Origin of the sequence: Winogradskyella pacifica, from assembly GCF_013403915.1 — a bacterium.
GTDB lineage: Bacteria > Bacteroidota > Bacteroidia > Flavobacteriales > Flavobacteriaceae > Winogradskyella > Winogradskyella pacifica.
On sequence record NZ_JABFDI010000013.1, the window covers coordinates 57,672 to 115,342 of the forward strand.

32 protein-coding genes (2 of these 32 cut by a window edge) are annotated in these 57,671 nt (G+C 34.2%); 16 read left to right on the forward strand and 16 right to left on the reverse strand.

Features of this window, described 5'->3' with window-relative positions; all coding sequences use genetic code 11:
• Nucleotides 1–458, reverse strand: partial view of a M1 family metallopeptidase gene (locus tag HM984_RS12320; protein WP_179349365.1) — the 5' end (the start) only. It extends 1,516 nt beyond the left edge of the window; the window shows 458 of its 1,974 coding nt (coding positions 1–458); it begins with the start codon at nucleotides 456–458; its stop codon lies off the left edge, out of view.
• A gap of 337 nt (nucleotides 459–795) precedes the next feature.
• On the opposite strand from HM984_RS12320, the gene HM984_RS12325 reads away from it, so the two are divergent.
• From HM984_RS12325 to recG, 6 genes are all read left to right on the forward strand, one after another.
• Nucleotides 796–1,398: an acyltransferase gene (locus HM984_RS12325; RefSeq protein ID WP_179349366.1), complete on the forward strand. Its 603-nt coding sequence runs from the start codon at nucleotides 796–798 to the stop codon at nucleotides 1,396–1,398.
• Between the two features lie 189 nt (nucleotides 1,399–1,587).
• Entirely contained in the window at nucleotides 1,588–1,836 is a 249-nt protein-coding gene (locus HM984_RS12330) for an acyl carrier protein (protein WP_179349367.1), read from the forward strand.
• A 25-nt stretch (nucleotides 1,837–1,861) separates the two neighbouring features.
• A complete protein-coding gene (gene asnB / locus HM984_RS12335; RefSeq protein WP_179349368.1) occupies nucleotides 1,862–3,850 on the forward strand; it encodes an asparagine synthase (glutamine-hydrolyzing) in 1,989 nt (662 codons plus the stop codon).
• 11 nt (nucleotides 3,851–3,861) lie between these two features.
• On the forward strand, nucleotides 3,862–4,842 hold the full coding sequence (nadE, locus tag HM984_RS12340) for an NAD(+) synthase (protein WP_179349369.1): 981 nt from the start codon (nucleotides 3,862–3,864) through the stop codon (nucleotides 4,840–4,842).
• 11 nt (nucleotides 4,843–4,853) lie between these two features.
• Nucleotides 4,854–6,314 (forward strand): AMP-binding protein, encoded by a 1,461-nt coding sequence (locus tag HM984_RS12345; protein WP_179349370.1) that lies wholly within the window; start codon nucleotides 4,854–4,856, stop codon nucleotides 6,312–6,314.
• 181 nt (nucleotides 6,315–6,495) lie between these two features.
• Nucleotides 6,496–8,598, forward strand: coding sequence for an ATP-dependent DNA helicase RecG (recG, locus tag HM984_RS12350; protein ID WP_179349371.1), 2,103 nt, complete (start codon nucleotides 6,496–6,498; stop codon nucleotides 8,596–8,598).
• Nucleotides 8,599–8,697: 99 nt separating this feature from the next.
• Here recG and HM984_RS12355 read toward each other — a convergent pair whose 3' ends face one another.
• From HM984_RS12355 to HM984_RS12370, 4 genes are all read right to left on the reverse strand, one after another.
• The gene (locus HM984_RS12355; protein ID WP_115809607.1) at nucleotides 8,698–9,258 is read right to left on the reverse strand and encodes a type 1 glutamine amidotransferase domain-containing protein; all 561 of its coding nucleotides are present in this window, start codon (nucleotides 9,256–9,258) and stop codon (nucleotides 8,698–8,700) included.
• Nucleotides 9,259–9,329: 71 nt separating this feature from the next.
• Nucleotides 9,330–9,971, reverse strand: coding sequence for an SDR family oxidoreductase (locus tag HM984_RS12360; RefSeq protein ID WP_179349372.1), 642 nt, complete (start codon nucleotides 9,969–9,971; stop codon nucleotides 9,330–9,332).
• 14 nt (nucleotides 9,972–9,985) lie between these two features.
• Nucleotides 9,986–10,141, reverse strand: a complete 156-nt coding sequence (locus HM984_RS12365) for a YqaE/Pmp3 family membrane protein (protein ID WP_115809603.1) — start codon at nucleotides 10,139–10,141, stop codon at nucleotides 9,986–9,988.
• Between the two features lie 425 nt (nucleotides 10,142–10,566).
• On the reverse strand, nucleotides 10,567–11,781 hold the full coding sequence (locus HM984_RS12370; protein ID WP_179349373.1) for a peroxiredoxin family protein: 1,215 nt from the start codon (nucleotides 11,779–11,781) through the stop codon (nucleotides 10,567–10,569).
• 267 nt (nucleotides 11,782–12,048) lie between these two features.
• On the opposite strand from HM984_RS12370, the gene pheT reads away from it, so the two are divergent.
• The 8 genes from pheT to ribB all read left to right on the forward strand — a co-directional run bounded on the left by pheT (nucleotide 12,049) and on the right by ribB (nucleotide 22,857).
• Nucleotides 12,049–14,475 carry a phenylalanine--tRNA ligase subunit beta gene (gene pheT, locus HM984_RS12375; RefSeq protein ID WP_179349374.1) on the forward strand — a complete coding sequence of 809 codons (2,427 nt, stop codon included), beginning with the start codon at nucleotides 12,049–12,051 and terminating at the stop codon, nucleotides 14,473–14,475.
• Nucleotides 14,476–14,681: 206 nt separating this feature from the next.
• Nucleotides 14,682–15,182 (forward strand): thiol peroxidase, encoded by a 501-nt coding sequence (tpx, locus tag HM984_RS12380; protein WP_115809597.1) that lies wholly within the window; start codon nucleotides 14,682–14,684, stop codon nucleotides 15,180–15,182.
• A gap of 7 nt (nucleotides 15,183–15,189) precedes the next feature.
• Nucleotides 15,190–15,558, forward strand: coding sequence for a diacylglycerol kinase family protein (locus tag HM984_RS12385; protein WP_179349375.1), 369 nt, complete (start codon nucleotides 15,190–15,192; stop codon nucleotides 15,556–15,558).
• A gap of 119 nt (nucleotides 15,559–15,677) precedes the next feature.
• Nucleotides 15,678–16,451 carry a M15 family metallopeptidase gene (locus tag HM984_RS12390; RefSeq protein WP_179349376.1) on the forward strand — a complete coding sequence of 258 codons (774 nt, stop codon included), beginning with the start codon at nucleotides 15,678–15,680 and terminating at the stop codon, nucleotides 16,449–16,451.
• Between the two features lie 54 nt (nucleotides 16,452–16,505).
• Nucleotides 16,506–18,950 (forward strand): FtsK/SpoIIIE family DNA translocase, encoded by a 2,445-nt coding sequence (locus HM984_RS12395; protein ID WP_179349377.1) that lies wholly within the window; start codon nucleotides 16,506–16,508, stop codon nucleotides 18,948–18,950.
• Nucleotides 18,951–19,010: 60 nt separating this feature from the next.
• Nucleotides 19,011–19,652 carry an outer membrane lipoprotein periplasmic chaperone LolA1 gene (lolA1, locus tag HM984_RS12400; RefSeq protein ID WP_179349378.1) on the forward strand — a complete coding sequence of 214 codons (642 nt, stop codon included), beginning with the start codon at nucleotides 19,011–19,013 and terminating at the stop codon, nucleotides 19,650–19,652.
• Between the two features lie 17 nt (nucleotides 19,653–19,669).
• A complete protein-coding gene (locus HM984_RS12405) occupies nucleotides 19,670–21,673 on the forward strand; it encodes an LptF/LptG family permease (protein WP_179349379.1) in 2,004 nt (667 codons plus the stop codon).
• Nucleotides 21,674–21,708: 35 nt separating this feature from the next.
• The gene (gene ribB / locus HM984_RS12410) at nucleotides 21,709–22,857 is read left to right on the forward strand and encodes a 3,4-dihydroxy-2-butanone-4-phosphate synthase (RefSeq protein WP_179349398.1); all 1,149 of its coding nucleotides are present in this window, start codon (nucleotides 21,709–21,711) and stop codon (nucleotides 22,855–22,857) included.
• A gap of 83 nt (nucleotides 22,858–22,940) precedes the next feature.
• On the opposite strand, the gene HM984_RS17965 is transcribed toward ribB, so the two are convergent.
• The 3 genes from HM984_RS17965 to HM984_RS12420 form a co-directional block, all read right to left on the reverse strand.
• Nucleotides 22,941–23,066 (reverse strand): T9SS type A sorting domain-containing protein, encoded by a 126-nt coding sequence (locus HM984_RS17965; RefSeq protein WP_503328565.1) that lies wholly within the window; start codon nucleotides 23,064–23,066, stop codon nucleotides 22,941–22,943.
• Nucleotides 23,067–23,087: 21 nt separating this feature from the next.
• Nucleotides 23,088–24,281, reverse strand: coding sequence for a DegT/DnrJ/EryC1/StrS family aminotransferase (locus HM984_RS12415; protein WP_179349380.1), 1,194 nt, complete (start codon nucleotides 24,279–24,281; stop codon nucleotides 23,088–23,090).
• A 79-nt stretch (nucleotides 24,282–24,360) separates the two neighbouring features.
• Nucleotides 24,361–24,990, reverse strand: a complete 630-nt coding sequence (locus tag HM984_RS12420; protein ID WP_179349381.1) for an NAD(P)H-dependent oxidoreductase — start codon at nucleotides 24,988–24,990, stop codon at nucleotides 24,361–24,363.
• 226 nt (nucleotides 24,991–25,216) lie between these two features.
• On the opposite strand from HM984_RS12420, the gene HM984_RS12425 reads away from it, so the two are divergent.
• Together HM984_RS12425 and HM984_RS12430 are read left to right on the forward strand one after the other, a co-directional pair.
• The gene (locus tag HM984_RS12425) at nucleotides 25,217–32,548 is read left to right on the forward strand and encodes a BspA family leucine-rich repeat surface protein (RefSeq protein WP_179349382.1); all 7,332 of its coding nucleotides are present in this window, start codon (nucleotides 25,217–25,219) and stop codon (nucleotides 32,546–32,548) included.
• A 4-nt stretch (nucleotides 32,549–32,552) separates the two neighbouring features.
• Complete coding sequence (locus HM984_RS12430) at nucleotides 32,553–33,485, forward strand: PorP/SprF family type IX secretion system membrane protein (protein WP_179349383.1); 933 nt, start codon at nucleotides 32,553–32,555, stop codon at nucleotides 33,483–33,485.
• Between the two features lie 169 nt (nucleotides 33,486–33,654).
• Here the strand turns inward: HM984_RS12430 and HM984_RS12435 are convergent, their stop codons facing one another.
• From HM984_RS12435 to HM984_RS12470, 8 genes are all read right to left on the reverse strand, one after another.
• Entirely contained in the window at nucleotides 33,655–39,594 is a 5,940-nt protein-coding gene (locus tag HM984_RS12435) for a T9SS type B sorting domain-containing protein (protein WP_179349384.1), read from the reverse strand.
• A 264-nt stretch (nucleotides 39,595–39,858) separates the two neighbouring features.
• Complete coding sequence (locus tag HM984_RS12440; protein ID WP_179349385.1) at nucleotides 39,859–41,730, reverse strand: OmpA family protein; 1,872 nt, start codon at nucleotides 41,728–41,730, stop codon at nucleotides 39,859–39,861.
• 17 nt (nucleotides 41,731–41,747) lie between these two features.
• Nucleotides 41,748–42,683, reverse strand: a complete 936-nt coding sequence (locus HM984_RS12445) for a PorP/SprF family type IX secretion system membrane protein (RefSeq protein WP_179349386.1) — start codon at nucleotides 42,681–42,683, stop codon at nucleotides 41,748–41,750.
• Nucleotides 42,684–42,716: 33 nt separating this feature from the next.
• On the reverse strand, nucleotides 42,717–50,012 hold the full coding sequence (locus HM984_RS12450; RefSeq protein WP_179349387.1) for a choice-of-anchor J domain-containing protein: 7,296 nt from the start codon (nucleotides 50,010–50,012) through the stop codon (nucleotides 42,717–42,719).
• 153 nt (nucleotides 50,013–50,165) lie between these two features.
• The gene (locus HM984_RS12455; RefSeq protein ID WP_179349388.1) at nucleotides 50,166–51,323 is read right to left on the reverse strand and encodes a tetratricopeptide repeat protein; all 1,158 of its coding nucleotides are present in this window, start codon (nucleotides 51,321–51,323) and stop codon (nucleotides 50,166–50,168) included.
• Entirely contained in the window at nucleotides 51,323–52,846 is a 1,524-nt protein-coding gene (locus HM984_RS12460; RefSeq protein WP_179349389.1) for a helix-turn-helix domain-containing protein, read from the reverse strand. Before HM984_RS12460 ends, HM984_RS12455 begins: the two co-directional genes overlap by 1 nt.
• A gap of 411 nt (nucleotides 52,847–53,257) precedes the next feature.
• On the reverse strand, nucleotides 53,258–56,290 hold the full coding sequence (locus HM984_RS12465; RefSeq protein ID WP_179349390.1) for a T9SS type A sorting domain-containing protein: 3,033 nt from the start codon (nucleotides 56,288–56,290) through the stop codon (nucleotides 53,258–53,260).
• Nucleotides 56,291–56,736: 446 nt separating this feature from the next.
• Nucleotides 56,737–57,671 carry the 3' portion of a tetratricopeptide repeat protein gene (locus tag HM984_RS12470; protein ID WP_179349391.1) on the reverse strand. Its footprint extends 226 nt past the window's final position, so only the last 935 of its 1,161 coding nucleotides appear in the window; the start codon falls outside the window, past its right edge; it ends in the stop codon at nucleotides 56,737–56,739.

Here is a 57,671-nt window from a genome sequence, read left to right on the forward strand (position 1 = left end):
ATGATTTTATCGTTAACATCATCTAAACTAGGAAACCAATGGCTGGTATACTTTCCTTGACCTTGAGTCCATACTTGAGGGGCATTCTCTCGTTTTAAAAAATACAACGCTTGTTTAGGCTTTGCTGAATAATCAAAATAGATGGTATAAGCTTGATTTTTCTGAAACGGATATTTGAAATAAATCTTATTATCTACATTGGAATAGTCTAATTTTTGAGTACTAGAATCCCCTACGCTTATCTCTACATTTTTGAATGTCATATTTACAGCATCCAAAAATATAGAATCTGCTGATTTAGTCATATCGAGATTATACCAAACCTTTCCTTTGACCATTGAAGAATCTAAAACGATATTAAGCATTCCGTTCGCTCTTTTGAAATCTACATATTCAGTTTGCTGAGCAAATGACAAACCGGAAATAAAAACACAAATCGTAACAAAAAATTTCTTCATAAAATATAACTAGACAAGAATAATAGCAAAATACGGAATTCAGCGCTTATATCACAAAAACTCAATTCTAAAAGTTATATTGTAATGATTAAATTAGATTCCTGTGTTACTAAAACGATTTTAGCCCAACCCGTCGAAATGACAGAAATGAGACTCCAATGTTTTTGTGCTCAATTTATAATTCCGATTTCACAATGAAATTAATTTTAACCGGAACAAAAACGCACTACTTAGTGACTGACAAATATCATGTTATTGGTTAATTTTATATGTATCTTTACCCTATTCAATTTTATTTATACATTTATAGCTCAGCTTTTTAATTAAATTATTCCCAATGACCCCAAATCTCTTTGAAATTGGTTATTACGACAATAATGATCTAAAATCACTTGGTTTTAAATCCCTTGGAACCAATGTTAAAATCGCTAAAAATTGTTTAATTTTTGGCATTCAAAATATCGCTATCGGCAATAATGTTATTATAGATTCATTTTGCTCTCTGATAGTGCCTGGAAATGGCTATTTAAACATAGGCTCTTATGTTCACATTGCTTCATATTGCCACTTACTAGCATCAGACGGTATTGAACTTAATGATTTTTGCGGTCTATCTCAAGGAGTAAAAATATACAGCAAAACGGATGATTATTCAGGTAATTCTTTAACTAATCCCACAATACCAGATTCATATAAAACCATGAAGAAAGGAAGAGTCTCGCTGGGTGAACACGCCATAATTGGTGCAGGATGTACTATACTTCCAAATGTTTTAATTGGAGAAGGCGCCTCTGTTGGCGCTTTATCTCTGATTGGTTCAAATTTAAACTCATGGACGTTATATGCAGGAAATCCATTAAGAAAACTCACAGAACGATCTAAAAATCTATTACATAAAAAGGAAGAATTTCTTGAAGAATTAAAACGAAAGAGTGACTAATTTTTATTTGAAATATTTCAAAAGCCCAAGTCAACTAACTTATGAACAATAATTTAGAATAACTTTTAGAAATATTTCAACTTTATTTTGTAAGAAAATTAATAAGTTTACGCTTTAATATATTGAATGATTTAATTGAAAACTTTAAAACACTTTTAACACTCCATCTTAGTTAATAATAATCTTATAATGCAGACAGAAACTGATACAAAAACCAAAATAAAAAATTATATTATTGAATCTACTTTTGATGATGTAGAAAAGATAAAAGATGCCACTCTTATATTTGAAGAAGGCATCCTGGACTCCATGGGTTTATTGTTTTTAATTGAATTTCTACAGGAAGAATTCAACTTAACAACTAGCGATGAAGAACTCGTTGTAGAAAATTTCCAATCTATTAATAGTATTATCGCCTTCATTGAGAGTAAAATGTAATTTCAAACTTTTTAGTCTTTAAAATATGTGCGGCATAGCTGGCTTTTATAATTTTAATTTATCCACAGAAGATAAAGTTCATACGCTTCGGCAAATGCTGACTAGAATTAAGCATAGAGGCCCTGATGAAAGCGGTATTTATATTTCTAAAGCTACTAGCCTTGGCAGTGTGCGACTCAACATTGTCGATTTAACCACAGGCACAATGCCACTATCCAACGCTGATGGTTCATTATGGATTGTATTTAATGGTGAGATATTTAACCATATTGAATTAAAAGAAGAACTACTCGCCAAAAATCACAGCTTTAAAACCCATAGCGATACGGAAGTTATTGTTCATCTCTATGAAGAATACGGTCCAGAATTTCTAAACAAATTAAATGGTCAGTTTGCTATTGCTATTTGGGATAAAAATAAACAAGAATTATTTTTAGCCAGAGACCGCGTTGGTATTAGACCTTTATTTTACACAACAGTTGGCGACGCTTTTGTTTTTGCTTCGGAGATAAAATCATTTTTAGAGTTTCCAGAATTTAATCCAAAAATTTCAGCCAAAGCATTATCCGAATATTTCACGTTTTGGACAACCCTATCGGCTAACACAGCTTTTGAGGGTGTTTTTGAATTACCTCCAGGAAGCTACATGACGATTAACGCGAATTCTAAAACCATAAAAACCTATTGGGAATTACCAATATCCAAACCAAAAGACTATAAATACAATACACTAAAAGAAGCTTCTGAAGCTTTTGAATTTATTTTTACAGATGCTGTAAAATTAAGACTTAGAGCAGACGTAAAAGTAGCCGCATATTTAAGCGGAGGCTTAGACTCTAGCATTACCACGTCATTTATAAAAAAGATCACACCAGATAGCCTCAGGACGTTTTCCATTGGTTTTACAGAAAAGGATTTTGACGAATCATCTTTTCAAAATATAGCTCAAGACTATTTTAAAACAGAGCATTCGAGTATCATTTGTAGCTCAAAAGATATTTCAGAAAACTTTAAAGATGTAGTCTGGCACTCTGAAGCTCCTTTATTGCGCACAGCTCCTACGCCTATGAGTATGCTCGCAAAAAGTGTTCAAGATCATAATATTAAAGTGGTCATAACAGGCGAAGGTGCTGATGAACTTTTTGGCGGCTACAATATATTTAAAGAAACTAAGATTAAGCATTTTTGGGCTAAGGACCCACAATCTAAATACCGACCTTTATTACTCAAAAAACTATATCCTTATATTCCACAAATAAGCAAAGCAAACAACACCGTATTGAAGTTGTTTTTTGGCTTTAAATTAAACGAAACAGCATCGCCAATTTATTCACATTTACTACGGTGGCATAACACTTCTCGAATCAATAATTATCTTTCAAAAGATTATAAAGAAGCGGTTCATAATTATAATCCAATTGCTAAAATTGAAAAGCAGTTAGACGCTAAATTTAAAGACCTTGACTATTTGACCAAGGCACAATGGATTGAATTACATTTCTTTATGTCAAAATATCTATTATCTTCTCAAGGAGATAGAATGGCTATGGCAAATTCAGTTGAAGGTCGTTATCCATTTCTAGATCACAGAGTTATTGAATTTTGCATGCAATTGAATCCGGATTTAAAACTAAATGGCTTAAACGAAAAGTATTTACTAAAGAAACTAATGAAAGACAGATTACCAGAATCTATTTTAAACCGATCGAAGCAAGCCTATCGAGCACCTATTCAAAGCGCTTTTTTTTCAGAAGAAATGCCTCCTTATTTAGATGCGATGCTCTCGGAGGAAAAAATTACAGAGTTTGGTGTTTTCAACGCAGCATACATTAGTAAACTTAAAAAGAAGATGATACTAAATAAACAAGTATCAGAAATTGACAATATGGCAATTACAGCTGTTTTATCCACTCAAATATTATACGATTTATTCATCAACAAGAGCATACCAAAATTACAAGAAAGCGATCTTGTGATATTGAATAAAACAATACTAGACGAATCCGTCATCTAAACGAATTAACTATGACTACAACGCGCAAACCTTTTTCAAAAGATATTTTACATATTGAAAACATCGATATCGTTTGTAATGAGATCATTTCAAAATTAAAAACTGATATTGCTAAAACATTACAGCGAAGAGGTGCCGTTATTGGTATCAGCGGTGGAATTGACTCTTCAGTCTGCATGGCATTATCTGCTAAAGCTTTTGGCCCGAATAAAGTTACTGCAATTATGCTCCCAGAGCAAGATTCTAGTGATGACAGCCGAATGCTCGCCGAAAAACTAGCCGCTAAATTTGAAATTACAGATACCATAGTTGAAGATATTACCAAAGCCTTAGATGGTTTTGGATGCTACCAAAGACGAGATGACGCCATCGGAAGAGTCATCACTAATTTTGATCCTACTATTGACAAAGCTAAAATTGAAATTAAGCAAGATGCAGCATCAAACTTGCCTCCTGCTTTTTCTGTAACGGTTATAAAACCAAATGGCGAAGTGATTAGCAAGTTGTTGCCCGTAAAAGAATACCTTCAAATTGTGGCTTCTACCAATTTTAAACAACGTAGCAGAATGAGCATGCTTTATTATCATGCCGAAAGATTACATTATGCCGTAATAGGTACACCAAACAAACATGAAGTAGAACAAGGATTTTTCGTAAAACATGGAGATGGTGGTGCAGACGTGATGCCTATTGGTCATTTATACAAAACTCAAGTTTACCAATTAGCGCGTTATTTAGGAGTACCACAAGAGATTATTGATCGCACACCAACCACAGATACTTACACGGCTGAACAAACACAAGAAGATTTCTTTTACCAAATGCCTTTTGAGCAAATGGATCTCATTTGGTATGGTTGGGAAAATGAATATCCAGCAAATGAAGTTGCTAAAGTTATGGGAAGAACTCCTCAATATATTGAAAACATTTACAAAAACTTTGAACGCAAAAGAAAGACTACGGAATATTTAAGAATGCGTCCAATATTTTAAAACCCCTAAATATGAATGTTTTTGATCACTTATTTGATAGCTCTAAACATCTCGAAAAAGACTTTTTGCTCAACTCAAAGGAAACCGTTTCATTTCATAAACTTCATAGTGATAGTTTAAAGATAGCATCCTATTTAAAAGAAACTGTTGGCGAGAATCAACATATTACATTAATTAGTCCAAATTCCACTTTCTTCATAACAGCATACTTAGGGATTTTAAAATCGGGTAATATATGTGTGCCCTTAAATTTTAGCATAGAACAAGGCAATTTAGATTACATTTTAAACACAACAGAAAGTGCCATCGTTTTTATTTCAAAATCGTTAAAACGCAAATTAGAATTCAACTCAAATATCCATTTAATTGATGAAGATGAATCTTTAGAAATTAGAGAGCATCAGAATATTCTTGAAATGAATTCAAATTTCGACAGTAATCGTGTAGCAGAAATCATTTTTACGTCTGGCTCTACAGGAGAACCAAAAGGAGTAATGATTAGTCATCAAAATATTATCGCAAATACAGATGCTATCATTACGTATTTAAAATTGACTTCAAATGACATTATGTGTGTCGTATTACCGTTCTTTTACTGCTATGGCTTATCGTTATTACATACACACCTCAAAGTTGGAGGCTCCGTAGTCCTAAATAATAGTTTTATTTTTCTTGGTTCAGTTATCAACGATTTAAAAAATTATAACTGTACCGGATTTGCTGGTGTTCCAAGTCATTTTCAAATCTTATTAAAAAAATCGCAAACGTTTAAAACCGAAGCGTTCCCTAGCTTAAGGTACGTAACACAAGCAGGTGGTAAATTGCATACTGTTTTTATCGACGAGTTCACAGAAGCCTTTCCAACTAAAGAATTCTATGTGATGTATGGCCAAACCGAAGCCACAGCACGCTTATCTTATTTACCTCCTGAATTTATCCAGACCAAAACAAGCTCCATCGGAAAAGCCATTCCTAATGTCGAATTAAAAATAGTTAACGACAAAGGCGAAACCGCAACCACAGATGAAGAAGGAGAGCTGTTAGCACGTGGAGAAAACATCATGTTAGGCTACTTTAAAGACAAAGAAGGCACTGACCTGGCCATTATAGGTGGATGGCTGCACACAGGTGACTTAGCCAAAATAGACAAGGATGGATTCATCTACTTAGTGGCAAGAAAGAAAGAAATCATAAAAGTTGGTGGTAAACGCGTCAGTACAAAGGAAATTGAAGACGTTATACTAGTAATCCCAGAAGTCGAAGACTGTATGATTACTGGTTTTGATGACGACCTTTTAGGTGAGGCTATACAAGCCACCATCGTTCTTAGCCATGTAATTGACCAAGACAACATGAAAGAAAAAATTCTTAAAGAGTGCTCTAAACATCTGTCCACTTATAAAATCCCGCAACGGATTGTTTTTGAAAAAACGATACCATTGAGCGCCACAGGAAAGAAAAGCATTAAATAACAATACGTTAGTCAGAGTGATTTTCTAAAGCGAAAACACCATCCTATTGCGTATTACAAGGAGTAAAATAGATTCCGGCCTTCGCAGAAATGACAAACCTAAAATTTACCGATCAAAATAAAGTTGAATTCTTCATCAAATGAGATTCCTACGTTCGCAGGAATTTGGTAAATTCGCAACTATGAGTGTGAATTTACAAACTCCAATCGATTACCTTAAAGGCGTTGGCCCAAACCGTGCAGATTTGTTGCGCTCGGAATTGGGTATTCAAACTTATCAAGATCTATTAAATTTATTTCCTAATCGCTATATAGATCGTACCAGATATTACAAAATCAATGAATTACAGCGTAATAATGCAGAAGTTCAAATCGTTGGACAAATCACAGGTTTTAGAGAAGTCGCCCAAAAGCGGGGCAAACGTTTAGTCGCAGACTTTAGGGACGACACAGGCATGATGGAACTCGTTTGGTTCAGAGGTCAAAAATGGATTAGAGAGAGCTTAAAAGTAAAACAAAACTACGTCATCTTCGGAAAAACCAATTGGTTTAGTGGTAAATTCAATATGCCACATCCCGAAATAGAATTGCAATCGGAGCACGAAAGTAATTTGCGTTCAGCCATGCAAGCCATTTATCCTTCAACCGAAAAATTATCAAATAAGGGTGTTACAAATAAAGTTGTAACCAATATAATGCAGCAATTATTTTTGGAAACCAAAGGTCGGTTTGTAGAAACGTTGCCTGATTCAGTTATGGCTGAATTAAAATTAATTTCCAAATCTGAAGCGCTTTTTAATATTCATTTTCCGAAGACTCCAGAGCTGTTAGCAAGGGCCCAATTTCGATTAAAATTTGAAGAATTATTTTACATTCAGCTGCAATTAATTATTAAAAACCTCATTCATAAATCGAAAATAAAAGGCTTCTCTTTTGATAAAGTCGGAGACCATTTTAATACGTTTTATAAAGACCATTTACCCTTCGAATTAACCAATGCACAGAAGCGCGTTTTAAAAGAAATCAGACTCGATTTAGGTAGTAATGCACAGATGAATCGACTTTTACAAGGAGATGTAGGCTCAGGAAAAACCATAGTCGCGTTTATGTCAATGCTAATGGGGCTTGATAACGGTTTTCAATGTTGCCTAATGGCTCCGACTGCTATTTTGTCAGCTCAACACTACCAAGGAATAAGTGAATTGTGCAAACCACTCAACATCAGTGTTTCACTATTAACTGGTTCAACCAAAACTTCAGAACGAAAAATAATTCACGAAAATTTAGAAAATGGTAATTTACAGATCCTAATTGGCACACATGCACTACTTGAAGACAAGGTTAAATTCAAGAATTTAGGGCTTGCTATTATAGACGAACAGCACCGTTTTGGAGTGGCGCAACGGAGTAAATTATGGCATAAAAATGAACTCCCCCCAAACGTCTTGGTGATGACCGCTACTCCCATTCCGAGAACCTTAGCCATGTCTGTTTATGGCGACTTAGATATCTCCGTGATTGATGAATTACCAGCAGGACGAAAACCGATAAAAACGGTTCATAGATTTGATAATAACCGATTGAAAGTTTTCAAATTTATGAAAGATGAAATCGCTTTAGGCAGACAAATTTATATCGTCTATCCTTTAATTCAAGAAAGCGAAAAAATGGATTATAAGGATTTAATGGATGGGTACGAAAGTGTCTCTAGAGAATTCCCAATGCCAGATTATCAGATTTCAATTGTTCATGGAAAAATGAAACCTGCCGATAAAGATTTTGAAATGCAACGCTTTGTTAAAGGTGAAACTCAAATTATGGTAGCTACAACCGTTATCGAAGTTGGTGTAAACGTCCCTAATGCTTCGGTAATGATTATTGAAAGCGCAGAACGCTTTGGATTATCGCAATTACACCAATTGCGCGGACGTGTTGGTCGTGGTGCTGAGCAGAGTTATTGTATCCTAATGACAAGCCACAAACTAAGTCAAGATAGTAAAACTAGACTCGAAACTATGGTACGCAGTAGTGATGGCTTTGAAATTGCTGAAGTTGATCTAAAATTACGTGGACCAGGCGATCTTATGGGTACCCAACAAAGTGGTGTTTTAAACCTTAGAATTGCCGATATTGTAAAAGACAAGGACATTTTAGAACAGTCGCGTTATTATGCTAAAAACATTCTGAAATTAGATCCTAGCTTAGTGTCTCCAGAACACAGTGTCATACTCCATACTTATAAACAAATGAGTAAGTATCGCAACATTTGGAATTATATTTCATAAACCTCTGAATAGTCATTTTAACAGTTCAATTTGAAACAAAAAAAAGAGAAGCTTATAACGTCTCTTTTCCCTTTCTTAATCAAAGCAAAATGTTTTGTATTAAGCCACCTGCTCTTCGTGTTTACCTTCGTAAACCTCTTCTACTAATTTTTTATTGAACGCTGGTAAATCCTCAGGCGATCTACTAGTTACTAATCCAGAATCCACCACAACTTCTTCATCGACCCAATTAGCTCCGGCATTAATCATATCCGTTTTTATAGAATCGTATGATGTGATTTTTCGTCCTTTTAAAACACCTGCTTCTGCTAATAACCATGGTGCATGACATATGGCAGCAACTGGTTTATGGTTTTCAAAAAATGATTTTACAAAGGATACCGCAGCCTTATTCTTACGTAATACGTCTGGATTGATTTGTCCTCCAGGTAGTACTAAAGCATTGTAATCCTTCTGATTCACGTCATCCAACGTTTTATCTACTTTATATGAGTTGCTCCAATTTCCATCTGCCCATCCTTTAATTTCACCAGACTCTAAGGATACAATATGCACTTCTGCGCCTGCATCTTCTAAAGCCTTTTTGGGTTCTCTTAATTCACTTTCTTCAAATCCGTTTGTTGCTAAAATAGCTACTGTTTTTTTATTTAAATTTTCCATGTTAATCTTAATTTTAATTCGTGTTAAATTTTTCGTCTGTATTATTGAAATTCAATGTACATAGGTAAAACCTAACTAACAGTCGATTGTAATTCACTCATGGCTTCACCAATGAAAGTGTTACCTTCTATGATTTCGAATGTGGTATTATACGGAGCATCATCATTTAAAGATTTCACGAGGGTTTGCGCCACGTCTGCTCTACTAATTTCACCACGTTTATTTAATTTTTCTTTTAATTCTATCGTTCCTTTTCCTTCATTATTAGTTAAAGATCCAGGCCTTACAATTGTATATTTAAGTCCACTGTTTTTAAGATGTTCGTCAGCGTTTTGCTTGGCTTTTAGATACTCTTGCAATTCTTCTGAAGCTTCTGGTTGATCTGCCCCCATAGAACTCAACATCACAAATCGGTTAACATTCGCCATCTTAGAAACAGCCATTAAACGTTTAGCTCCCTCTTGGTCAACTTCTACGACATTTTTTCCGCCAGAACCCGCAGCAAAAATCACTTTATCAATGCCTTTTACAGCATGCGTCAAGTCTTCTGTTAAATCTGCAAGTACGGTTTCTACTCCGTCGTCTTTAAATTGTTTTTTCTGTTCTTCTTTTCTAACCATAGCAATCGGGTTAAAGTATTGCGATGCTTTTAAAAGATTAACCACTTGTTTTCCTGTGGTACCATTGGCACCAGCTACTAATATATTTTCCATAGTTTTTTATGTTTTTATTTACTATTTACATAGAATGCATAAATAACTCCCGGTAACCAACCTACAAGGGTTAGTAGAAGGCTAATTAAAAACTCGGTTCCTAAACCGTGTTTTAAAAATACAGCCAATGGTGGCAAGAGAATCGATAATATGATTGTTAGTAAAGACATTTGTTTGTTTTTTGGTTCCACACAAAATTAGAGCTAACACCTTAAAATCATTGACTTGTTTCATAGTTATGTTAGCGCATATTGACAAAACAAAATGTTAAATCATCAAAAGCTTAAAAGGAAAGAATTGGGTTAAGCGAATTGCTGTAGACTAAAGTGTTAATGAGGCATAGATATGTTTAAAAGCTGTACGACTGACTTTTACATTGGACAATGTTAATTTCGCTTGACGTTTGATACGAGTTATTGAAAGAATGCGATAACTTATATTAAAAGCCAATTAAAATCCCCGAGTAACACAAAATTATTTAAATGATTCTATGACTAGTGATTCATACAAAGCATAAAAAACCTTCTAAATGAACAAAAAAAAGAGTTAAAAAAAAGGGCCAAATATTCTACATTTTAGCACGAGAACTATCACTCTACTCCTCCAACAACCCATTAACAAATCCTTCAAACTCTTCTTTAAACTCAACATACTTTTCACCAGTTGCGGGTCCGTTAAAGCCTGTATGAATCTTACGCACTTTACCTGTTTTATCAATAAAAATAGAGGTTGGGTACGATAACACGTGGTTTAACATTGGTAGTTTCTCTTGTGCCTTGGCTTTATCAGAGGTTCCGTATTGCGCTAAAAGTATCGGATAATCGATACCAACATTGTCTTGCAAACGGTCTATGCGACTAAAAGCATCTTCTTTTGTTTTTGCATATTCGAATGCTAGTGCAACAAATTCAATCCCTCTAGATTTATTCTCTTTATAGTATTCTGCGTAATATTTGCTTTCGTCTAAACAATTTGGGCACCATGTTCCCATAATTTGCACAATTACAACTTTATCCTTAAAACGCTCATCTTTTATAGACATTAACTCATTAGCGGTATTAGGAAATTCAAAATCAATACCATCATAACCTTCTTTTATAAACGTCAAATTATTAGCACTTGGCAATTCGTAAGTATCGTTTCGTTTGGCTACAAAAGGCTCTTTCCAATGGTTGCCAGAATAGAAATAACCTTGCATAGTAGAATCTGTAACGGTTGCTGTAAATAAAAATGCATGAGCACCATCAAACGTCGACAGTTTCATTTGATCTCCATCCATAACTCCCTCTAAAAAACGATAATCACCTGTGGTTGTTCTAAAAGTTCCGGTTACCTTATCTCCTTGCTGTTTAAAAATACCTTTAGCAATATATTCGTCATCCGCAATGTCCTTACTAAAAACGGTTTCCCAAATACCTGTACTATTTTGTGATGGCTTCGATTTTACTTCAAAACGTTTCGTTTTATTAAAGTCTGCTGTAAACGGCACAGTGCGGTCTAAACTTTCTTTAATAAAACTCCCTTTTAGATTATTATCTTCAAATTTAGCCGCGATATAACCTTCAAATACGGGTAGTTTTATATAAACCGAATCATTTTCATAAGTCACCTCGTTGACGCCAATAACTTCTTCTGCATTAAATATTTTTATTTCGTTTGCTGATGTCACTTCAAAAATGAATGGTATTTCTTCATTATCTTGTGCTTCAATAACCGCTCTATACGAACCGACTTCTAAAGTTTTAGTTGGTGTTTCAGATTTACACGAAGACAATAAAATAATAGCTAAAAAGCCTATAAGGTTTTTCATAGTATAATGTTCAATTCTAATTTATTTGCTAAAAATCGGAAATCTAGAATGTTTTTCAACATAAAAAGTAAAATAAATACGTTAAAAGATGCTACACGTCATTCCCAAAAACAACAAAACCACCAATATTTCAGTAGCTTATAATACACCATATTTGTGTGTAATCCTTCAAAAATCACAATATTAAAATCAATTCTAAATTTTATCCTTTCACATTTCATTACAAATCAACTATTACTATCTTTGTAGCTTCACTAAATTGAAAAAATGAAGATTTCATACAACTGGCTTAAACAGTTTATAAAAACCGATTGGAACGCTGAAAAAACAGGCGAATTACTTACCGATCTGGGTTTAGAAATAGAAGGTATTGATACTTACGAATCTGTAAAAGGCGGCCTAAAAGGTATTGTTGTGGGCGAGGTTTTAACTTGCATACAACATCCAAATGCAGACCGCTTAAAAGTGACAACTGTAAACATTGGCACCGATGCACCTGTACAAATTGTTTGTGGTGCGCCTAATGTGGCTGCCGGACAAAAAGTACCTGTAGCAACTATTGGCACCACACTATACACCGCAGAAGGTGAAGCTTGGACCATTAAGAAAGGTAAGATCAGAGGCGAAGAAAGTCATGGCATGATCTGTGCCGAAGACGAATTAGGTCTTGGAGAATCGCACGATGGTATTATGGTTTTAGATGCCGATGTAAAAGTTGGTACACTAGCCGCAGATCTTTTTAAGGTAGAAAACGATGAAGTATTTGAAATAGGCCTAACTCCTAACCGAGCTGACGCCATGAGCCATTATGGTGTAGCGCGCGATTTAAAAGCGGGTTTACTACAAAAGGAAATCTCATTAGAGCTAATTACTCCTTCTGTAAGTTCTTACCACGTTGATGCTAGAGCTTATAAGGTTGATGTTGACGTACAAGATTACGAAAAAGCTCCACGTTATTGTGGTGTTACTATTTCAGGAATTAAAGTAGAGACCTCGCCAGCCTGGTTGCAAAACCGTTTAAAATCTATTGGCTTATCTCCTATTAATAATATTGTAGATATCACTAATTATGTCTTACACGAATTAGGACAACCTTTACACGCTTTTGATGGCGATAGAATTACAGGTAATAAAATTGAAGTTAAAACCTGTAAAGCAGGTACAAAATTTACCACATTAGATGGTGTTGAGCGCGAATTACACGAGGAAGACTTAATGATTTGCAACGCTAAAAAACCGATGTGTATTGCTGGTGTTTTTGGTGGCCTAGATTCTGGTGTTTCAGAACACACGTCTCGTATATTCTTAGAAAGTGCTTATTTCAATCCTGTGAGTGTTCGTAAAACGGCGAAACGTCATGGTTTAAATACGGATTCTTCTTTTAGATTTGAGCGTGGTATTGATCCTAATCTTACTGAGTATGCCTTAAAACGTGCTGCCTTATTAATTCTTGAAATTGCTGGTGGTGAAATTACAAGTGATATTGTAGATACGTATCCTAAGAAAATTAAAGATTTTGAAGTACGGTTGAGTTTCGACAATGCTAAAAAATTAATTGGCGAGACTATTCCAGAAGAAACTATAAAAAGTATCTTATCCTCTTTAGAGATTAAAGTGAATAATGTTACCGAAGCTGGTTTAGGATTAACCGTACCTGCATACAGAAATGATGTGCAGCGTGAAGCCGATATTATTGAAGAAATCCTAAGAGTTTACGGTTATAACAATATAGCGACGACAACGAAATTGAATGCTTCTATTTCAAATTCATCGCGTTTTGAAGACTATAAACTTCAAAATATCATAGGGAATCAATTAGCATCTCAAGGCTTTTATGAAATTATGGCGAACTCATTAACAACACCTAAGTATGTTGAATTGAGTGACGACTTAAACGCGGATCACAACGTAAAAATGTTAAATCCACTTAGTAGTGATTTAGAAGTGATGAGACAATCGTTATTGTTTTCTGGATTGGAAGCTGTAGCGCATAATATTAACAGAAAGCGTAACGATTTAAAGTTATTTGAATACGGTAAAACCTACCATCAATACACCGAAGCACGAGAAGAACATAAACACTTATCGCTATTTGTAACAGGAAATAAAACGGAAGAACGTTGGAATGCTGTAGCAAACCCAAGTGATTTCTTTTATTTAAAAGGAACCATAGAAGTGATTTTACAACGTTTAGGTTTATCACGTTTAAAATCGACTCCAAATACGTCTGATGTTTTTAGTGAAGGGATGAGTTTTTCTATTGGAAAGAAAAAACTAGTTGACTTCGGATTGGTTAAAAAATCAGTATTGAAACATTTTGGGATTTCTCAGAATGTATTATTCGCAGATTTTAACTGGGATAATGTGATTGAAATGGCAAAACATAATAAAATTAAGTTTAGTCCTATTTCAAAATACCCATCCATACGACGCGATTTTGCTTTGCTATTAGACAACAAAGTTACTTTTGAAGATATAGACACTATAGCCAAACAGACCGAAAAACAATTACTTAAAAACGTGAATTTATTTGACGTTTATGAAGGGAAAAATTTACCTCAGGGTAAAAAGAGTTATGCGGTGAGTTTTATATTTCAAGACGAAAACAAAACGCTAAACGATAAACAGATTGACAAAATCATGTCTAAACTACAATCTAATTTTGAAAGTAAACTTGGCGCTGAATTACGATAACAAGAAATAATTATCAAATACAAAAAGCCCTTAAACTTTATAGATTAAGGGCTTTTATATATCTAAGACGGTTTAATTCAATAGTATTCTTAGTCTACATAAAACAGGCATGTATTGCGTCATCAACAACACAGATAAATATTATTCTTTATTTAAGGGTATTGCGCATAAAAGTTGGTATTTTTAACACACAAAAAAAATAAATCATGGCAAATATAACATTAGGAGGAAATCCAATAGAAACTACAGGTCAATTACCAACAGTTGGTACAAAAGCACCCGATTTTACACTTACAGCAACCGACTTATCGGCTAAATCTAATGCAGATTACAGTGGCAATCGACTCATATTAAATATTTTTCCAAGTATTGATACAGGTACGTGTGCACAATCTGTAAGAACATTTAATGAAAAAGCTAGTGCATTAGACAATACAAAAGTCTTGTGTATCTCTAAAGATTTACCATTTGCTTTAGCACGTTTTTGTGGAGCTGAAGGTTTAGATAACGTAGAAAGTCTTTCGGATTTTAGAACAGGTGATTTCGGAAAAGATTACGGTATCACTTTTAAAACAGGACCTTTAGTACCATTATTATCGCGTTGTATTGTAGTTATCGATACTGACGGTACGGTTTTGCACGCTGAGCAAGTTGCTGAAATTAAAGATGAGCCTAATTATGATAGCGCTTTAGCAAGTTTAGCATAATTACCGAATGCCAAAGAAAGAATCTTTTCTAGTTAATAGAATAAAAAGTGTCGGTTTTGCTTTTAAAGGCATGCTTATACTTATTAGAACGGAAGCCAGTATTAAAGTACAGCTATGTATTGCCATAGTAATAACAAGTGCTGGCTTCTATTTTAATATTTCAAAAACTGAATGGATTGCGCAATTCACAATGATTGGTTTAGTAATGAGCCTTGAAGGCATGAATACGGCTATTGAAGCTCTTGCTGATTTTATCCACCCTAACTATCACAAAAAAATAGGTTTAATAAAAGATATGGCTGCAGGTGCCGTTTTTATTGCATCTATAGTCGCCGTTATCATTGCTGGTATTATTTATATTCCTAAGTTTATTTAATACTAGAAATTAAAATATACATCTTTAAATTTACGTTTCCATACTAGAATTAAGACTAGAAACGTTTCATATTTGTATTTTTGTTCTATTCAAATTCAACAACACCTTTAAGTTTTAAAATGAAATCATTAATTGCGACGTTTTCTATTGTATTAGCGCTATTTAGTTGCAATGAAAAGAATAAAAAAATCAGTTCTATTGAGCTTATAACAACTCAAACAGATACTTTAAGAACAATTGAAACACCTAAAATAATAATTACAAAAGCATTGGTTTTAGGACAATTTGATTATAAAACAGATTCTACATTTAGTAAAGTTAGTGCACAGCATTCTGCAAAAACCTTATACCTTAACAAAACGGTTTATACGGCTTTTTTAGACATGTATGAGGCTGCTAAAAAAGATGGAGTCGTATTACATATTTTATCAGGCACACGAAATTTCTATGAACAAAAAGCGATTTGGGAACGTAAATGGAATAGCTATTCTAATCTTGAGCCTTTAAAACGTGCTCAGAAAATTTTAGAATATAGTTCTATGCCAAGTTCATCTCGTCACCATTGGGGAACAGATTTAGACCTAAATAGTTTAAGTAATTCGTATTTTAGCACCGGAAATGGAAAGGCTATCTATGATTGGTTGAATGCAAATGCGAATCATTTTGGGTTTTACCAAGTTTACACCACCAAAGACAATAGCAGAACTGGTTATAATCTCGAAAAATGGCATTGGTCCTATTTACCATTAGCAGATCCTTATTTAAAGTTTTATAATTCTAATATCACAATTGAAGATATTGCAAATTTTAAAGGTTCTGAAACAGCTAAAGAATTACATATTATAGAAGACTATGTCAATGGGATTTCTAAAAGAGCAAAAGATTACAACTAAACTATAGATTTCCTAAATAAACGGAACTAGCTACCGAAATAAATTCGGCATAAAATGGCAAAAAAAGCAACAAAAAAGAAAACAACCACTAAAGCGGCACCGAAGACTAAGACGAAGAGAGCGTTTAAAAAACCTTCACTTAAGTTGACTAGTCAGCAAAAACTCATTTTTGGTAGTTTCCTTATTATTTTAGGAGCACTGCTCTTTATTTCCTTTTTATCCTTTGTGTTTACGGGGAAAGAAGATCAAAGTGTGCTTCATAATTTCCCAGAACGCTCAAACGAATATAAAAATTGGGCTAGTCAGCTTGGAGCTTGGGTAAGTGAATTTTTCATTACTAAAGGCTTTGGTTTACCTTCCTTTATTTTTGCGGGTTTATTATTTCTTTCAGGTGTTTATGTCGCTTTGAATTTAAACAAATCAAAATTAAGATCACATTGGGTTTGGGGAACATTGATCGTTGTATGGCTTTCAATTCTTTTCGGGTTTTTTACGCATAAATATGATTTTCTAGGAGGCACCATTGGTTTCGAGATGAATCAATTCTTTCAAGATTACATCGGTAAAATTGGGACGATACTCTTATTAACATTTGGTTTTATCACCTATTTAGCTATTCGATTTAAAATTACAGGAGAGACACTCGTAAACAGTTTTAAAAGTGCAAAAAGCTCTATCAAAGAAGATTTACAATCCGATAAAACAACAACAGAACCGACACCTATTTTTGACAATAGTTTAACTGAAGAAGCAGAAGCTATTAAGTCTGTTTTAGATATTCCTATAAAAAAGGCAGAACCGACCATTACTAAGCATTCAAAACCAGAACCTGAGGCTGAGACAGATTCTAAAGTTGAAATGCTAAAAATGGAAGTGACAGAAAAGCCGAAAGAGGAAACTATTGAAACTCCTGAATTAAAAATTGAAGTCGAAACCGTTGAAGAAGAAAAATCTGAATCCGATAATTTAGCCGCTAAATTAGTTGAAGATTTTGGACAATTTGATCCGACACTCGAATTAGGGAAGTATCAATTTCCTCCACTAGATTTATTAAAGAAATACGATAATGAAGGTATTTCTATAGATCAAGATGAACTTGAAGAAAATAAAAACAAAATTGTAGATACACTTAACAACTACAAAATTGGAATTTCGAGTATAAAAGCGACTATTGGACCAACAGTTACATTATATGAAATTGTACCAGATGCTGGAATCCGAATTTCAAAAATCAAGAATTTAGAAGATGATATTGCCCTATCGCTTGCGGCTTTAGGAATCAGAATCATTGCGCCAATTCCAGGAAAAGGAACTATTGGTATTGAGGTACCGAATAAAAATTCGACTATTGTATCGATGCGTTCGGTTATTGCATCTCAAAAATTTCAAAAATCCGAAATGCATTTACCTATTGCTTTTGGAAAAACGATTAGCAATGAAACTTTTGTTGTCGATTTAGCCAAAATGCCACACTTACTTATGGCTGGTGCAACAGGCCAAGGTAAATCGGTTGGTTTAAATGCTGTGTTAACCTCGTTACTGTATAAAAAGCATCCGGCAGAAGTAAAATTTGTTCTTGTAGATCCTAAAAAAGTAGAATTAACACTTTTCAATAAAATTGAGCGTCATTATTTGGCGAAACTTCCAGATAGCGAAGAAGCTATCATTACAGATAATACTAAGGTTATAAACACCTTAAATTCACTTTGTATTGAGATGGATAACCGCTACGAAATGCTTAAAAACGCATTTTGTAGAAATATTGCAGAATACAACGTAAAATTTAAAGCCCGAAAATTAAATCCAAATGACGGTCATGCCTTTTTACCCTACATTGTATTGGTTGTAGATGAGTTTGCCGATTTAATTATGACGGCAGGTAAAGAAGTAGAAACACCAATTGCAAGACTTGCACAGTTAGCGCGTGCTATTGGTATTCACTTAATCGTTGCAACACAGCGTCCATCGGTTAACGTTATTACAGGTATTATTAAAGCCAATTTCCCTGCTCGTATTGCCTTTAGAGTAACGAGCAAAATAGATTCGCGTACGATTTTAGATGGTTCTGGTGCCGATCAGTTAATTGGCCGTGGAGATATGCTTTATACACAAGGAAACGAACTTATCCGTATTCAATGTGCGTTTGTAGATACTCCAGAAGTTGAAAAAATCACAGAATTCATTGGTTCACAAAAAGCATATCCAGATGCTCATTTGCTTCCAGAATACGTTGGTGAAGAAGGTGGCACAAATCTTGATATTGATATATCAGACAGAGATAAATTGTTTAGAGAAGCAGCAGAACTTATTGTAACCGCGCAACAAGGCTCTGCATCTTTATTACAACGAAAATTAAAATTGGGTTACAACAGAGCAGGTCGTATTATTGATCAATTAGAAGCTGCTGGTATTGTTGGAAATTTTGAAGGAAGTAAAGCGCGTCAAGTTTTAGTTCCAGACTTAGTATCCTTAGATCAGTTGTTAGATAATGAACAGTAACACAACATTACACTAAGTAACAAAAACATTATTTTACAATAAAAACAGAAACAAAAAGGAATGAAAAAATTAATTATTATCGCATGTATTGCTATAGGATTCAATGCTTTCGCTCAGAATGATGCCAAAGCCGAATCGTTATTAAAAGAAGTAAGCTCAAAAATTAAAAGCTATAAAAATATTAGCTTAGATTTTAAATACGAATTAAATAATATTAGCGAGAATATTAAACAAGAAACACGAGGTGATGTCGTTATAGAAGGTGAAAAATACAAACTTAACATCTTAGGTATTACACGTATTTTTGATGGAAAAACGTTACACACTATTAGTCCTGAAGATGAAGAAGTTACGATTTCTTCGGATAATTCGGAAGATGAAAGCACCATTACACCGAGCAAAATGTTATCGTTTTATGAAGATGGTTATAGCTTTAAAATGGACATCTTACAAACTATCAAAGGACGAAAAATTCAGTATGTAAAACTCAGTCCAATGGATACTAATTCTGAAATAAAGCATATTTTATTAGGGATTGATGCAACTACTAAGCATATTTACAATCTAATTGAAGTTGGTAAAAATGGAACAAAAACAACATTAACTGTTAATTCTTTTAAAACCGACCAACCTATATCAAAAACCTTATTTACATTTGACAAAAGTAAATACAGTGATTACTTTATCAACAAAATAGACTAAGGCTAAATTATAATTCTGTGAAAATATTAGATAGGTACATACTTATCACATTTTTAAAGACGTTTTTTAGCGTCTTTATTATATTCATGTTCATCTTTATTTTACAAGGAGTTTGGCTATATATTGCTGAACTTGCTGGTAAAGATTTGGACGTTACTGTGACTGCTAAATTTATTTTGTATTACATGCCAAAGCTAATTCCTTTGGTAGTGCCGCTGACCGTTTTATTATCTTCAATAATGGTTTTTGGTAACTTTGCAGAAAACTATGAATTTGCGGCAATGAAATCTACAGGTATTTCATTGCAACGTGCCATGCGAAGTTTAAGTGTATTCATTGTAGCGCTTGGTATTGGCTGTTTCTTTTTTGCAAATAATGTGATTCCTTGGGGAGAGTATAATTTTTACAACCTTAGACGTAACATCGCTAAAATGAAACCAGCATTAGCTATTGCTGAAGGTCAGTTTAACGAAATTGGAAATATTAATATAAAAGTTGCAAAAAAGTCTGGTGACCGTGGGCAGTTTTTAGAAGATGTTGTTATTCATGAAAAAAGTACCACAAGACGTGGCAATTATAAAGTTATTGTTTCTGAAAGAGGGGAATTAAAAAGTAGCCCTGATTCTAATATTCTTCAACTTGAATTGTTGAATGGGAATTATTACGAAGAAGTTATCAGTAAGGACGTCAGAAAGAATCAGAACAAACCGCATGTTAAAAGTTATTTTGACAACTATATTACCAATGTAGATTTAGAAATACTAAACAGTGAGGACTTAGATGAAAAAAGTCAAACTGACAGATATAACATGCTAAGTGTGGCGCAGTTAAATAAAGTTATTGATACCTTACAACAAAACAGACAAGTCGATTACGAAACTTTATCAACCACCCTATATAACCGTAGTACATACGCGTCTCTAAATATAAATATTGATACGACTAAGACTAGAAAAACCATTCCAAAAGATTCTCTTTTAATTGCTAAAAACCTTTTAGATTTTTATAATACAGCTCAAAAAATTCAAATTCTGAATTTGGCATTAAACTCTTCTAATAGTACCAGACAAATTTTAGATTCTAATGAAAAGAACTTAGAAACGAAACAAATATTTTTAAACAAGCACATTATATCATTACAAGATAAAATTGTTTTAGCATTTGCGTGTATTATTCTCTTTTTTGTAGGAGCACCACTTGGAGCATTAATACGAAAAGGTGGACTTGGGTTACCAATGGTCATCGCTATTGTCCTTTTCCTAACCTATCATTTCTTTGGTATTTTCGCTAAAAACAGTGCTGAAAAAGGTAGTTTTAGTCCTGTTATTGGTTCTTGGCTTTCTACAGCTGTAATGCTACCGTTAAGTATTTATCTTACAACCCGTGCTACAAATGATAAAGGCGTTTTTGAGTTTGATGCTATTATCGTCCCCCTTAAACGATTATTTAATCCTAAGAATAAACTTCAACTTTCGGAAAGTGATACTAAAGTGTATAACTTTTATTCCAAATATTCTATTGAAGAGTTAATTGACATCATTAAGAAACAAGATGAATTTACGTTAGATAAAAAGCCAAAAGAGATTGCACTTCATAATATATTAGATCGAAATATTTCACTTGAAGGTTTAAAGTCTGAAGGTTTAGAAATTCCGGATACACTTATAAAAGCAAGAGTATTACTGAAAGATTACAATGATTACTCAAAAACCAGTTTAATCAGTTATTGTGTTGGTATTGTACTATTCGTGTTACATTTTGTGTTTAACAATAATAAACTTCCAGAATTAACAGAATCGGCTTTAACTTTAAGTATTATCGCCTTTATATTTTTTGCTATTTATGTTATTGTTAACGCTTTGGTGTATTCCAAATTCTATAAAATTATTAATCAAGAAGGAAAGCGAATCAATCCTTTAATTGTCGCATTAACACTTCCTATTTATCCACTAAAGTATATAATTGTAAGAAGTAGAATTTCTCAAGACTTCTACCTCAGCTGTCTTCAAAATATAAAATAAGCGTATCTTTGCAACGTCAAAAAAAAAGCACCATGATGATTACTAAAACCAAGAATGCACAAACCAGTCTAAACTCTATTGAAGAAGCTATAGAAGATATAAAACAGGGTAAGGTTATCATTGTTGTTGATGATGAAAATCGTGAAAACGAAGGTGATTTTATTGCAGCCGCAGAAGCTGTAACTCCTGAAATGATAAATTTTATGGCAAAACATGGTAGAGGCCTAATTTGTGCGCCTCTTACTGAAGACCGCTGTGACGAACTCGATTTATCAATGATGGTACAAAATAATACCGTTCTACACCATACACAGTTTACAGTTTCTGTTGATTTAATAGGACAAGGCTGTACAACTGGGATTTCTGTTCATGACAGAGCCAAAACAATAAAAGCTTTAGTTGAAAAGGATACCAAGCCACAAGATTTAGGTCGTCCTGGGCATATATTTCCTCTAAAGGCTAAGAATGGCGGAGTTCTAAGACGTACAGGTCATACTGAAGCCGCTGTTGATTTAGCGCGTTTAGCTGGTTTTCAACCTGCCGGAATTTTAGTCGAAATTTTAAATGAGGATGGCACCATGGCAAGGCTTCCTGAATTATTGAAAGTCGCAGAGAAATTTAATTTAAAAATTATCTCAATTGAAGACCTAGTAGCCTACCGTATGGAGCACGATTCTTTAATTGAAAAGAAAGAAGATTTTAATATTGAAACACGTTTTGGTAAATTTAGACTAAGAGCCTACCAACAAACAACGAACAATCAAATTCATATTGCTTTAACTAAAGGAAGTTGGTCTAAAGACGAACCTGTTTTAGCACGTGTTAATGTTTCCTTAGTTAATAATGATATACTTGGAACGTTAACTAATAATGCAGATCAAAAATTGGACAATATGTTCAACGCCATCAATACAGAAGGAAAAGGAGCTGTAATTTTCATTAATCAGCAAGCAGAATCGATGAATCTATTAAATCGTCTGTCTATTTTGAAAGACAATCAAATAGAAGGAGAATTAGTAAAAGCACCGAGTTTAGGTATGGATTCTAAAGATTTTGGTATTGGAGCTCAAATACTTCACGATCTTAAAGTGAGAAAACTAAGATTATTATCCAACAGTCTCCAAACCAAACGTGTTGGTATGATTGGTTATGGTTTAGAAATTGTAGATTACGTAGAGTATTAAATACATTAATATCTGAATAAAAAAGAGAGCCTTATCTATTATGAGGCTCTCTTTTTATATGAACTAATAGTGTGTGTTTTTTACTATTTTACAACTATCTTTTTTGTGATTTCTCCTTTTTCAGAATAATTTTTTAATACGTAAATACCAAATTCAAACTGATCTACTCTTATCTGTTTTGTTTCCCTTGTGTATAAATAAATTCTAATCTGAAAATATTATAGTCGAATTTAAATATGCGCTTTTATAATTTTCGCCATCTTTTCAGCACGATCCTTAACCTCATCTTCCGTCCAAGACAATTTAATTAAACATGAAATATTACGAGCGATGTATGAATCAGACTGCTCAAAGGTTTTAGTTTGAAGATATTCTAAACCTTTTTTAACTTCTGTCGAAATTGGAAACAACGATTTTAAATCCTTAAGATGGTTCCATTCTTTAATATAATGCCAATTGTTGTGGTAGTAATTCCAACATGCATCTACTCCACCTGTTTTAAAAGCTTCAATTACTTTTTGCGAAGATTCGGCGTCTGGTAAAAAGAAGTTTAAGAAGGCATAGCTTTCTTCACCTCCTTTAGGAACAGTTCTAAATGTTACTCCCGGAACTCTAGATAATGCATTTCTTAGAATCGTATAATTACGTTTCTGAATAGCAATAAACTCTGGCAGACGTCTTACTTGAGCCAAACCAACGGCTGCATGTAATTCTGAAATTCTGAAATTATAACCTAAAAACGGATGCGTTTCTGCTCCTCTATCACTACCAACATGGTCATGACCATGATCACTGTAATGATCGGCATTTATATAGTAATCTTTGTTATTCGTGACAACAGCTCCTCCTTCTCCACAGGTAATTGTTTTTACAAAGTCGAAAGAAAAACAACCTAAATCTGCTATGCTTCCTAATGGTTTTCCTTTATACGTTCCACCAATAGCTTGGCATGCATCTTCTACAAATAATAAATTATGCGTATTACAAATATCTTGCAACGCATCCATATTCCCCATACTTCCGCACATTTGTACGACCATAACCGCTTTTGTCTTCGGAGTTATTGCTGCTTCTACAGCTTTTGGATCTAGAGTTAAGGTATCGTCAATATCAACTAAAATAGGAATAGCTCCCAACATCATAATGGCTTCAAAACTCGCCACAAACGTAAAGGTTGGCATAATTACCTCATCACCTGCTCCTACTCCAGCTGATGCTAAGGCAACAGATACTGCGGCTGTTCCGCTAGACACCAATTGAACATGGTTAGATTGAAACGTTTTTCCTAATTCAGATTCTAATTCTTTAGCTTTCCAATGGCCTTTTCGCATGCCATCAAAACCATAACGCATTAAGACTCCATTGTCTAAAACATCATTAACTTCGTTACGTTCTAAATCACTAAATAACTCGAATCCTGGCATATTGAATTTTAATTTTATTGGTCTATGTTTCGTTGAAAAACAAAGATATCATTTTACATATTTCTCACAGTTAAAACTGCTATAATTCTACAACCGTTTTTGAAATTGGTTGTCTTACTTTTTTAAAATCAGCGAACATGTCATCATCCGCTCTATACCCTACCGGCAACAACAAAACAGAACTTAATCCATGCTTTTCTAGTTCTAATTTTTCATCTAACACTTTTGGTATAAAACCTTCCATAGGACAACTATCTATGCCTTCTACAGCACAAACAGTCATTAAATTTCCTAAAGCAATATAAGCCTGTTTTGTTGCCCAAATGAGTTTCTTATCTGCAGGCATATCTTCAACTGTAGATTTTAATTCCTTTTTAAAAGGATTAAGGATAGCATCTGGTGTGTTTCGTATCGCTTTTATCGTATCAAAATGTGCATTCACATCGTTACCGTCAATTTCATTTTGAATACATAACACCAATAAATGAGAAGAATCAATAACCTGACGTTGACCATAAGCGACCTCTACTAAACGCTCTCTTGCAATCTTATCTTCTACAACAACTAATTTTAAGGTTTGCAATCCATAAGACACAGCCGTTAAATTAAACGCTTCTTTTAATATATTAAGTTTTTCTCTAGAAAGTGATTTGGTAGTATCAAATTTTTTGGTCGCGTAACGCCAATTTAATTGCTCTATTATGGACATGCTCTTTTTTTGAGCAAAAATAAGGAATAAAGAACTTAAAAAAGCCTTAATAAGTTAAGCTAAAACTATTTGATACCTTTTTAATTCATATAAAAACCACCTTAAATTGATAAATAATCTAACAAAAAAATACCGTTTAACTTGTTTTATTGTAGCTTTGTCGATAATCATGATTTTTGACACGTCCCGAAAATCTGCTTTTTTTAGATAAAGCCTACTACTGTATATGGATAAAAAAATTATATTAATTCTAGCTCTAATATTTAGCACAACTGCTTTTACACAAGATTTTATCTCAATATGGAATACATCTAACACGGATAGTAATTCTACCTTAGATAATCAAATTGAAATTCCCACCAACGCACTATATACTTATAATTATACCATAGATTGGGGAGATGGTGATACAGATTCTAATGTTACAGGAAACATTACACATACCTATGCGTCTTCAGGAAGTTATACTATTAATATTTCAGGAACGTTTCCTCAAATTTATTTTAATGATACTGGAGATAAATTAAAAATTGAAGAGATCCTTAGTTGGGGAACTATTCAATGGCAAAGTATGGAAAATGCTTTTTTTGGTTGTGAAAATTTAAATTTCGATGCCATTGATTCTCCAGATTTATCACAGGTGACGAGCCTAAAAAACATGTTTAGAGATTGTAGTTCTTTCAACGGTATTTTAAATAATTGGGATACAATCACCATAACTGATCTTTCAGGAACATTTGCACGTGCAGGTTCTTTCAATAGACCCTTGGCAAATTGGAATACGAGCTCTGTGACAACTATGGCTTCTACATTTCAAAGTACAGCTTTTAATGAACCTTTAGATGGTTGGAATACAGCAGTTGTAACCGATATGAGTAATATGTTTAACTCAGCGACTAACTTTAACCAAAACATTAATAATTGGAATGTTGCCAATGTAACGACTATGGCGAGTATGTTCTCTGTAGCCTTAAATTATAACCAGCCATTAAATAATTGGAATGTGGCCAATGTTACAGACATGAGTTCTATGTTTTATAGAGCGAGAGAATTTAATCAACCTCTAGATAATTGGGATGTAGGAAATGTGACAGACATGTCTCAGATGTTTGAAGGGTTTCTAGATATGATTTTCAATCAATCTATTAATACTTGGGATGTTAGTAACGTAACGGATATGAGCTCCATGTTTAAACGCTGTGCTACATTTAATCAACCTTTAGATAGTTGGGTTGTTACCAATGTGACCAACATGAGCGAAATGTTTGAAAGAGCGAGATCGTTTGATCAGCCTATAAATAGTTGGAATGTGAGTAATGTTACTGACATGTCTAAAATGTTTTACGGTGATAATTATGCTATGGCGTTTAACCAACCTTTAGATAATTGGGGTGTTGGAAATGTTACCGATATGTCTGATATGTTCAATAATTGTACTGTTTTCAACCAAGCATTAAATACTTGGGATGTTGCAATGGTCACTACTATGGAAGGGATGTTTAATGAAGCTTCAGAATTTAACCAACCTCTTAATAATTGGATTACGACAAGTCTAACTAATACAAACAATCTATTTTTTGGCGCATCACAATTTAATCAGCCCTTGGATAATTGGACTGTAAGTAATGTTACCACGATGCAAAATATGTTTAGTTCAGCTAATGCTTTTGATCACCCCTTATCAACTTGGGATATTAGTAATGTTTCTAATATGGTAAATATGCTAAGCAATAGTGGTTTATCTCAAGAAAATTATGATAACACGCTTATTAATTGGGCGAGTCAAAGTGTTCAGACAGATATTTCTTTAGGTGCTCATACGCTAACCTATTGTGACGGACTTGCTGCAAGACAACACCTTATAGATACTTTTAACTGGACGATTACTGCCGATACGGCTAATTGCTCTTTTGTGCTATGTTCAGACATCATATCTCCTATTGATGGTGATCTTAACGTACCTGCAAATTCTGATATACGATGGAATCCGGTTGCAAATGCCGATGGTTATCGTATTAGTATTCGTAGAGAAGATGATATGGGTAACGTTTTACAAGTCATCTATAATAATGACGATATTGGTAATGTCGTTGGTGTTAGCTTTACTAATGAGTTCTCGCCTGGCGATAATGTTTTTGTGACTGTCATTCCTTATAATTCTGAAGGACCAGCAGTTGGTTGTGAAGAAATACAGTTTAAGACTATAGAAAGTTGGGTTAATAGTCCGGATGCCTTCAAATTTACTGTAGACACAAGTATTTTAGATACTAACTCAAGCGCAGCAAACCAACTATTTCTTGAAGTCAACTCTAGTTTAACGTATAACTTTTCTATTGATTGGGGAGATAATCAGTATAATAATAACGTTACAGATCAACTAACACATACCTACTTAACTCCTGGTATTTATACGATTTCAATTATAGGCGATTACCCTCAACATATATACCGCAGCACCAATAGAGATAATAAAAAACTAATTGCTGTAGACCAATGGGGCACGCAACCATGGCTGAGTATGGAATATTTCTTTTGGTTTTGTGATAATATGGTTTACAATGCTACGGATGTACCCGATTTAACAAACGTTACGAACATGGCACGCATGTTTAGACGAAACAAGTTATTTGACGGTGATATAAATAATTGGGATGTTAGTAATGTAACGAACATGACTAATTTATTTTATCAAGCCGAAATATTTAATCAACCGTTAGATGATTGGGATGTTAGCAACGTCACTAATATGTCTAATATGTTTAATACGGCTAAAGCTTTTAATCAACCTATTGATTCTTGGAATGTAAGCAGCGTTACTTCTATGAGTGATATGTTTAACGATAGTGAAGCTTTTAACCAACCTTTAAACTCTTGGAATGTTGGAAATGTCACTAACACCAAACAGATGTTTGCCAATACCATAGAATTTAATCAAGATTTAAACAATTGGGATGTCAGCAATGTCACCGATATGCAACAAATGTTTGAGAGTTCTACTCATTTTAATGGTGATATCAATAATTGGAATGTGGGTAATGTCGTTAACACGTCTAGCATGTTTAGATCTGCTGCAGATTTTAATCAACCTGTAGATTCATGGAATGTGAGCAGTGTCATCAATTTTCAACAGATGTTTGAGGGTGCCTCTGACTTCAACCAACCGCTAAACAGTTGGGATGTTAGTAATGCCACCACTATGAGTAGAATGTTTTCTGGTGCACAATCATTCAATCAACCTTTAGATCAGTGGAATGTAGTATCAGTTAGTAATATGTTCGGCATGTTTAGAGGAGCCGTAGCTTTTAACCAAAACATAAATACTTGGAATGTAACTAATGTCTTAAACATGTCTAGCATGTTTGAAAACACCTCAGCCTATAACCAACTATTAAACCAATGGGATGTCAACTCAGTGGTAAATATGGGGTCTATGTTTAAAAATGCTGCCCTTTTTAATCAACCGATAGACGTTTGGGATGTGAGTGCTGTTGCGACTATGACTTCGATGTTTGAAAGCGCCTCGGTATTTAATCAACCTTTAAATTCATGGAATGTAAGCTCAGTAACGGCAATGGATTCTATGTTTAAAGCATCCATGCTTTTTAATAATCCACTAAATAATTGGACCGTTGCTTCAGTAACCAATATGATGTCCATGTTTGAAGACGCCACAGCCTTTAATCAACCTTTAAATAATTGGGATACAGGCGAAGTACTTACCATGCAAGCCATGTTTAAAAGTGCTGCAACCTTCGATCAAAATATTGATACATGGAATGTATCGTTTGTTTCTACTATGGAGGACATGTTTAGAGAAGCATCAACCTATAACCAAACTATGAACAGTTGGAATGTCGCCTCTGTTACGACTATGAAAGGCATGTTTCAAGATGCGATTTCATTTAATGGTGAAATAAACAGTTGGAACGTACGTAATGTGCTAACGATGGAAGCTCTGTTTTATGGTGCATCAGCATTTAATCAGACCTTAATTAACTGGCGTGTTACAGGTATACAAACCATGGAGAATATGTTTAGGGATGCCCTATCTTATAATCAGTCTATGGATGCTTGGACTATCGGTACGGTAACTATGCAAAGTATGTTTAGAGATGCTAGCGCATTTAACCAAAACTTAGTGGATTGGGATATAAGCAATGTCACCAACGTTAACAATATGCTAGACCGTACAGCATTGTCTAGAGAAAACTATGACGCTACTTTAATGGCTTGGTCAGAACTTTCGTTACCAGCCGGATTGACACTTGGTGCAGACACCTTACTTTATTGCGATGCTTTACAACAGCGACAAGATATTATTGATAATTACGGTTGGTCTATAAACAATGATGTTTTAGATTGCCCGATTCCAGAATGTACCGAACTCGTTTTACCATTAAACGGTGCAACAGATGTCCCTGTAAATACAAATTTAACATGGGAAAATGTACTGTTTGCTAGTGGCTACAGATTAGAAATTACGATTCAACCAAGTGGAACAATTATTAATGAAAACGTAGGCGATGTTACTTCATACGAATTTGCTTCTGATTTTGCAGGTGGAGAAACTGTGTCTGTCACAATTATTCCTTTTAATGATGAAGGTGACGCTATTGGGCCATGTACAGAAGAAAGTTTTACGGTATCTACAGATGCTGCGACAGTTCCAGATTGTACAAATCTTACTCTGCCGTTAAATGGTGATACAGAAGTTATGGTTGGTACAAATTTAAGTTGGACGCCTATAACAAATGCCAATGGCTATAGAATACATGTTGTCACTAATCCTGGGGGCATTATTATTTTAAACAATGAAGACGTAGGAAATAGTACGACGTATAACTTTACTACAGATTTACCCGAAGAAACACTCATAGATGTAACGATTACTCCTTATAATGACGAAGGAGATGCCAATTCATGTACAACCGAAAGTTTTACAACACAGACCATTCCTAGGCCTCCATTATGTACCAACTTAAGCAATCCTCTTAATAATGCCATAGATGTTGCCATCGATACAAACATTACCTGGAATGCAGTAACAGACGCAACAGGATATTTAATTAGCATAGGCACTACAAGTGGAGGAATTGAAATTGCTAATAGTGTTGATGTCGGTAATTTTACCACCTATACCCTTCCCAATGATTTACAAAATAGCAGAACCTATTATGTTACTATAATTCCTTATAATGCTATTGGTGATGCAACAGGTTGTAGCGAAGAAGTTTTTACTACGTCAGACCAAATATCTACAAGTCCTGGTTGTACTAACCTTACGAGTCCTGTTAATGGAGAAACAAATATTACTACAACCCTAAACCAAATGACTTGGAATGCAGCAGCAAATGCAACGTCATATAAAATTACTATCACAGGGTCTGCAAATAATGATATTACGGACTTTGAAACGTCCAATACATTCTACAACTTTTCTAATCCTTTTTTAAATGGAGAAATGGTAACTGTATCTATTATTCCTTTTAATGCGACAGAAAATGCCATAGGTTGTTCTACTGCAAGTTTTACTATTATTCCTGAAACACCAAGTTGTACTAATCTTGTTAGTCCTATCGATGGCGCTACAAATGTTGCTATAGATTTAAACCAATTAACATGGAGTTCTGCAACTAATGCAACGAGCTACAAAGTGACTATTTCTGGTACGACCAATAACAATATTACAGATTTTGAAACTACAGACACCTTCTACAACTTCACTAATCCTTTTTTAAATGATGAGGTTGTTATAGTGACTATTATTCCAATAAACGGAACTGTTGAAGTTACCGGTTGTACTTCTGAAAGTTTTACTATTATTGCAGACACTCCTAATTGTACTAACCTTACAAGTCCTGTAAATGGTGAAACTGAAATTACAACTACATTAAATCAAATGACATGGAATGCGGTTGCAAATGCAACAAGCTACAAAGTGACTATTTCTGGTACTGCCAATAACAATATTACAAATTTTGAAACTACAGACACTTTTTACAACTTCACAAATCCTTTTCTAAATGATGAGGTTGTTATGGTGACTATTATTCCAATAAACGGAACTGTTGAAGTTACAGGTTGCACTTCTGAAAGCTTTACTATTATTTCTGACGCACCTAGTTGTACTAACCTTACAAGTCCTGTAAATGGTGAAACTGAAATTACAACTACGTTAAATCAAATGACATGGAATGCGGTTGCAAATGCAACGAGCTACAAAGTGACTATTTCTGGTACGACCAATAACAATATTATAGATTTTGGAACTACAGACACTTTTTACAACTTTACGAATCCTTTTCTAAATGATGAGGTTGTTATGGTGACTATTATTCCAATAAACGGAACTGTTGAAGTTACAGGTTGTACCGCTGAAAGTTTTACTATTATTTCTAACACACCTAGTTGTACTAATCTTACAAGTCCTGTAAATGGTGACACTGATGTTACAACTACATTAAATCAAATCACATGGAATGCGGTTGCAAATGCAACGAGCTACAAAGTGACTATTTCTGGTACGACCAATAACAATATTACAGATTTTGAAACTACAGATACCTTCTACAACTTCACTAATCCTTTTCTAAATGATGAGATGGTTACAGTGACTATTATTCCAATAAACGGAACTGTTGAAGTTACTGGTTGTACCGCTGAAAGTTTTACTATTATTTCTAACACACCTAGTTGTACTAATCTTACAAGTCCTGTAAATGGTGACACTGATGTTACAACTACATTAAATCAAATCACATGGAATGCGGTTGCAAATGCAACAAGCTACAAAGTGACTATTTCTGGTACTGCCAATAACAATATTATAGATTTTGAAACTATAGGCACTTTTTACAACTTCACGAATCCTTTTCTAAATGATGAGGTGGTTACAGTGACTATTATTCCAATAAACGGAACTGTTGAAGCCATTGGTTGTGCTACAGAAACCTTTGAAATTGTAAAAACGCTAGTTTGTACAGACTTATTAAGTCCATTGGATGGAGCTACTGATGTCTCTATTGAAACCGATTTAACCTGGGATTCTATTCCAAATGCAGATGGTTATATAGTATCAGTAGGCACAGCGTCTGGCGCATCTGATGTTGTTACTAATTTAGATGTCGGATTTACAACAACCTATAGTTTTGATACTGAATTAGAAAGTGAAACTACGTATTACGTATCCATAACGTCTTATAATGGAAACGGAGAATCCGAAAATTGTAATGAAAGCACATTTACGACACTAGTTATTCCGAAAAATGAAGTCAAATATGGCTTTTCACCAAATGGAGATGGTATAAATGATTTCTGGACTATTGATGGCATCGAAGATCATTCTGATAATACCGTGAGTATTTACAATAGATGGGGGGATTTAGTTTTTCAGATCAATAATTATAACAATACATCTAATGTCTTTAGAGGTATCGCTAATAAAAAGACAAAAATGGGCGCAGGTAAACTACCAGATGGCACCTACTTTTTTCAATTTTCAATTAGTGGTGATCATAGTTTTAAAACTTTAAAAGGTTACGTTATTATTAAAAGATAAGTAGATGAATTTTAGAAAAAAAATAACCGCTATAACTGTAATTATCGGATTCATAATGTCTTTGACAAACTCGGTTGCTGCCCAGCAAACACCTTTGTTTTCAGAATATAATTACAATCCATTTATTATCAATCCTGCTTATGCTGGACTTACAGCAAACACGGAGTTTTCAATAAGTAATTCTGGTTTTTTCAGTCCGTTTGAAGGCAGCCCAAAAAGTTTTTTCTTAAGTGGCCATGGCTCCATAAATAATAATAAAATGGGTCTTGGTGCCGGTATTGTTAGTGATGAAATTGGAGTAACGAAATCTACAAGTTTCTTTGCGGCCTACGCTTATAAAATATACTTTGATTTTGATAACGATCGCCCATATTGGCAAAATTACCATCCTAATGTCCTTTCTTTTGGTATTACTGCTGGCATACAACAATATCAAGACAATTTAACGGAATTAGGCATTACAAATGATTATGTTTTTGCTGAAGATATTAATGCGACTATTCCAACTATAGGTGTCGGCTTTTTATTTAATCTGAACACCTTATATGTTGGTTTTTCTTCACCAAATATTATAGGTGATGCTTTGGTCTCTGATAAGAGTTTCAATATTTCAAATACATATTATGGCTATTTCGGATACCGATTTTACAATAACCGCTTTCAGGATTTGATAATTAAGCCAAATGTATTATTAAAACATGAAAAAGGATCACCACTACAAGCCGACATTAACGTTGCCGTAAGTGTCAGAAACAAATTTGAACTTGGTGGTGGCTATAGAACAAGTAATTCTTTTAACCTGTTAGCCGGTCTTTATGTCTTTAATAATTTCCGACTTATTTATAATTATAATATAGCGACAAACGATTCTCCTCTTGGAAACACACATGGTTTCATTTTAAGTTATCAGTTAAAAAATGGCTATACGAATAACTAGTGCCAAGGTGATATTTGAAATTGGAAAACATAAATTTCAACTGCACCTTTATAAAAATGTATAAAGCCTTTTGCTATATTACATTTTGGGGCTTATGAATAATCAAGAACACCTTTCAAAAAAAATGCTGAATAACAATTTGTTATTCAGCATTTTTTAATCTTAAGAATTACCGTTTCAAAGCAAAATGTGCCTTAAACTCTTTTCGTATGCCGCTACTTGGTTCATCATACTCTACAGTAAACCAATAGTCACTTGTTGGCAAAGCATTACCATTAAAGGTTCCATCCCATCCTTCTCCATCGGGACTTAATTGCTTTAACAACTTTCCGTAACGGTCAAATATGTAAATTATAGCATTACTACCAATACCTTCAATATTCCAAGTGTCATTATTTCCATCTCCATTAGGTGTAAAATATAAAGGATAATCGATAACAAAAATCGACACTGTTATTATTCCACAACCAAATTTATCTCTTGCTGTTATTTCATGTTCACCTGCAGAAACATTAGTAAAAACTCCCTCATCTTGCCAAGGGCCTCCATCTAAACTGTACTCGTAAACACTAATGCCTGTCGCTATCGCTTCTAAAACGTGGTTATTAGCAAAGGCTTGTGTTAACAGCTCCACGCTTAGACTTGGTGGCTCACTTTCTATGACCACTGTTGCATCTTCATGTTCACAACCTGTAGTTAAATTGGTTACAAACACCTCATAATTCCCACCTTCAGTTGGCATAATACTAGACCCTGTTTCGCTTATAAGATTACCTTCAAACGTCCATACAAAACTATAGTCTGCTGCAGATAAGCCTGTCTCAATGATTAACGGATCTAAAATTTCGGTTCCATTGGTATTTAAACATAATGTGTAGCTGTCTTCTAAATTAAACTCTGGTAATGGATTCACTTGTAAAGTCAATGTTGCAACCTCATAACAAATCGATGTATCACTACCTGTGCCGTCTGGTGTATCATTATCTACCCTCGCATAAATCACTTGTGGATTGGTGGTGTTTTCATACAGTGTTGGCAAAGGATTAACCTTTAAGTCGGCCTCTTCTTGAGTTGCATAATACGTCACCATATAATTTAGTGGATCTTGGCCATCTAAAACTTCTGGATCTCTCGTGGTTAAATCGAACTGAGCACTATCGTTAGTTGGATTGTCGTCCGTTTCCATATTGTCATCACAGGTTTCGTAAACAATAGGATCCATATTTGGATTGGCTTGAGCCGCTTCTTGCACTTCAATATTAAAACTTTGTGTACTGATTGAACAACCTGTAACATTGTTGGTGATGGTTACAAAAATCTGTTGCGGATTACTTGTATTTGTGTATAAACTCACTAAACCATTCATACCTGCTTCCGCATCCGCTAAATTAGCGTGATAAGTCACCATAAACTGTGTTGGATCTTGCCCATTTAAGACTTCTTCGTCTTTTGTCGTTAGGTCAAAATTGTCAAAGCCATCAGTAAATAATTCACATTGAATAAAATCTGTTACGGCAACCACTTCTGGTAACGGATGAACTACGATTGTAAAATCAACTAAGGTATAACAGCCTGTAACATCATTCGTCACTCTTACATAAATCTGTTGATTTGGTGTATCTATGTTTGTGTATTGTGTTGGATCTGGTATAGCATTGTTTCCTGAGTTGGCATCGTCTATATCTTCGTAATAGCTTGCCGTGACTCCGGCTTCTCCATTAAGGATTAGAATTTCATTTTCGGTTAGATCAAAAACTTCTACTCCATCTCCTGTATTTATAGCATCACACAATTCTAAATCAGGCAATTGATCGCTTGCTGTTGGCGTTGGATTTGGCATAACGCGAATCGTTAGTGTTACCACATCTACACAACCGGTGTCTGTATCTGTAACCACTGCAAATAAAGTCTGTGGATTAGCAACTGCACCTCCTACGGATACGTTAGTGTAAGCTTCGGCATTAACAGCATCTATTTGATTTACGGCATTTGTTAAAGTCTCATAGTAACTAACACTCCAGCCTGCTTCACCTCCAGTAATCTCATTATTTTTTACGGTTAAATCGAAAATAGTTACTTCATCTGCAACAGCATCATCACAAACTTCTAATGGACTTGGTTGTATCGCTTCTGGTGGAAGCGCCACACTAATGTCAAAAGAACCAGTATCAAAACAAACATTATTATCATTCTCTAAACGCACAAAAATGGTTTGTGGGTTGCTAGAATTGGTAAAGCTTCCTGGTGTTGATATTGGGTTATTTCCAGATATAGCATCTGCTTCATTAACATGATAGGTTAAACTGACGTCTGTTTGACTTCCTATTATTTCACTATCTTTTGTCGTTAAATCGAACTGCGCAAAACCATCGGAATTTGAATCACAAATTACATATTCAGGTATAGATACTGGTACTTGTGGTGTCTCTAATACACGAAGCGTTAATGTTCTTGAAATATCGTAACAACCCGTAATCGTATTTGTTGCTCTAATATAAATCGTTTGCTCATTCATCACAACATTAGTGTAAGGACTTGCAAAAGCATTAACACCTGTATTGGCATCTTCTAAGGTTTCGTGATAGGTAATAGCAACATCTAACTCTCCACCGATGATTTCGATTGTTCTTTCTTCTAAATTAAAATTTGTAAACCCATCGGTATCATCATCACAGACTTCTAAATCTGCAGGAGCCGTTGGTGATGGAATTGGACTTACTCGCAACGTTAATGTTATGGTATTTGTACAACCTGTTGCATTATTGGTTGCTTTTACAAATATGGTCTGTGGATTTGAAGTGTTTGAATAAGGACTAAAAATAGGATTGGTATTAGTATCAGCATCCAATTGTGTTTCAAAAAACGTTAATCCGACACCAGATTGTCCGTTTAGAATCTCATCAGCAGCATTTTCTAAAGTAAACGCTTCAATTTCATCACCTGGATTATTATCATCACATAACAACAATGGATTTGCTTGCACCAATACTGGTATGGCATTTACAATCAATTCTAATGTTGTTAATTTATAACAACCTGAAGCATTATCTTCAACACGAATCCAAATCACTTGATTAAAATCATCACTATTGGTATAGTTTGCTGAATTTGTGATTGGGTTTAATCCATCATCTGCATCAGTTTCATTCAAGTAAAATGAGACTGTATACAATGTAGGATCTGATAAATTTTGTAGAATCTCTGCTGTTTTACTAGTTAAATCGAACTGTCCAAAACCATCTGCAGATACATCATCACAAATCTCTAAGGGATCAGGTGATGTCGCTCCCAATTGTGGAGTTGGATTAACAAAAAGTTGTAAGGTTACAATTGAATCACAATCTGTTGCAATTGTTGAACTTTCTACACGCGCATAAACCGTTTGCGCATTTTGTACAATATTTGGGTAAAGACCTACTATTGGGTTAACATTAATATCAGCATCCGCCATCGTCTCATGGTAACTCACTGTTAGTGTTGTATCTCCTCCCGTAATCTCATTGTCTTTAGTTGTTAAATCAAAAAGTCCAAAACCATCACTATCAGGATCACAATAGTCCAAAGCTGTAGGAGGATTTGCTATAGGCGCTTGCTCTACAACTAATTCTAGTGTCGTAAAATCGTAACAACCTGTATTTATATTTTCAACTCTAGCAACAACAATTTGTCCATTACTTGTATTGGTATACAACGTAGGTAACACATTGGTTTCTGATTCTGCTTCAGCTAAAGTTTCAAAATAATTTACCGAATAATTAGGATTATTACCTGTGATTTCTGTGTTCTTTAAACTTAAATCGATCTGAGTTAAACCATCTGGTGTGCCATCGTCACAAACTTGTAAAGCGGTTGGCGTAATTGCTGTAGGCAAAGGATTAACAATTAAGCTAAGCGTCGTAATTTCAAAACAATCGGTATTAAAATTATTTTCGGCACGTATATAAATAGTTTGCGTACTACTTGTATTTGTATATAGTCCGGAAATCGCATTTAATCTATCTTCAGCATCGGACTGCGATATATGATAGGTTACTGTAACATCTGTAGTACCACCTAAAAGTAATGGAGTTTGAGAGTCTAAATCGAATTGTGTAAAACCATCATTTACGGCATCATCACAAACTTCCAAAGGTAGTAAGGTGTTCATTGCTGGAGTATCAAATACTTCTAAGTCTAAACTCGATACATTATAACACACGGTTCCGTCTGTATCGACACGAACATGAATCGTTTGGTTATATGCGGACGTATTTTGAAACGCTGTTGGGTCTCCAATTTCTGGAGTGCCAGCTTCTGCTTCGGCTTGCGATATATAATATGATACTTGCACGGGTTGCGTGTTTCCGGCAATAATATCGGCTTCGGCTTGGGTTAAATCGAAAGTTCCAAAACCTTGACTATTGGCATCACAGCTTTGCAATGGAGCTACTGTATTTGCAATAGGAGCACCAACCACTTCAAGATTAAGAGTCGTATAATCAACACAGCCTAAATTTGTTTCTACGCGCACATAAACAGTTTGATTTGCTGACGTACTATCATAAGGAGACACAAGTGCTGTAAGTGGATTTCCTGCTTCTGCTAAAGCTTGAGTTTCGTAATATGTTACGTTTACGTTTACTTCGTTATTCGAAATGGCAGCGCTTTCAAGATCTAAATCGAATTCCGCTGTATTAGGGTTTATGCCGTCATTACAAGCTAATAAAGGGCTTGGAGCTATAACTGTTGGTAATGGATTAACGGTTATGGTTTCCGTGGTATTCAATGTGAGAATACAATTTGGTGGAATCGGACTTGTAACCGTTAGTATTTCTACGTTGGTAGTCGCTGTTAAAGCAGGTAATGTAAGTGTGAAATTTCCGGTGGCATCTAAAGTTAATGTTTGAGATGCACCAGTATCTACAGTATAAGCAATTGTTGCATTAGGATCGCCTGAAAATTCTAACTCCCCATCTTCACCTTCACAAATTGGAGTATTATTGAGTATTATTGGAGTCGAATTTGATGATACCGTTACGGTTTCAGAATCCGTTAAGACCTGAGAGCAGACTACCGTACCTGAATCACTTAGAATTTGAGCATCCTCTAAATTTAACGTTATGTCACTTGTAGGTGATTGTGTTAGAATAGCAGAACCTGTGGCGTCTAACACTATTGATTCTGTTGTACCGTCATCTATATTGTAAAGAACAGTGGCATTAGGTGTCCCTGTTATTATAAATATCACGTTTTCTCCTTCACATATGGCTGTGTTAGATACGGCTAATGTAGAGGTAGGAATTGGTGTTACAATTAAATCGAAATCAATTATAGAATAACAATCTGTTCCTGAAGATTTAACTTTAGCATAGACCGTTTGTGGATTAGACGTATTGGCATAAATACCTGGTAATTCATTAATATCATCCGTAGCATCTGCTAAACTTAGATAAAAGTCAATGGTATTTAAAGGGTCTGAATTAATACTCGATTTTAAGCCATCTAGACCAAATACGGCAATATCTGGATTACTACTACATTGTTTTACATCATCAATATCATTGACAACTGGTGGTGCCGGAAATGCTCCTGTTCCCTCATTAGCTGTTCCTGTCCATTCTAATTGAAAACCACCATCACCTGCAGGTCTATCTATAACAATGAAATAAGATTCTCCAACATTAACATTTAACCAATACACATAACCATTACCACTTGCGCCTGGTCCGGATTGGGTTAAAGTTGTACTTCCGTTAATTCCTGTTTGATTATTTGTAAGTCCTGCTTCATTAGGGTTGGTTGTTGCACATCGAATAGGACTTCCTAGGTTAGAACAAATACGGTTTGGGCCATAAACCCAAAAATCGTAATCGACCATAATATCTGGATCATTAGGAATTAAATCAAACCCTAAAGTCCCTGATTGTACAATATTAACTTCTAACCAAAGTGAATTATGCTCACTACCACCGCAAGAACTAACCTCATAATCATTACCATATCCTGTAGCATTAGACGAAAATGTACCATTACCACAAACCGTTACAGCATTAACACAATCGTTTGGTTCTTGTGCTTTGACATGAAAAAAAATTAGACTAAAAACTATTAAAAATAAATATCTATTCATTTGAATTCTTTATCATAACCTCTATTAGTCTGAGAACATTGACGATCTGACTAATTTGAAAATATTTTATTAATTTAATAAGCCACTGTTATTATTTGCTATAATCAAGATTTAGCTGACAATAATAAAACAATTATATCTCAAATTTTCCTACCTAAAAAAAGTTAACAGTCAAGCTCATAATTGATATAACCCGACTGCTAATTTGATTTTTCTATTAAAATTCTATTTTTAGATTAAAAATCCTAAAATATGTAATTCCATTTATTTTTTAACAATCAAAAACTCCGAGCGTCTGTTTTGCGCATCTTCCTCTTCTGTACAGTTAGATTTACAATCTATTTTTGGTGCTATATCTCCCATACCTTTTGCTGATAATCTATCTTTATTGATGCCTTTTGAAATTACATATTGCATAGTGGATTGTGCACGTCTTTCAGATAGTTTTAAATTATAATCAGCCTTTCCTTTTGAATCTGTATGAGATCTTACCAAAATTTTCATCTCTGGATAATCGTTCATAATTAAAACCAATTTATCCAATTCTAAAGCTCCCTGATTAGTGATATTACTTTTATTAAACTCAAAGTAAATGTTTTTCAACTTTACTTCGGTTTCTGTAATCATCTCGTTTATGGGTTTTAAATCTGCATTTACAATGACATTCTCACCTTCGGAAGCTTTAACCTTAAATGAAGCCGATTCATAACCGTCCATTGAAACATTTATAGTATAAGTGTTCTCACAGCTAACATTAAATCCTGTTTTGCCACTCATATCAGTAGCTTGTGCTGTTATTTCATTTAATTGAGCATCTAAAATTGTAACGCTTGCTCCTGCTATTATTGAATTTGTATCCTTATCTTTTACCATGGCTATAGTCTCAAACTGACATATAGGTATGGCCATATAAATATTATCTACACCAGATTTATTTGATGAAAAATAGCCGACTTTTAAGGTGTTGTTAACACTAAAAGCAAAATCGTCTCTATTAGTGTTTACTGCGTTTCCCAGGTTAACAGATTCTTCATTTTCGTTTAAATCGAATTTAAATATATCTAATCCACCAAATCCTTGGCGTCCACTTGAAGCGAAGTATAAAATATTATCTTCACTTATATAAGGAAAGCCTTCCTTACCAGAAGTATTTACTTTAGATCCTAAGTTTACAGGTTTTCCGTAAGTATCACCTGATACACTTATTTTCCAAATATCTGAATCGCCTAATCCATTTGGCATATTAGAGGCAAAATAAAGTGTTTTTCCATCGCTACTAATACTCGGATGACTTACCGTATATTCTTTACTGTTTATAGGTAATGCTTGTATGTTTCCCCATTTCCCTTCATCCATAGTCGCTTTGTAAATACCCTGCTGTGCTACTTTTATGCGTTTGCTTTTAATCTTTTTAAAATCACCAGTACTGTGACCATCTCTTGAGAAGTACATTGTTTTGCCATCAGCACTTATTGTCAATGGTCCATCATGGTAGATGGTGTTTAATTCTTCAACTTCTTCTGGCTCTGACAAGTCTCCATTTTCACTTCTAACAGATTTATAAATATCTAAATAAGGTTGGTTGGTCCAAGCATCTTCTTTTCCAGACGTTTTTCTTGTACTTGTAAAGTATAGAATATTATCATTAGATAACACAGCCCCAAAATCACTTTGTTCTCCATCGTTAATTGCAACACCTTCAACATTAAATGTTTTTGTTATGTCTGCTAACTTTGGAATATAATTAGGATTCTCTAAATGGGCTTTTGCGCGTTGATCGTTAGGAAGTAGTTTAGAAAACATATCCATTTGGCTATTCGCTTCGTCATAGTTTCCTTCTGACTTTAAAACTTGCGCATAACGAAAATACGTTTCAGCATCTTGAGTTGTCTCTAATGCTTTTTTGTACCAAGTTGAAGCTTCTTTGATGTTAAACAAGTTGTAATAACTATCTGCTAATTGCTTATACACATATGCATCTGCGTTGTTTGCATCAACAACTTTTAGATACGCATCAATGGCATCTACATATTGATAGCCATCATAAAGTTTATCGGCTTTTTCTGTCTGTTTACTTTGTCCGTAGCCCGATGTAATAATTAAAAAAAGACTTAATAGACTATATATTTTTTTCATTTTGAAACGTTTATTTGTTAGAAAAATCTAGGTGAAATGGATACTTTTTTAGAGAAATTAAGATCGAATAATAACATGATTTCATGTGAGCCAGATGATTTTATATTAAGATCTGACGTGGTATAATCATAAGCATATCCTATTCTAATTTCTGGTGTTACAGCAAAATTGGTCATTGCTCCAACAGAATCGTCTAAACGATAAGTCGCTCCAACTTCAAATTTATCATAAAACAAAAAGTTAGCAGATACATCTATAGACGTCGGTGCATTAAAAGCAGACTTCACTAAAAATGAAGGTTTAAATTTAGTTGTTGTTGACAAATCAAAAACATAACCTGCGGATAAGAAATAATGTAAAACTTCTGAACCATATTCAAATTCTTGACCATTATTTGTCACATCTAAATACGTGCTTTTTAACATGTTTGGTACGGATAAAGACACATAGTATTTATCTGTATAATAAAAAGCACCAGCTCCAATGTTTAAATAGGTATTACTTGTGTTTTGGCTAAAGGCTTCATCACTTGCATCTGGCACATAACCATTACCAATATCACTAAACAACCCTATATTTTGAAAGGTAGCACCTGCTTTTAATCCAAAGGCTAAGCGATGTTCACCACCTAAATTTAAGGTATATGAGAAATCGGCATATACATTATTTTCTTCTACTGGTCCTATTTTATCTGAAATTACCGATAATCCTAAGCCTACATTTTTTCCGACAGGACTATGTACTGAAAGTGTTACTGTTTTTGGCGCATCTGTGATACCGACCCATTGCGATCTGTATAGCAATCCTACAGATAATGCTTCGTTCGATCCTGCATAAGCTGGGTTAACGACATTCATATTATACATATATTGTGTATACTGTGGATCTTGCTGAGCATTAGCACTCACTAAGATCATAAGTGTAAAGGCTATTGTAAAATATAGTTTCTTCATGTCTATTTTATATTGCTGTGATTTCATTTATGATTATTGTGCTCTGTTTATAAATACCCAACCTGTTAATGAACTACCGTCGTCTTTATGTAGACTGTAGAAATACGTACCATCTGGTAAATCGTCACCGTTATTAGATTGTCCGAACCATTGGTTAATATACGTGCCATTAAAATTATAAACCTCTCTACCATGACGATTGAAAATATTTAGCATTTTAACTCCATAACCTGATAAATCGAAAGTGTCATTTTTACCGTTTCCGTCTGGTGAAATACCACGTGGAATATCTTTACATGATAAACGTTCGGTTGTATGAGTCGTTGTAACTGAACAGCCACCAAAATCCACAATTACAGAAAACTGTAATGGTACCGTTTCATTAGGGTTATCAGCTGCATATTCTGAAACATTAAACACTTCTGAGTTTTGACCTACAACATTTCCGTTAGCGTCCATCCACGTATAGTCAGCTTCGCTTGTATCGAAAGAATTGTCTAAAGGAGATGCTATAAGTATATAATCAGAGTCGTTACATTCACCTTCTACTCCAACTTCAATTTCATCTAAAATGGTGATGTTGAAGGTTGTTGTTTCACCAGCCACACAGCTTGAAATATCTTCTGCTATTTCATAAATAACATTATAGTTACCAACACTACTCGTTCCTACGTTTATCTCACCAGTTAAAGCATTTATTGATAAACCATTTTCTGAACTAAATGTACCACCTGTTGTAAATCCGGCAGCCATATTAGGCAGAATAGAATTACTATCTGCGCAGTATACATCTTCAGTATACGTAAATTCTGTAACAGGAATTGTACTTGCAGTAACTTCAATTGTTGTTGTCGTTGAACCAGCATCAGAACAAGCGGTTCCATTTGCTTCAACTGTATATGTTACATCGTGATTACCTGTCGCAACAGAAGTTAAATCAATTGCACCTGTTGTAGAGTCTACTGTTAAAGTCGAAGAACTAAATGTTCCTCCTGTTGTAAAGTTAGGATCTAAGCTTGGTGTGATTGTCGTGATTAACAATTCGCAGTAGGCTACCGTACCGTAATTAAAACTCGTAACAGGTGTTGACGCCTCAGTAAATTCTATAGTTGCCACATAAGTCCCTGCAGATGTACATGTCTCATCATCTCCGTCGTAAGTGTAAGTTACATCATGTTGTCCTACTGATGCAGATGTCATATCTATAACTCCTGTTATAGCATCGACTGATAAGGATGTTGAAGAAAACACACCTCCTGTCTCAAAATCAGCACTTAATGACGGTGTTGGATTTTCAGTAGCTACAACACACGTTGTGTTATACGTAAACGTAAGTTCTGGCGTAAACGACTCACTAACCACCACTTGAATCTCTGCACGAGGGCCTTCACAACCCGCTGCATCTACAAATGCTGCATAGTATGATGTTGTATTCACTACTGAAGTATTTGGTGTTGGTGCAATTGCACTCCCTATACCTCCAACAGCTTCTGTAAACCACATTAAATCATAGCTACCCGAAGTTGACGCTGAAAGTTCTGTTGCTGCATCATTTAAACAGTATTCAACAAGAGCTTCTACTTGTGGAGTGTCTGCAATTCCGTTGTATGTAATTTCTAAATCGTATGCACAATACGACGTTTGCCATGTAAAAATGTAAACCCCTGGTTGTACAAAATTTGTGATTGTTGTAGAACTACTATTGGCATCGGTAATTGAAACCGCACCAGGATTAGAGTCACTTGGTACCCAAGTCCCTGTTCCATTAGCTTCAACATTAGCACTATTATTATCGCAGTCTACTGCAAACGGCGCTGTGATTAACGCGTTATTAGGCACAAAATTAACAGCATCTAAAACATTACCTAAATCGTCACCATCATGAGCTCTAAAGATAAATCTTGTCACACTCTGCTCTGTTGGCACACTGTATTCCCCAGAAACGATTGTCCATGCCTGTACTATTCCTAAATGCTCATCAATCTTTATATAAGGACCACCAATAGGACCTGCAAACAACTGAACAATATTATCATCAGATCGCGCCAAATGAGCGAAACTATAATCGTATAAAGTAATTTCGGAAGTATCAAAATCTCTGTAATACCCTTTAATATCCGGATCATTTGGATCTATTGTTGTGCCTTGGTCAGATAATAATTGAGCACATTGGCCACCTTCATAACATTCAAAACCAGGAGCATTTAAGGATTCCCAATAAAAAATCTCATTAGTTGAATCTAAGTTAGAGCGCCATCCAGGCAATGTATTAAGAGAAACAATAGTTGTAATACCACTTAAGCCAAGCAAATTAGGTTCTTCAAAACCACCATTAACAGTCTCAAAAGCACATAGGTCTTCAGGTGTTTTAATACAAACATCAAATAAATATTCTGTATCAACGTCACTGTTTAAGGTTATTCTCAATTTATAGTTTTGACCTACAATTAATTCCGAACTATACATGGTTACAATAAGATTGTCGTAACTACAAGTAACTTCTTCAAGGTTACCAGCACCATTATTTTTATATAATGTCATTACAATTTCAGGATAGTAAGGATCACCAACACCTTCTTGTAAGCTTCCATTAAAATTATTTATTTCTATAATATGAATTAAAGATTCTGCTGTAAAGTCGAACCAAATATCACCTCCATTTGTTCCGTCGCAAGACATCGCTTCTGATGATACTGAAGAATTTATAAAAGAAACCGTTGTACCAGACACATCACACACCTCATTATCATTGATAGGTAAGGTTATGGCGTTTGAAACATCATCATTTCTAATAAATTCAAATGGCCCAGACCAATAACTCTCATCATCCGATCCACAAACTGCTCTTACAAAAAACTCATAGGTTGCTGCATTTAAATCATTAAAATCGGCATCTGTTGGTATATAAGAATTGGCAGAAACTATAATCCCTGATTGTGGAATTGTTCCATTTTCAAAAGGTTGAATAGCCACTTCCCATTGTGTTTCGTTTCCGCCAGCAGTCCATGATAATTCAGACAAATTACTCACTGTTAGATCTGTTGGTTGCGGACAAGAAACAGCACCACAAATAGCCGTTCCTGTATAAATTGTGGTTCTTGGCAGTAATCCTTGTGGACTAGTATAAATGGTTACACCTTCGCTATTTTGAACCTCAAATTGGTAATTAGCATATTGTGGAATAGACCATCCAATCGTATCGAAAAACAGAGAAAATTCTACACCTGAACATAGAAAGGCAGTATACACATCATTTTCTTGACCTGTAAAAGGTAGCGATTGTACCACTTGGTTATTTTGGGTAATATCTAAAGTCGAAGACGTATTAAAATCACTGGTCAAAATAAAGGTGTATTGACATAAATTCTCAAAACTACATTTTGTAGTCACAGTTTGTACTTCTGTCCACTCTCCATCATTACCATCACAAACGGCCCTTATATAAATGTCATACATTGTAGAAGCGGTTAAGCCTGTTATAGTAAATGGATTCGTTGAAGCACTAAATAGGTAGTCAAGATCTGTATCACCAACAGGAGCAGAAGATCCTGATGGTTGTACTGATAGTTCCCATTCTGTTTCTGTACCATTGGCATCCCAAGACACTTGTACTTCAGTATCTGTTATATTATTTAATATGATATTTGTTGGCTCTGGACAATTTGGTATGTCTTCAATATTTACATTGTCAATCACCAAGGTTTGTCCTCTATATGGTTCTGTACTTGCAAAGTAAGGCACATAGAAAGCTATATTAACATCACCTGTTATACCTGATGGTAAATTGATGATTTTCACTTTAAATTCTTCATTATTTATAAGTACCGAATCATCATCAGAATCGTATAATACTGTAGTAAATTGATCTAAACCGGTTCCATTAGTAGATAATAACACTTCTAAATCTTCAGTAAAGAAGCCATCATAAACTCTGTAATAATAACGTAAACGTTGATTCTCAGTAATCGTAATTGTTGGAGAAATTAACCAGTCATCGTTAAGACCATTCGTCCCCGTAAACATAGCAGCTGCTTGGTCACCTTCATAAACTAAAGAAGCCACGTTTAATTCCCACGTTTCACCATCGTCATTATCATTAACAACTATCCAACACTCTTTAGTTTCGGAATTAGAATTAAACGTTTCAACAAAGGGAGATGCAAAAGCATTGCACGACGTACTAAAAGTCATTGGCCCAATCCATTCACTATTACCTTCATCACAATTAGCTTGTACATAAAATTCGTATGCTGTATTAGGTTCTAAATCTGTGGCAGCATAATCTGTACTCGTTACAGCGATACCAGAACCTGTTGGTTCACCAGAACCTGCAGGTTGTAACGCAATGTTCCAACTTGTTTCTTCATAACCGACTGTCCAAGATAAATCCGCAGTAGTTGTAAATACATTATTAACAGCTAAATCGGAAGGATTAGGACAAGCTGACACATCTGTAATACTAACATCATCAATACTTAGTACAGACCAACTACCATTAAACTCTGGTGGCACTCTAAATGCAATATATACGGTACCTGTAGCTTCAATAATTATTGATTTCTCCTCATAATTAGGGTTTGTAAAAATCTCTAATGGTGAGATTACAGAAAAACTTCCTGGATTTGTATTTGTTGTTGACATTAAAACTTCTAAACCAAAGCGTGGAAATGATGAAAAGAAAGAAAAATCAGATCTGTATTTGAATTTTAATTCTTTAACTCCATCAATATTAATAGCAGGCGAAATTAAATAATCATTAAAATCAGAAGGTGGTGCAAACGCTGATGTTTGTAATAAGGCGTGAGTGCCATCAATATCCCATGTGGCTCCATCATTATTAGCATCATTAATAGCCCAACAAAATTTTTGGGTATCATTATCATCATCATTAAAACTTTCATAGAACGGTGTGTCGTAAGCTTCACATAATGTTGTAAAAGCAAGAGGTCCCACCCACTGGCTTACATCATCTTCTTCACAATAAGCTCTGACATAAAACTCATATCTATTACCTGAATTTAAACCAGTTGCCATGTAAGGAAAATTACTGGTAGTTAACACCCCTGGCCCAGTTGGTTCACCAGCGTCTAAATCTTGTATTACGACCTCCCATTGGGTTTCATCACCACCAGCTGTCCAAAATAACCACGCAGAGTCTGATGTAATTTGAAGTACAAATGGATTTAAAGGATCTGGACAAGATGGTTTATCTTCAATATAAACATCGTCAATAGACACTCTTAATGCAGATTCAGTTGTATTTGGCTCAACAATCCAAGCGATATTTACTTCTCCGGTTATGCCTTCTGGTAAATCAACAATTATTTCTTGAAAACTTGTATTTGTAATTGTCGTTGCTGGTAATACTATGGTTGAGAAATCATCTATACCGACACCTGTTGTGGAAAGCTTTACAGTATATGTTGACCCTCCTTGAGTAGAACGATGTTTGTAACGAATACGCTTTGGTGTACCATCAAACGCAACACGTGGTGATACATAAAAATCGTTATTTTCAAATCTAGAATCTTCAGTACGCATTGTGGCGTACCCTCCAATAAAGTTCCAAGCAACTCCATCTCCATTAGCGTCAATGGTTGTCCAACATGGTTCTGGGTTTTGATTTGTAGCCGTATCAAAATCAGTGAAATATGGTAAACTAAGTGTAGTACACTGTGTAGTAAAAGTTAAAGGATTACTCCAAATACCTGCTGTACCACCACAAATAGATCTTACATATAAATCATAAGTTGTATCAGATACAAGGCCTGTATTAACAAGGTTACCCGTATTTGTAGTTGTTGGAGTACCAGAACCTGTTGGCTCACCTGATCCTGTTGGTACTACTGTATATTCCCATGTATCTGCAAAACCACCGATATTACCCCAAGAGAAACTTACACTATCTTCAGTTAAATTATTATACACTAAATCAGTTGGTGGTGCACAGTTTGGTGCTGAAATTTCTAAAGAGAAACAAACTCCTGCTGTCGGTGTTGAAAATTCGGTTGATACTACAATAATATAAGTTTCACCAGCTTCAACAAGTAAGTTAGATATTGATTTAGGATCATAAGCATTTATCGTAATAGTACCTCCAAGGCAATTAACACCTACACTCTCACAACTATCATACACAAATAATGAACTTCTAGAGTTCCAACAGTTATTATCTCCACCTCCTGGCTCAACAGCTGTAGTCTGTGTTAATGTAACTAAACCATCTACAGTTGGCGTATAGCTTAAAAAGATTTTATTTCCATTTAGATAATTTGTAGTTGATGCACCTAAAACACAATTGCTACCTTGAGTTGTATAAGAAATATCTGGATTTATCCACTGATCTAAGTTATCCACTAAAACATAAGGAGTTGAAGAAATATCTGGAACTATAATTGGTGACTCACAAGACAAACCAAATTTTAAAGTCCTAAAAGTATAAGGTCCTACAAAATCACTCTGTGTATCATTATCACATACTGCAGAAAGATACACATCAAATTCGGTGTCTTCGTCTAAATTGTTTAATGTATATGCTGTTCCTGTAACAGGAATACCACTATCAGCAGGCACACCTCCTGTAGGTAAAATTTGAATTTCAAAATCTGTTGCGGTAGCATGTGACCAATTTACTTCAGCAGAATTCACTGTAATACTATCGATAGAAACATCTACGTCATCGATTTCAGTACACCCCTCTAAAACAGAAACTCCGTCTACAAACCATTCATCTCCTGTAGGCGTAGTTCCACTTTGTGTATTAACAACAACAAACGCTATATAAATATTTAAACCCGCAGGAATTGAAGTCGGTATTTCAACTACCTTTTTTTCATAGTTGGTTTGTGCTCCTATATTTAAGTTTGATTCCGTGTAAGATTGAAGCGTTATATTAAACCCATTCACATCGGGCTGCGATGCCGTAGAAAGTCTTATTTCATACTGCGCACCATTATCTGCTTCATTAGACTGCTTTGTGTAAAACTGAATTTCTCCATTTTCAGGTACTGCAATCTGTGGAGTTACCAAAAAATATTGTGCCGTATTTTGATCACCAATATTATCTGCACTTGGATTTACCGACGTTCCGTTAGAGCCTAAATAACCATCTGTAGTAGTTGCCCAATTTGTGGTTCCTACACCATTGTCAATTAAGGTCCATGTGCTAGGAATACCACTATCAAAATTTTCATTTATCTGTGCGTTTCCTTTTACTGAAATCAATAAAAAGAACAACAATGTCATAAAACTTAAGCCACTGTTTTTTATAATTTTTTTTGAGAAAAAGCAGGATTCATTTTCTGCTGTGTTTTGTAACTTTCTTATCATGTTAAATCAATTTCAGGATTATTAACTTATTGTTAAATATATATATAAGTAAGTTAAGAAAACAGCCTAGGTCTTTACTATTTCCCGAAATTTAAAAGCTAAAAAACGAATTTAAAACACTAAAAAACAAGTATTTACATTTATAAAATTAGATTACTCAACTTTAACAGAAGGTTTTAGACTTTGAGTGCTTCTAATCTTCTTTTGTAGCATTTCTATGGTTTTTCTACTCTTAATGTGAAGGATAAAAACAATACTAATAAAGATGAATACGATTAAAATTATTAAATAAAATCTATTCTTAAACGTGGATTGAATCTCGTTTAATTCTTCATTTAAAATTTTAGAACTTTCCTTAATTGATACGCTTACCGAGTTGCGTTCGGATTTTTTAATCTCTAATTGTGTTTTTAAAAATAGATCGTAATATTTATGATAATCATCCCATTGGTCTAGGGCTAAATAATTTTCGAAAAGCCCTTTGTATATCCCTAGGTTTAAAACTAAATCTCCAACAGGTTTCGATTTTTCTAAAGCTGATTGCAACAAGGATACAGCCTCGCTATATTTACTTTCTAGAGTATACACTTCCGCCATACCTTTTTCTGCAAATGAGACTAAACTGCTCGCATTTTCGAGATTTGCTAATTCAATAGATTTGTTAAAACTCTCTTTTGCATTCGTAAATTCTGAAAGTAATAATTGACAATTTCCTTTATTATAGTAGCCTATACTTCTATTATGGTTTTGACCACCAAGTCTTTCATATTCGTTTAATCCTTTATTAAAAAACTCTATAGCTATATCACAATTCAAATTGTCTTTATATATAAAACCTTTTACTAAATAACTCGATGCTAAAACTCCACCAACTTCATCTGAACCACGATAATTTAAACACCTTTTTTCGACATCCTCCATATACGCTATGGCTTTATCGTAGATTTTTAGTTGCTGGTATAAAATTCCTGCTCTAAATAGAATTTCAATTTGCAACTTCTTATTATCTATATTATCAGAAAACTCATTTGCTTTAATAATATAATCTAAGGCTTTCTTATAGTCTCGCTTTGATGAATAAGCTGTAGAAACTACCATTAACGCTTTCGTTTTAATTTCTTTAGAATACGCATCATTTTCATAGATTAACAGAGCCGATGAAATTGCTTTATTAGGATCTTTAAAAACTGCTTTTACGGCCTCTGTTACCAGACTGTCTCCTAATTTATCTTGAGATTGGAATGCCGCAAGTGGAAGTGTATAAATGACACCTAATAAAAGAAGAAAATGATATGTAATTTTAAGACGCATTACGTTTTCTTATTTTTAATTATTTCTTCTCTTTCTTCTTTCAATAAATTAATAAAAGTAACCGGAGACATTCCTACAATACCTTTAAATACAGTAGTAAAATTACTGTGTGAAGAAAAGCCACTCTCATCTGCTAAAAAGCTAATTTTATAATTTATATAATTCGTGTCGTTTTTTAATTTTTCAATAATATAATTAATACGGAGTTTATTGATAAAGGTGTTAAAATTATCATTGTAGTTCTTATTTATAACTTCAGAAAGGTATTTTGTATTGGTTTCAAACTGTCCGGCTAAAAGCGCCAACGACATGTCTTTATTTAAATACTTTAGAGATTTCTCAAACCGCTTAAGTTTTAATATAATATTTTGTTCAGTCTCTTCAGGTATAAACAAGCGTTTAGTTCTTTGCTTAACTAGTGGTATTGAAGGTTTTACCTTAGAGTAGAAGTTTCGACTTAATTCTAAATAATTAAGAATCTCTCTCAACCGTTTTTTCCTGTTTTCACTTTTAAAAATAATTAAAAAGCCAATAATAAAAATAGATAGAGCGCCTATTAAAGCGCTATATAATTGCTTCTCATATTTTTGATCATAATCGTGCAATTGATTTTTTTCATGATCACTAATAATATTGAAATATGTATTAACGGCTCCTTCCTCTATTTCTTCGACCGAATTATTTAGAAACAAAAACTTTTCATAATACACCTTATGTTCACTTTTTTGGTTGGTGGCAATGTAGTTTATCGCTAAATCTCGATTTATCTGCTCTAATAAAAAAGAATTGTCTAAAATTTCAGCAAATTGCAATCCTATAAATAAGGCCTCCTTGCTTTTTCTAAATTCTTTATTTTTTAAAAATAATAATCCAGACTCCTTATAAATCAAGGCTTTTTCATACAGGTTATTTTTTTTAGAAGCATTAATTAAATCAAATGTTTTGTCCATATATACAAAAGCAGAATCGTATTGATTTATACTATTAAAAGCTCTAGCTTTTGCAAAATAGTACGCTCTTCGTTCATCTAAATTAGTCTTTAACAAATTCTTAAATTGAACTTTGACGTCCTTTAAATCTGCGATTGCTACAGCCGTATCAAGTCTATCTAGAAGTAGATTAATGTGCTCTAATAAAATACGAAACTCAAAGTGTTCTTTTTCTGAGGTCATACTAGAAGTTAACATAGTTGCCTTATTGAGATACTCTAGAGATTGTGTATCTAAATATAATTCACGAAGCAATGTAGCCTTTATAATAGTGTTTTCTACTTGGGTTTCAACAGGTACTTTGTCTAATTTGTAAGCAACCTCAAAGGCATAAATAATAGCCTTTTTCAAATCCCCTTTTGTTAAATACCCTTTAGTTAGCAGTAAATTAGCAATTGCGATCTCTTGTGGTTCTCTACTAATACTTAGTAGATGATCTGCTATTTTAACAGCTTCATTTGGATTGGAGTAAACCAATTCTTCGGCTTTTAAAACAAGATCATTTTGTTGCGAGTAAAGGCTTATCGATAACAAAAAACAGGTTATCGTTAAAAACAAAGTCTTTTTTAATATTAGACCTTTGGAAGAATGAAATGCTTTAGGTTTTATCAAGTATGCTGATTAATTACAACTAAAATATAAATATAGTTTTAGAACCAATAATATTAAACATAAAAGTACTAAACTATACGTATACTAGGTCGCAATATAGTTGTAGAATTTCTATTTTATAATTAATCAGTTGAATTAAATACATAAAAAAGACAGCCAATAGGCTGCCTTTTCTTTAAAAACTACACTTGTAGAGTGTTTTGATAAATACTAAATTTAATTGGATCTTAACCAAAAGGGGTATTTTGTCGTATTTATCATTTTAAACATAGACTATCTTAGGAGAGTCTATGTTTCTTAATTTGCTATTAATCAAATTAAAGTTATTACTATCTATTTCTTAATGACTTTGATAGTGTTTTGAGAACCATTAGTCGTTATCGTAACAAAGTACACACCACTAATTAAATCCTCCGTATTAATCGTCGTTTCTAAACTATTAGGCTTAGCCATTTGTACTTTTTGACCAACGATATTGAAAACACTGATACTTGAAATCGTGTTTTTAGCCTCAATCGTTAATGTATTTACAATAGGGTTTGGATAGTACTTAAATGTTTCGATAGTACTAGATTCTAAACTTAAAGTCGCATCTGGATAAGCTAATAAGTCAAAAGATTCAGTGTTATTGTTATCAAAACTAAAAACTGAAATTAAATAAGTGTTTCCTGATACTAAATCTACTGAATTCTCACCTGAATTATAACAATACATACCTGTAACGAAATTGCCTGCTGTTAATGAGCAATCATCAGTATTATATATAGTGTAATTAGGGTAACCAACAGTATTGGTAAGATTAAAATGATAGGTTCCCGTGTAATTTGGTGTTAAGCTATACCAAATAGATTTAGCACCTGGCTCACAAGATTCAGACGATGCATATGCGTTTGTAAAATCCCCAGAAATCATATTATTACCCGTTGCGTCTGTAGATTCAGATAAGACTGTTGGAGTAGCACAGCTATCATTTTCAACAGGAGGTGGTAATTTAAACACACATAAATCAAAACTAATTCCAGGGCCATCATCTCCAGATCTCACCATTATATAATAACTCTCTCCAATAGTTGCTGAAAGCACACTAGGACCCGTATTATTACAACTGACGCTTTCTTCAACTAAAGCACCACAAGTCCCTGAATAAATAGAATAAAATGCACCTGGCTCAAACTCGGTTCTGTCAAAAGAAAACTGGTAAAGACCTGTCTCAGAAGCAGTAAACACATACCATACATCTTTGTAAAAAGCGGTAAAACCTGAGTTACATGTGTTATCTTCCGAAATTGTTGCACCTACTGTAGTACCAGATATTTTGTTATCACAATTTTCGTCTGTAGACGCTGTTAATACAATAGCATTAAAACACTCATCGTTTACTGGCGGTGTTGGTGCTTCTTTTAAACAAATGTCAAAACTTTGAGCATACTCACCAGCATTAGCTGAACTATTTCTAATATAATAAGTGTTACCTACCGTTAAATTATTCAATGTAATATAGTTACTAAATGATGTAATACAAGCAAGGCTTGTAAAAGAACCACAAGTACCTTCTAATAATTCAGTAGCTTGTATTGTTCCTCCATCTCCGATTACAGAAACTATATTTGAGTATTCTAATATGATCGTTTCTTTAGTAGCTTCAAAGCTAAACCACACATCATTATTGTTTGTAAATTCACAATTTATAGGGTTGCTAGTTGATTCTGTAGCTCCTGCATTAGTTGCACTAGTAATAATAGAACAAGTATCATCTGTATTTATCGTTAAAACAGTGCTATCTACACAATTGTTATTTACAGGTGGACAGTAAAAGAAGGTTGAATTTGAATATGAGCAATCTCCATTATCATTATTTGTTAATGTAAATTCAACTGTGGTTCCAGATGTGTAAGGACCTACATTTACAATTCCTGTAGTCGTTATATTACTGTTTGAATAACCAAAGCTATCTGTTAATGTTAAACCAGAAGCATCACCCAAATAATTAACATCAACATTTACTGAAAACTCACCCGAATCACATTCTGGAACTGGACTTATCGTAAATTCTGGATTAATACAATCGTTCTCAGTAATAATCATAGCATAAGAAAATGTACCATCAAGACTAGCACGACTCAATACTATAAAATAAGAATGTCCTGCGTTTAAAACAACATCCTTTAATTCCATTGTATAAGGTGGTGCTGCATCATAATTATTACCTAACATGGCTACACATTCTGTTGCTACATCAGGACAACCTTCCATAACATGAATAGCTGCACCATACTCAGAAACATTTGCAAGACTAATATCTATGGACATATCTGTAGCTGGTGTTATTTCATAAAACACATCATTTCCTGTCATATAAGCTCCGGAATAACCACCACAAGGTCCTACATTAATATTATTTTCGTAGTTACCAGTGTCATCATTTGCTACAATATATGGAAATGAAGCAATCTCTATTGGACTAGAACATGTTGCTCCTGGCAGTGGTGTTAATCGCGTCGTAAAACTTTCCTCTGTACAGCCTGTAGCGGATCCGATACTGTTATACGGTACAATTGTAACAAAATATTCAGTTTCGTAGGCTAAACCTAAACCGTCTAACGAATAGCTTGTATTTGCAGTTGGCGCAGCATTTACAATATCAGTTCCTCCTGAAGTAGATCCAACAGAAACTGTATACCCTGTTGGAATACCTGAAGCTTCTTGCCAAGTTAAAGTTGTGTTTAAATCTGCAGTTGCAGACCCATTTATAGGGTTTAATAAAATAGCATCACAATTTGGTACTGAAGTCGCGACTTGTGTAATTGAAACATTATCAATAAAAACTATGAATCGAGCTGCAGAGATAGTACTAACTGTAGTCACAAAGCGCGCCTGAAAATCACTTCCAGCTGCAAGAGTTCCTAGATTAATAGCTGGCATTGAAATACAACTATCTACACTTAAAAATGTAAAATTAGAATCGTCCACAGTATAAGCGGTAACCCAACTTACACCACCATCTAATGAATATTCTAACACAACTGTCCCCCAACCTTCTGGTGCCGCAATATGTGAAATGGGAGGCCAAAAACTAACCTGTTGGTATACATTAACGGAAAAACTAACTGTTAAATCTGTATTGTTGGTTACTCCTGTATAGTTTGGAGACGTTATAGAACCAGAACCTGCGACTTCAAAGTTAGCGCCTGCTCCTTTACCACCCTCTTCACAAGTGTACCAGTTTTCTACTGAAACATTTTCAGAAGCAGTCCATCCATCAGGCAAACCCAAACTCGGTGTATTATCAAAATTTTCAACAATCTCTACTTGAGCGAATGTTGTAATGCTTAAAAGCATCATTAAGTACAAGGTAATTTTTTTCATTGGTTTTTAGGATTTTAATTAATGGTCTTGTTTTAATTGGTTCATTTTAGAAAACCCTAATATAGATATAGAAAAACCTTATAAAAAAGGGTTGTTTTTACTTTTTCCCGAAATGTTAAAGTCTAAAAACAGCCACAACACACTAACAAACAGAGATTTACGATTCAATTTGATTTTTACTCAAAAAGAACGCTAACTTGTTTAAAATAATTGATTTAAAGGCTTTTAAACCTTAATTCTGACTTTAGACCCGATCAAAATAGTTTAAAATTTACCACGACCAAATGGCACTGATGTGACAATTAGCCATAATAAAAATTATCTAATTTATTGATGAAAAAAAAGTCTAAGCAAATCTACTTAAGTATGGTTTTTGAGAATTATCCAATGAAAAGACATGCATTTTGTCTCAATTATAAGTTGTTATAATTTGTCGTTGTGACTCATTAGGAAATAAGCTTTTGATTCTGAAGTGTCTCTATTTTATTTTGTAATAATGCAATTGTTTTTCGGTTTTTTCTATCTATAAAGAAAACACTAACAAAAATACCAATCACTAGTAGTAAGAAAATTTTAAATCTATTGGAAGTTTGTTTCTGAAGATTAATAAGACTTTCATTTCTCTGATTTTCATTTTCACCCAAAGAATCGCTTACCGAGTTGCGTTCTGCTATTTTAATATCTAATTGGCTATTAGCATATAGCTCGTAATATTTTTGATAGTTAGCCCACTGATTTAATGCTAAATAATTTTCCATTAACCCCTTGTATATACTCGAATTTAACACAATATCACCAACATCTTTAGATTCCTTTAAAGCAGCCTCTAAAGAACTAATTGCTGTTTGATATTCACCTTCAACCGTAAATACAGCAGCCAACCCTTTTTTGGCGAAGGCGATGAGGCTATTTGCTTTTGCTAATTTAGCATAGGTAATAGATTTATTAAAGCTCTCTTTAGCTTTTTCGTATTCAGAAAGTATTGTATAACAATTCCCTTTATTATAATACACAATACTGAGATTGGTATTAACTTCTTCATTTTTTACATTTTGATATTCGGCAATACCTCTATCAAAAAACTCTAAAGCAATATCACAATTAAGATTATCCTTATAAATAAAGCCTTTAACTGTATAACTATTAGCAATGTATTTGCTTACGGCTTCACGATCTGGATATAACAAAGCCATTTTTTCTGTTTTCTCTAAATACTCAATTGATTTATCAAAAATTTTAAGCTGCTGGTATAAGATTCCTGTTTTGAATAAAATTTCTATTTGAAGAACCGTATCATCTAATGTTTTTGAGAGTTCATCGGCCTTTACAATAGACTCTAATGCTTTTTGATAGTTTCGTTTTGATGTATAAGCCAGCGAAA

Excerpts from the sequence above, each read along its gene's own strand:
- HM984_RS12325 (WP_179349366.1), top strand. The coding sequence starts at position 796 with ATGACCCCAAATCTCTTTGAAATTGGTTATTACGACAATAATGATCTA.
- HM984_RS12330 (WP_179349367.1), top strand. The coding sequence starts at position 1,588 with ATGCAGACAGAAACTGATACAAAAACCAAAATAAAAAATTATATTATT.
- asnB (WP_179349368.1), top strand. The coding sequence starts at position 1,862 with ATGTGCGGCATAGCTGGCTTTTATAATTTTAATTTATCCACAGAAGAT.
- nadE (WP_179349369.1), top strand. The coding sequence starts at position 3,862 with ATGACTACAACGCGCAAACCTTTTTCAAAAGATATTTTACATATTGAA.
- HM984_RS12345 (WP_179349370.1), top strand. The coding sequence starts at position 4,854 with ATGAATGTTTTTGATCACTTATTTGATAGCTCTAAACATCTCGAAAAA.
- recG (WP_179349371.1), top strand. The coding sequence starts at position 6,496 with ATGAGTGTGAATTTACAAACTCCAATCGATTACCTTAAAGGCGTTGGC.
- HM984_RS12355 (WP_115809607.1), bottom strand. The coding sequence starts at position 9,258 with ATGGAAAATTTAAATAAAAAAACAGTAGCTATTTTAGCAACAAACGGA.
- HM984_RS12360 (WP_179349372.1), bottom strand. The coding sequence starts at position 9,971 with ATGGAAAATATATTAGTAGCTGGTGCCAATGGTACCACAGGAAAACAA.
- HM984_RS12365 (WP_115809603.1), bottom strand. The coding sequence starts at position 10,141 with ATGTCTTTACTAACAATCATATTATCGATTCTCTTGCCACCATTGGCT.
- HM984_RS12370 (WP_179349373.1), bottom strand. The coding sequence starts at position 11,781 with ATGAAAAACCTTATAGGCTTTTTAGCTATTATTTTATTGTCTTCGTGT.
- pheT (WP_179349374.1), top strand. The coding sequence starts at position 12,049 with ATGAAGATTTCATACAACTGGCTTAAACAGTTTATAAAAACCGATTGG.
- tpx (WP_115809597.1), top strand. The coding sequence starts at position 14,682 with ATGGCAAATATAACATTAGGAGGAAATCCAATAGAAACTACAGGTCAA.
- HM984_RS12385 (WP_179349375.1), top strand. The coding sequence starts at position 15,190 with ATGCCAAAGAAAGAATCTTTTCTAGTTAATAGAATAAAAAGTGTCGGT.
- HM984_RS12390 (WP_179349376.1), top strand. The coding sequence starts at position 15,678 with ATGAAATCATTAATTGCGACGTTTTCTATTGTATTAGCGCTATTTAGT.
- HM984_RS12395 (WP_179349377.1), top strand. The coding sequence starts at position 16,506 with ATGGCAAAAAAAGCAACAAAAAAGAAAACAACCACTAAAGCGGCACCG.
- lolA1 (WP_179349378.1), top strand. The coding sequence starts at position 19,011 with ATGAAAAAATTAATTATTATCGCATGTATTGCTATAGGATTCAATGCT.
- ribB (WP_179349398.1), top strand. The coding sequence starts at position 21,709 with ATGATTACTAAAACCAAGAATGCACAAACCAGTCTAAACTCTATTGAA.
- HM984_RS12415 (WP_179349380.1), bottom strand. The coding sequence starts at position 24,281 with ATGCCAGGATTCGAGTTATTTAGTGATTTAGAACGTAACGAAGTTAAT.
- HM984_RS12420 (WP_179349381.1), bottom strand. The coding sequence starts at position 24,990 with ATGTCCATAATAGAGCAATTAAATTGGCGTTACGCGACCAAAAAATTT.
- HM984_RS12425 (WP_179349382.1), top strand. The coding sequence starts at position 25,217 with ATGGATAAAAAAATTATATTAATTCTAGCTCTAATATTTAGCACAACT.
- HM984_RS12430 (WP_179349383.1), top strand. The coding sequence starts at position 32,553 with ATGAATTTTAGAAAAAAAATAACCGCTATAACTGTAATTATCGGATTC.
- HM984_RS12435 (WP_179349384.1), bottom strand. The coding sequence starts at position 39,594 with ATGAATAGATATTTATTTTTAATAGTTTTTAGTCTAATTTTTTTTCAT.
- HM984_RS12440 (WP_179349385.1), bottom strand. The coding sequence starts at position 41,730 with ATGAAAAAAATATATAGTCTATTAAGTCTTTTTTTAATTATTACATCG.
- HM984_RS12445 (WP_179349386.1), bottom strand. The coding sequence starts at position 42,683 with ATGAAGAAACTATATTTTACAATAGCCTTTACACTTATGATCTTAGTG.
- HM984_RS12450 (WP_179349387.1), bottom strand. The coding sequence starts at position 50,012 with ATGATAAGAAAGTTACAAAACACAGCAGAAAATGAATCCTGCTTTTTC.
- HM984_RS12455 (WP_179349388.1), bottom strand. The coding sequence starts at position 51,323 with ATGCGTCTTAAAATTACATATCATTTTCTTCTTTTATTAGGTGTCATT.
- HM984_RS12465 (WP_179349390.1), bottom strand. The coding sequence starts at position 56,290 with ATGAAAAAAATTACCTTGTACTTAATGATGCTTTTAAGCATTACAACA.